This is a genomic window from Sulfurospirillum barnesii SES-3, assembly GCF_000265295.1.
Classification (GTDB): domain Bacteria; phylum Campylobacterota; class Campylobacteria; order Campylobacterales; family Sulfurospirillaceae; genus Sulfurospirillum; species Sulfurospirillum barnesii.
The window spans coordinates 2,016,505-2,071,886 of sequence record NC_018002.1 but is presented as its reverse complement, the minus strand read 5'-3'; the positions used below and the strand labels follow the sequence as shown (position 1 = coordinate 2,071,886).

70 protein-coding genes and 2 pseudogenes (2 of these 72 only partly in view) are annotated in these 55,382 nt (G+C 38.3%); 59 read left to right on the top strand and 13 right to left on the bottom strand.

Translation table 11 applies throughout. The features are described from left to right. The 7 genes in view from SULBA_RS10405 to SULBA_RS10375 are tightly spaced (at most 33 nt apart) and all read left to right on the top strand, a layout consistent with a single transcriptional unit that may run on beyond the window. Positions 1-940, top strand: partial view of a chemotaxis protein CheA gene (locus SULBA_RS10405; protein ID WP_014770249.1) — the end only. Its footprint begins 1,106 nt before the window's first position; the window shows 940 of its 2,046 coding nt (coding positions 1,107-2,046); its start codon lies beyond the left edge, outside the window; the stop codon is at positions 938-940. Between the two features lie 33 nt (positions 941-973). Next, positions 974-1,768 (top strand): CheR family methyltransferase, encoded by a 795-nt coding sequence (locus tag SULBA_RS10400; protein ID WP_245391408.1) that lies wholly within the window; start codon positions 974-976, stop codon positions 1,766-1,768. Position 1,769: 1 nt separating this feature from the next. Then, positions 1,770-2,675 (top strand): sensor histidine kinase, encoded by a 906-nt coding sequence (locus tag SULBA_RS10395; RefSeq protein ID WP_014770247.1) that lies wholly within the window; start codon positions 1,770-1,772, stop codon positions 2,673-2,675. Next, positions 2,675-3,145, top strand: a complete 471-nt coding sequence (locus SULBA_RS10390; protein ID WP_014770246.1) for a chemotaxis protein CheD — start codon at positions 2,675-2,677, stop codon at positions 3,143-3,145. Before SULBA_RS10395 ends, SULBA_RS10390 begins: the two co-directional genes overlap by 1 nt. Continuing rightward, complete coding sequence (locus SULBA_RS10385) at positions 3,138-4,163, top strand: protein-glutamate methylesterase/protein-glutamine glutaminase (RefSeq protein WP_014770245.1); 1,026 nt, start codon at positions 3,138-3,140, stop codon at positions 4,161-4,163. Before SULBA_RS10390 ends, SULBA_RS10385 begins: the two co-directional genes overlap by 8 nt. A gap of 3 nt (positions 4,164-4,166) precedes the next feature. Further along, positions 4,167-5,687, top strand: a complete 1,521-nt coding sequence (locus SULBA_RS10380; protein WP_014770244.1) for a PAS domain-containing sensor histidine kinase — start codon at positions 4,167-4,169, stop codon at positions 5,685-5,687. After that, entirely contained in the window at positions 5,680-6,966 is a 1,287-nt protein-coding gene (locus SULBA_RS10375; RefSeq protein WP_014770243.1) for a response regulator, read from the top strand. Before SULBA_RS10380 ends, SULBA_RS10375 begins: the two co-directional genes overlap by 8 nt. A gap of 34 nt (positions 6,967-7,000) precedes the next feature. Here the strand turns inward: SULBA_RS10375 and SULBA_RS10370 are convergent, their stop codons facing one another. The 6 genes and pseudogenes from SULBA_RS10370 to dnaG form a co-directional block, all read right to left on the bottom strand. After that, complete coding sequence (locus tag SULBA_RS10370; protein ID WP_014770242.1) at positions 7,001-8,008, bottom strand: diguanylate cyclase domain-containing protein; 1,008 nt, start codon at positions 8,006-8,008, stop codon at positions 7,001-7,003. A gap of 2 nt (positions 8,009-8,010) precedes the next feature. Beyond that, entirely contained in the window at positions 8,011-8,613 is a 603-nt protein-coding gene (locus SULBA_RS10365) for a chemotaxis protein CheC (RefSeq protein ID WP_014770241.1), read from the bottom strand. Then, positions 8,614-8,781: a response regulator gene (locus tag SULBA_RS13190; protein WP_245391407.1), complete on the bottom strand. Its 168-nt coding sequence runs from the start codon at positions 8,779-8,781 to the stop codon at positions 8,614-8,616. Between the two features lie 31 nt (positions 8,782-8,812). Next, positions 8,813-8,923, bottom strand: a pseudogene (locus SULBA_RS13300) (response regulator); the annotation flags it as partial. A gap of 138 nt (positions 8,924-9,061) precedes the next feature. After that, positions 9,062-10,045, bottom strand: coding sequence for an argininosuccinate synthase domain-containing protein (locus tag SULBA_RS10355; RefSeq protein ID WP_014770239.1), 984 nt, complete (start codon positions 10,043-10,045; stop codon positions 9,062-9,064). After that, positions 10,023-11,681, bottom strand: coding sequence for a DNA primase (gene dnaG, locus SULBA_RS10350; RefSeq protein ID WP_014770238.1), 1,659 nt, complete (start codon positions 11,679-11,681; stop codon positions 10,023-10,025). Before dnaG ends, SULBA_RS10355 begins: the two co-directional genes overlap by 23 nt. A 62-nt stretch (positions 11,682-11,743) precedes the next feature. Here dnaG and SULBA_RS10345 point away from each other — a divergent pair, with 62 nt between their 5' ends. The 4 genes from SULBA_RS10345 to aroC are packed head-to-tail and all read left to right on the top strand — an operon-like array spanning position 11,744 to position 14,949. Then, complete coding sequence (locus SULBA_RS10345; RefSeq protein WP_014770237.1) at positions 11,744-12,787, top strand: tetratricopeptide repeat protein; 1,044 nt, start codon at positions 11,744-11,746, stop codon at positions 12,785-12,787. After that, a complete protein-coding gene (rnhA, locus tag SULBA_RS10340; protein ID WP_014770236.1) occupies positions 12,762-13,190 on the top strand; it encodes a ribonuclease HI in 429 nt (142 codons plus the stop codon). The genes SULBA_RS10345 and rnhA overlap by 26 nt, the downstream gene beginning before the upstream one ends. A 2-nt stretch (positions 13,191-13,192) precedes the next feature. Beyond that, entirely contained in the window at positions 13,193-13,876 is a 684-nt protein-coding gene (rnc, locus tag SULBA_RS10335; RefSeq protein ID WP_014770235.1) for a ribonuclease III, read from the top strand. Beyond that, positions 13,873-14,949 (top strand): chorismate synthase, encoded by a 1,077-nt coding sequence (gene aroC / locus SULBA_RS10330; protein WP_014770234.1) that lies wholly within the window; start codon positions 13,873-13,875, stop codon positions 14,947-14,949. The genes rnc and aroC overlap by 4 nt, the downstream gene beginning before the upstream one ends. Positions 14,950-14,979: 30 nt before the next feature. Here aroC and feoB read toward each other — a convergent pair whose 3' ends face one another. The 4 genes from feoB to SULBA_RS10310 all read right to left on the bottom strand — a co-directional run bounded on the left by feoB (position 14,980) and on the right by SULBA_RS10310 (position 19,263). Next, positions 14,980-17,145: a ferrous iron transport protein B gene (feoB, locus tag SULBA_RS10325; protein WP_014770233.1), complete on the bottom strand. Its 2,166-nt coding sequence runs from the start codon at positions 17,143-17,145 to the stop codon at positions 14,980-14,982. Beyond that, complete coding sequence (locus tag SULBA_RS10320) at positions 17,142-17,369, bottom strand: FeoA family protein (RefSeq protein WP_014770232.1); 228 nt, start codon at positions 17,367-17,369, stop codon at positions 17,142-17,144. Before SULBA_RS10320 ends, feoB begins: the two co-directional genes overlap by 4 nt. Before the next feature lie 104 nt (positions 17,370-17,473). Continuing rightward, positions 17,474-18,022, bottom strand: coding sequence for a ribonuclease HII (locus SULBA_RS10315; RefSeq protein WP_014770231.1), 549 nt, complete (start codon positions 18,020-18,022; stop codon positions 17,474-17,476). 164 nt (positions 18,023-18,186) lie between these two features. Further along, positions 18,187-19,263, bottom strand: a complete 1,077-nt coding sequence (locus SULBA_RS10310; protein WP_014770230.1) for an AAA family ATPase — start codon at positions 19,261-19,263, stop codon at positions 18,187-18,189. Positions 19,264-19,438: 175 nt separating this feature from the next. On the opposite strand from SULBA_RS10310, the gene rpsJ reads away from it, so the two are divergent. From rpsJ to SULBA_RS10120, 38 genes and pseudogenes are all read left to right on the top strand, one after another. After that, positions 19,439-19,750, top strand: a complete 312-nt coding sequence (rpsJ, locus tag SULBA_RS10305; protein ID WP_012857732.1) for a 30S ribosomal protein S10 — start codon at positions 19,439-19,441, stop codon at positions 19,748-19,750. A gap of 9 nt (positions 19,751-19,759) precedes the next feature. Next, positions 19,760-20,338 carry a 50S ribosomal protein L3 gene (rplC, locus tag SULBA_RS10300; RefSeq protein ID WP_014770229.1) on the top strand — a complete coding sequence of 193 codons (579 nt, stop codon included), beginning with the start codon at positions 19,760-19,762 and terminating at the stop codon, positions 20,336-20,338. Continuing rightward, positions 20,335-20,949, top strand: a complete 615-nt coding sequence (gene rplD, locus SULBA_RS10295) for a 50S ribosomal protein L4 (protein ID WP_014770228.1) — start codon at positions 20,335-20,337, stop codon at positions 20,947-20,949. The genes rplC and rplD overlap by 4 nt, the downstream gene beginning before the upstream one ends. A gap of 2 nt (positions 20,950-20,951) precedes the next feature. Beyond that, positions 20,952-21,233: a 50S ribosomal protein L23 gene (locus SULBA_RS10290; protein WP_014770227.1), complete on the top strand. Its 282-nt coding sequence runs from the start codon at positions 20,952-20,954 to the stop codon at positions 21,231-21,233. A gap of 2 nt (positions 21,234-21,235) precedes the next feature. Next, entirely contained in the window at positions 21,236-22,066 is an 831-nt protein-coding gene (rplB, locus tag SULBA_RS10285; RefSeq protein WP_014770226.1) for a 50S ribosomal protein L2, read from the top strand. Next, positions 22,067-22,348, top strand: a complete 282-nt coding sequence (rpsS, locus tag SULBA_RS10280) for a 30S ribosomal protein S19 (protein ID WP_012857727.1) — start codon at positions 22,067-22,069, stop codon at positions 22,346-22,348. It begins immediately after the preceding gene. A 6-nt stretch (positions 22,349-22,354) separates the two neighbouring features. Next, positions 22,355-22,684 (top strand): annotated as a pseudogene (gene rplV, locus SULBA_RS10275) (50S ribosomal protein L22); the annotation flags it as partial. A 4-nt stretch (positions 22,685-22,688) separates the two neighbouring features. Next, complete coding sequence (rpsC, locus tag SULBA_RS10270; protein WP_014770225.1) at positions 22,689-23,402, top strand: 30S ribosomal protein S3; 714 nt, start codon at positions 22,689-22,691, stop codon at positions 23,400-23,402. Next, positions 23,402-23,827, top strand: a complete 426-nt coding sequence (gene rplP, locus SULBA_RS10265) for a 50S ribosomal protein L16 (RefSeq protein WP_014770224.1) — start codon at positions 23,402-23,404, stop codon at positions 23,825-23,827. Before rpsC ends, rplP begins: the two co-directional genes overlap by 1 nt. Continuing rightward, entirely contained in the window at positions 23,814-24,008 is a 195-nt protein-coding gene (gene rpmC / locus SULBA_RS10260; RefSeq protein ID WP_014770223.1) for a 50S ribosomal protein L29, read from the top strand. The genes rplP and rpmC overlap by 14 nt, the downstream gene beginning before the upstream one ends. After that, complete coding sequence (rpsQ, locus tag SULBA_RS10255) at positions 24,008-24,259, top strand: 30S ribosomal protein S17 (RefSeq protein ID WP_014770222.1); 252 nt, start codon at positions 24,008-24,010, stop codon at positions 24,257-24,259. Before rpmC ends, rpsQ begins: the two co-directional genes overlap by 1 nt. Continuing rightward, entirely contained in the window at positions 24,259-24,627 is a 369-nt protein-coding gene (gene rplN, locus SULBA_RS10250) for a 50S ribosomal protein L14 (protein ID WP_012857721.1), read from the top strand. Before rpsQ ends, rplN begins: the two co-directional genes overlap by 1 nt. Beyond that, positions 24,627-24,863, top strand: a complete 237-nt coding sequence (gene rplX / locus SULBA_RS10245; RefSeq protein WP_014770221.1) for a 50S ribosomal protein L24 — start codon at positions 24,627-24,629, stop codon at positions 24,861-24,863. Before rplN ends, rplX begins: the two co-directional genes overlap by 1 nt. Further along, positions 24,863-25,408, top strand: a complete 546-nt coding sequence (gene rplE, locus SULBA_RS10240) for a 50S ribosomal protein L5 (protein WP_014770220.1) — start codon at positions 24,863-24,865, stop codon at positions 25,406-25,408. The genes rplX and rplE overlap by 1 nt, the downstream gene beginning before the upstream one ends. A 1-nt stretch (position 25,409) precedes the next feature. Next, positions 25,410-25,595, top strand: a complete 186-nt coding sequence (locus SULBA_RS10235; RefSeq protein WP_012857718.1) for a type Z 30S ribosomal protein S14 — start codon at positions 25,410-25,412, stop codon at positions 25,593-25,595. 11 nt (positions 25,596-25,606) lie between these two features. Continuing rightward, the gene (rpsH, locus tag SULBA_RS10230; protein WP_014770219.1) at positions 25,607-26,002 is read left to right on the top strand and encodes a 30S ribosomal protein S8; all 396 of its coding nucleotides are present in this window, start codon (positions 25,607-25,609) and stop codon (positions 26,000-26,002) included. A gap of 73 nt (positions 26,003-26,075) precedes the next feature. Further along, positions 26,076-26,612 (top strand): 50S ribosomal protein L6, encoded by a 537-nt coding sequence (gene rplF, locus SULBA_RS10225; RefSeq protein ID WP_014770218.1) that lies wholly within the window; start codon positions 26,076-26,078, stop codon positions 26,610-26,612. Between the two features lie 9 nt (positions 26,613-26,621). Next, a complete protein-coding gene (gene rplR, locus SULBA_RS10220; RefSeq protein WP_014770217.1) occupies positions 26,622-26,978 on the top strand; it encodes a 50S ribosomal protein L18 in 357 nt (118 codons plus the stop codon). Between the two features lie 24 nt (positions 26,979-27,002). Beyond that, on the top strand, positions 27,003-27,446 hold the full coding sequence (rpsE, locus tag SULBA_RS10215) for a 30S ribosomal protein S5 (RefSeq protein WP_012857714.1): 444 nt from the start codon (positions 27,003-27,005) through the stop codon (positions 27,444-27,446). Between the two features lie 19 nt (positions 27,447-27,465). After that, entirely contained in the window at positions 27,466-27,870 is a 405-nt protein-coding gene (gene rplO, locus SULBA_RS10210) for a 50S ribosomal protein L15 (RefSeq protein WP_014770216.1), read from the top strand. Then, positions 27,867-29,129 carry a preprotein translocase subunit SecY gene (gene secY / locus SULBA_RS10205; RefSeq protein WP_014770215.1) on the top strand — a complete coding sequence of 421 codons (1,263 nt, stop codon included), beginning with the start codon at positions 27,867-27,869 and terminating at the stop codon, positions 29,127-29,129. The genes rplO and secY overlap by 4 nt, the downstream gene beginning before the upstream one ends. A gap of 4 nt (positions 29,130-29,133) precedes the next feature. Further along, complete coding sequence (gene map, locus SULBA_RS10200; RefSeq protein WP_014770214.1) at positions 29,134-29,892, top strand: type I methionyl aminopeptidase; 759 nt, start codon at positions 29,134-29,136, stop codon at positions 29,890-29,892. A 16-nt stretch (positions 29,893-29,908) separates the two neighbouring features. After that, positions 29,909-30,127: a translation initiation factor IF-1 gene (gene infA, locus SULBA_RS10195; RefSeq protein WP_012857710.1), complete on the top strand. Its 219-nt coding sequence runs from the start codon at positions 29,909-29,911 to the stop codon at positions 30,125-30,127. Positions 30,128-30,288: 161 nt separating this feature from the next. Further along, entirely contained in the window at positions 30,289-30,402 is a 114-nt protein-coding gene (rpmJ, locus tag SULBA_RS10190; protein WP_012857709.1) for a 50S ribosomal protein L36, read from the top strand. A 2-nt stretch (positions 30,403-30,404) separates the two neighbouring features. Beyond that, positions 30,405-30,773, top strand: a complete 369-nt coding sequence (gene rpsM / locus SULBA_RS10185) for a 30S ribosomal protein S13 (RefSeq protein WP_012857708.1) — start codon at positions 30,405-30,407, stop codon at positions 30,771-30,773. A 21-nt stretch (positions 30,774-30,794) separates the two neighbouring features. Further along, positions 30,795-31,187: a 30S ribosomal protein S11 gene (rpsK, locus tag SULBA_RS10180; protein WP_014770213.1), complete on the top strand. Its 393-nt coding sequence runs from the start codon at positions 30,795-30,797 to the stop codon at positions 31,185-31,187. Between the two features lie 75 nt (positions 31,188-31,262). Further along, positions 31,263-31,889 carry a 30S ribosomal protein S4 gene (gene rpsD / locus SULBA_RS10175; protein ID WP_014770212.1) on the top strand — a complete coding sequence of 209 codons (627 nt, stop codon included), beginning with the start codon at positions 31,263-31,265 and terminating at the stop codon, positions 31,887-31,889. A gap of 15 nt (positions 31,890-31,904) precedes the next feature. After that, entirely contained in the window at positions 31,905-32,918 is a 1,014-nt protein-coding gene (locus SULBA_RS10170; protein ID WP_014770211.1) for a DNA-directed RNA polymerase subunit alpha, read from the top strand. Positions 32,919-32,921: 3 nt separating this feature from the next. Further along, positions 32,922-33,272 (top strand): 50S ribosomal protein L17, encoded by a 351-nt coding sequence (gene rplQ, locus SULBA_RS10165; RefSeq protein ID WP_014770210.1) that lies wholly within the window; start codon positions 32,922-32,924, stop codon positions 33,270-33,272. 143 nt (positions 33,273-33,415) lie between these two features. Then, positions 33,416-33,697 (top strand): NifU family protein, encoded by a 282-nt coding sequence (locus SULBA_RS10160; RefSeq protein ID WP_014770209.1) that lies wholly within the window; start codon positions 33,416-33,418, stop codon positions 33,695-33,697. Further along, positions 33,697-34,260 carry a tetratricopeptide repeat protein gene (locus SULBA_RS10155; RefSeq protein ID WP_014770208.1) on the top strand — a complete coding sequence of 188 codons (564 nt, stop codon included), beginning with the start codon at positions 33,697-33,699 and terminating at the stop codon, positions 34,258-34,260. Before SULBA_RS10160 ends, SULBA_RS10155 begins: the two co-directional genes overlap by 1 nt. Positions 34,261-34,271: 11 nt before the next feature. Further along, entirely contained in the window at positions 34,272-35,585 is a 1,314-nt protein-coding gene (locus SULBA_RS10150; RefSeq protein WP_014770207.1) for a UDP-N-acetylmuramoyl-L-alanyl-D-glutamate--2,6-diaminopimelate ligase, read from the top strand. A 44-nt stretch (positions 35,586-35,629) separates the two neighbouring features. After that, complete coding sequence (panD, locus tag SULBA_RS10145; protein ID WP_014770206.1) at positions 35,630-35,995, top strand: aspartate 1-decarboxylase; 366 nt, start codon at positions 35,630-35,632, stop codon at positions 35,993-35,995. Next, on the top strand, positions 35,995-36,312 hold the full coding sequence (locus tag SULBA_RS10140) for a YbaB/EbfC family nucleoid-associated protein (RefSeq protein WP_014770205.1): 318 nt from the start codon (positions 35,995-35,997) through the stop codon (positions 36,310-36,312). Before panD ends, SULBA_RS10140 begins: the two co-directional genes overlap by 1 nt. 9 nt (positions 36,313-36,321) lie before the next feature. Further along, positions 36,322-37,395 (top strand): DUF7488 domain-containing protein, encoded by a 1,074-nt coding sequence (locus SULBA_RS10135; protein WP_014770204.1) that lies wholly within the window; start codon positions 36,322-36,324, stop codon positions 37,393-37,395. Positions 37,396-37,405: 10 nt separating this feature from the next. Further along, positions 37,406-38,266, top strand: a complete 861-nt coding sequence (locus SULBA_RS10130) for a polyprenyl synthetase family protein (protein WP_014770203.1) — start codon at positions 37,406-37,408, stop codon at positions 38,264-38,266. A 13-nt stretch (positions 38,267-38,279) separates the two neighbouring features. Continuing rightward, positions 38,280-40,250, top strand: coding sequence for a transketolase (gene tkt / locus SULBA_RS10125; RefSeq protein ID WP_014770202.1), 1,971 nt, complete (start codon positions 38,280-38,282; stop codon positions 40,248-40,250). Further along, on the top strand, positions 40,219-40,908 hold the full coding sequence (locus tag SULBA_RS10120) for an HAD family hydrolase (protein ID WP_014770201.1): 690 nt from the start codon (positions 40,219-40,221) through the stop codon (positions 40,906-40,908). Before tkt ends, SULBA_RS10120 begins: the two co-directional genes overlap by 32 nt. Positions 40,909-40,912: 4 nt before the next feature. On the opposite strand, the gene SULBA_RS10115 is transcribed toward SULBA_RS10120, so the two are convergent. The 3 genes from SULBA_RS10115 to SULBA_RS10105 form a co-directional block, all read right to left on the bottom strand. Continuing rightward, complete coding sequence (locus SULBA_RS10115) at positions 40,913-42,781, bottom strand: methyl-accepting chemotaxis protein (RefSeq protein ID WP_245391405.1); 1,869 nt, start codon at positions 42,779-42,781, stop codon at positions 40,913-40,915. Positions 42,782-42,952: 171 nt separating this feature from the next. Then, positions 42,953-44,833 carry a methyl-accepting chemotaxis protein gene (locus tag SULBA_RS10110; protein ID WP_014770199.1) on the bottom strand — a complete coding sequence of 627 codons (1,881 nt, stop codon included), beginning with the start codon at positions 44,831-44,833 and terminating at the stop codon, positions 42,953-42,955. A gap of 150 nt (positions 44,834-44,983) precedes the next feature. Continuing rightward, complete coding sequence (locus SULBA_RS10105; protein ID WP_014770198.1) at positions 44,984-46,861, bottom strand: methyl-accepting chemotaxis protein; 1,878 nt, start codon at positions 46,859-46,861, stop codon at positions 44,984-44,986. Between the two features lie 225 nt (positions 46,862-47,086). Here SULBA_RS10105 and SULBA_RS10100 point away from each other — a divergent pair, with 225 nt between their 5' ends. The 10 genes from SULBA_RS10100 to SULBA_RS10055 form a co-directional block, all read left to right on the top strand. Continuing rightward, positions 47,087-48,196 carry a pyridoxal-phosphate-dependent aminotransferase family protein gene (locus SULBA_RS10100; protein ID WP_014770197.1) on the top strand — a complete coding sequence of 370 codons (1,110 nt, stop codon included), beginning with the start codon at positions 47,087-47,089 and terminating at the stop codon, positions 48,194-48,196. 3 nt (positions 48,197-48,199) lie between these two features. Beyond that, a complete protein-coding gene (locus tag SULBA_RS10095) occupies positions 48,200-49,054 on the top strand; it encodes an ATP phosphoribosyltransferase regulatory subunit (RefSeq protein ID WP_014770196.1) in 855 nt (284 codons plus the stop codon). Further along, complete coding sequence (locus tag SULBA_RS10090) at positions 49,055-50,302, top strand: adenylosuccinate synthase (protein ID WP_014770195.1); 1,248 nt, start codon at positions 49,055-49,057, stop codon at positions 50,300-50,302. 23 nt (positions 50,303-50,325) lie between these two features. Further along, on the top strand, positions 50,326-50,760 hold the full coding sequence (locus SULBA_RS10085) for a flagellar export protein FliJ (protein ID WP_014770194.1): 435 nt from the start codon (positions 50,326-50,328) through the stop codon (positions 50,758-50,760). Next, entirely contained in the window at positions 50,757-51,284 is a 528-nt protein-coding gene (locus SULBA_RS10080) for a MotE family protein (protein WP_014770193.1), read from the top strand. The genes SULBA_RS10085 and SULBA_RS10080 overlap by 4 nt, the downstream gene beginning before the upstream one ends. An 84-nt stretch (positions 51,285-51,368) precedes the next feature. Then, a complete protein-coding gene (locus tag SULBA_RS10075) occupies positions 51,369-51,923 on the top strand; it encodes a DUF507 family protein (RefSeq protein ID WP_014770192.1) in 555 nt (184 codons plus the stop codon). Further along, positions 51,920-53,050 (top strand): glutamine-hydrolyzing carbamoyl-phosphate synthase small subunit, encoded by a 1,131-nt coding sequence (gene carA / locus SULBA_RS10070; RefSeq protein ID WP_014770191.1) that lies wholly within the window; start codon positions 51,920-51,922, stop codon positions 53,048-53,050. Before SULBA_RS10075 ends, carA begins: the two co-directional genes overlap by 4 nt. A gap of 72 nt (positions 53,051-53,122) precedes the next feature. After that, positions 53,123-53,803 (top strand): sulfite exporter TauE/SafE family protein, encoded by a 681-nt coding sequence (locus tag SULBA_RS10065; protein WP_041671848.1) that lies wholly within the window; start codon positions 53,123-53,125, stop codon positions 53,801-53,803. Next, complete coding sequence (locus SULBA_RS10060) at positions 53,800-55,038, top strand: PAS domain-containing sensor histidine kinase (protein WP_014770189.1); 1,239 nt, start codon at positions 53,800-53,802, stop codon at positions 55,036-55,038. Before SULBA_RS10065 ends, SULBA_RS10060 begins: the two co-directional genes overlap by 4 nt. Continuing rightward, positions 55,035-55,382, top strand: partial view of a response regulator transcription factor gene (locus SULBA_RS10055; protein ID WP_014770188.1) — the 5' portion only. The gene runs 333 nt beyond the window's last position; the window shows 348 of its 681 coding nt (coding positions 1-348); its start codon is at positions 55,035-55,037; its stop codon lies off the right edge, out of view. Before SULBA_RS10060 ends, SULBA_RS10055 begins: the two co-directional genes overlap by 4 nt.

Here is a 55,382-nt window from a genome sequence, read left to right as displayed (position 1 = left end):
TACGTTTGAGAAGATGAAGCGGGTGGTTAGAGATTCATCCAAAAAAGTTAACAAACCGATTCATTTGATACTTGAGGGTGAAGAGACAGAGATTGATAAAACGATGGTAGAAGCACTTTCTGACCCATTGGTGCATATTATTCGTAATGCAATTGACCATGGGATTGAGAGCACACCTGAAGCGCGTATAGCCATGGGCAAAAGCGAAGAGGGCAATGTCAGTCTTCGTGCGTACCATAGAGGTGGTAATATTATTATTGAAGTGCGTGATGATGGACGAGGTATTAATAAAGCAAAAGTGTATGAAAAAGCCTTAGAGAGAGGAATTATTGAAAAAGATGAATCTTTGAGCGATGCCCAGATTTATGGGCTGATTATGCAAGCGGGCTTTTCAACGGCAGATAGCATCAGTGATATTTCAGGAAGAGGCGTTGGGTTGGATGTGGTAAGAAGTGCGATTGAAGCGGTGCGGGGTAAAGTGGATATTAGCTCACAAGAGGGCGTTGGCACAACCTTTAGTATTGTGCTTCCCCTTACCTTAGCTATTATTGATGGGATGTTGGTACGCTCAAATGATAAAGTTTTTATTATTCCAACGCTTTCTATTACGGAATCTTTTAGACCGTTAGAGCAGAGTGTTCACAGCGCAGGTGGAAAAGAAGAATTTGTACAATTGCGCTCAGAGCTTTTACCGATTATCCGCTTAAATCGTGTTTTAGCCTTAGATGAGACAGCCCCCCATCCATGGGAGTGTACGTTGGTTTGTATTGAAAATGGTCGAGGTAAATTTGCTCTTTTGGTGGATGAACTTGTTGGCAGACAGCAGGTGGTCATTAAGACCCTAGGAGGCTTTTTGGCTAAAACAGAGGGAATTAGTGGTGGTGCAGTGATGGGTAATGGTGAAATTGCACTTATTTTAAATGTTGAAGAACTCTATTAGATGGAAAGGCTTGTATTAAGACGTAAGGAGTTTATGCTTTTACAAGCGTTTATTTATGAGCATATTGGGATTTCTTTGGGCGATCACAAAATTTACCTTGTGCAAGCTCGCTTGGCTAAGAGGGTCAAACACTTAGGTTTAGAGAGCTTTGGTGCGTATTATGATTTTTTAGTTGCCGATAAACAAGGTGGTGAGCTTGAGTATCTCTCCTCGTTGATTTCAACCAATGTCACCTCTTTTTTTCGAGAGGAAAAACAGTGGGAGTTTTTAAAGGCACACTTACCATCACTTTTAGCAAAGCGTGGGGGGAAGCTACGTATTTGGTCGGCTGCATGTTCCTCAGGAGAAGAGCCGTATAGTTTAGCAATGTTTTTTAAAGAGCACGCACCCCGTGATAAAACATATGATATAAAAATTTTAGCCACGGATGTCTCCGCTAAAGTGCTTAAAATGGCAATGAAGGGTTTTTATTTACCTAAGGTATGCAGTACGGTACCTTCAAACTACTTGCATACGTATTTTTCCTGTGTGGAGCATGAGGGTCAAAGGGGCTATGCGGTGAATGAGAATCTAAAGAAAATGGTTCTTTTTCGTGAGTTTAATTTGGTAACAGGAAATTATGCGCTTTTTGAACAGACCTCATTTGATATTATTTTTTGCCGTAATGTCATGATTTATTTTGATAAGCCTACCCAAAACAGTTTGGTGGAGAAGTTTTATGCGTTACTCAATAAAGAGGGGTATTTATTTATAGGGAGTTCAGAAGCCTTAACCGATATGAAAAAAGGTTTTCAATCTAGAAGTGCTTCAATTTATCAGAAGGTGTAACATGAATGATAAAAATAGCTTAGACACGCTTAGTGATGCAATGTTGCTTGAAGAGGTTAAAAGACGGTTTGATCAAAAAAATCAGACCTTAGAAGAGATGGTCTTTTTAACCAAAAAACTGTATGACCTCAATGAAAAACTCAAAGAGCATGATTCCATCAAGGGAGAGTTTCTCTCGCTCATTAAAAATGTTTTTAACAATCCGCTTAGTTCTTTACTGAACCTCTCTTCAATGATGCAAAAAAATCAGGATTCCCCAAAAACACAAACGCTCAAAGAACTTATGGATACTGAATTACGTAAACTTGATTTTCAACTCAACAATATTTTTACCGCTGCTGAAATTGAAGCAGGAGAGATAGCCAATTACTGGAGTGAGGTCAATCTTGAACAATTGCTTGCTGAAGTGTGTGAGGGATTTTCAGCGTTGGTGGTTGATAAAGCACTTTCTTGGGATATTTCGTGTCAAGAGGGAATGAAGGTGGTCAGTGATGCTAAAAAATTGCATACCATTTTAGCCAATTTGCTCTCCAACGCATGCGAATACTCTTTTCGAGGCAATACAATTCGTATTCGCATTGAGACACAAGATGAGTTTTTTACAATAGCTATTTCTAATAGAGGCGATGTGATAGAAAAAGGGTTTAAACAAGAACTTTTTAGTCGCTTTAAAAAACTAAGTAAACGCACAAAAGCCCGTGAGGGAGTGGATGGTTTGGGCTTGGGGTTGAGTATTGTCAAAGCACTTGTAGAATCATTGGATGGAGAAGTGGATTATTGTTCAAGCAAAGAGGTCACGACTTTTACCCTCAAACTTGCTTTACAAGATAAATCAAAAGCAGAAGCTTTGATGAGTGAGAGTGCCAATGAATTTATGTTTGATGATGCGGTTATGAAAGAGTTTTGATGCTTCCTCGTAAATTTATTCATGTGGGTGAGATTTTTGTGGGGATTAAGCCAACAGAAATTGTGACCGTATTGGGTTCATGTGTCAGTGTCTGCTTATACGATAAAGCGCAGATGATTGGTGGGATGAACCATTATTTATTACCCCTATGGAATGGCAATGGACTGGAGAGTCCAAAATTTGGAAATGTTGCGATTCCAAAATTGATTGAAAACATGGAAAATATTGGTTGTTTACGGTGTAATATGGAAGCCAAAATTTTTGGAGGCGCTAATATTCATCGAGCCAATAGTGAGGGGCAAATGATAGGACAAAAAAATATTTTAATTGCCAAAGAGATTTTAAGGCAGTGGCATATTCCCATTCGAGCAGAAGATACGGGTGGAAACAACGGCAGACGCATTATGATGATTAGCGATGCCAATCGTATTATGCTCAAATACGTTCAAAATGAGATGATGAATGATTAAGGTCTTAATTGTGGATGACAGTGCCACTGCACGGCATGTTTTACACGATATTTTAAGCTCAGATGCTCGTATTGAAGTGGTAGGATTGGCTGCAGATGCGTACATCGCACGGGATATGATTGTGGCTCTTTCGCCTGATGTGATTTGTTTAGACATTGAAATGCCTCGTATGGATGGCTTAACTTTTTTACAAAAATTGATGTTGCATTATCCCACTCCTGTGGTGATTGTCTCATCGTTAAGCAGTAGCAGTGCAAGAGTGACACTGGATGCGTTTGAAGCAGGGGCAGTGGATTTTGTTCAAAAACCTCATGCTTATTTATTTGATGGAAAAAATGAGATTCAAGAGGAGTTAATTCAAAAAGTACTGAATGCTTCGCATGCAAAGGTTCAACGAAAGGCTTTACCTTCTAAGGAGCATGGAGGGATTCGCCTGAGCACAACCACGCAAAAAGTAATTGCCATTGGCTCAAGTACAGGAGGTACGGAGGCGTTAAAGGTTGTATTGCGTGCGATGCCCTCCAATGCTCCAGCTATTTTAGTGGTACAACACATGCCTCAGGCATTTATTCCTGCGTTTGCAAAGCGTTTGGATGAGCTGTGTGCTATTGATGTGAAAGTAGCACGCCATGGAGACGCTTTACAACAAGGTGTGGCATACATCGCACAAGGTAATAAACATATGGTGCTTCGCCGTTTTGCTGCACGCTATAGTATTGAAATAGGCGTAGGAAAGCGGGTGAGTGGGCATTGTCCTAGTGTGGATGTATTGTTTAATTCTGTCTCTAAGGCTGCGGGTGAAAATGCATTGGGTGTTATTTTAACAGGTATGGGCAGTGATGGGGCACGAGGCATTTACAATATGCATCAAGCAGGGGCGAAAACCATTGCTCAGTCCGAAGAGAGTTGTGTGGTCTTTGGCATGCCAAAAGAGGCAATTAGGCTGGGAGGAATTGATGAAATTGTTCCACTTGAAGGGATTGCACATACGGTGATTAATATGTTAAATCAGGAGTAGATTATGGAGCACTGTCTTCATTCAGCATGCCATGTGTATGTCCTTATTATTGGAGAAATGGCTTATGATACAACATTTGTCGCAGAAGCCAAAAAGGTATGTGATGGTTTACATGTAAATATTTTACCGCATCAAATTCCGCTCATCATCAAAGAAGAAAAAATTAATCTTATTTTCGGCTCACTCTCTGCTTCAAACGAGGCTTCGTATGTTCCTGTATTGGAAGAAGTGAAGGCGAACTATCCACTGATTAAAATGATTTTATTTTTACAAAGTGAGCGTTTAATGTTTTTGGATGAAATATTATCGCTTCGGTGTGAGAGGTATTTGAGTATGAAAAAAGAGCGTGAAAATGCCCTTTTTCATCTTAACGAGAGTGTGAAAAAATTTACCGATGATGTTTTCTTGGCAGAGCGCCATTATTTTCAAACCCTCCTTGATTTTTCCATTGTTTCGCAAACCGATGTTGATGGAAATATTACCTACGTCAATGATAACTTTATCAAGGTTTGTGGGTATACAGAAGATGAGCTTTTAGGTAAAAATCATCGCATTGTAAGGCATCCAAATACCCCAATATATGTTTTTGAACAGATGTGGCAAACCATAACGCAAGGTAAAGTTTGGCGAGGTCAAATTGTCAATCGCAATAAAAATGGGAGTGATTTTTGGGCTGAGACGATGATTATTCCTTTTAAAGAGAAACAAAGCCAAAAGATTTTGCAATACCTTTCCATTCGTCACGACATCACCCCTTTTTTAGAAAAAGAGAAACTCTCCAATGAAATTAAGCGAAAAGCTTTAGAGCAAGAACATCTTTCTGATGCGAAGGATGCTTTTTTAATTCTTTTTACCCATGAACTTAAAACACCGCTGAATGCTATTTTAAATTTCGCACAGTATTTGTATAAGCATATGCCAAATATTGATGATGTACCCAAAGAAAAACGCCTTTACCTTTTGGAACAAATTTACAAAAGTGCGTCGTCTATGTTGGAAAATGTGACGAATATTTTGGATTTAGGAAAATTACGTCATGATAAATTGCACTATACCATGACACTCTTTAGTGTCAAAGAGGCCATTTTAGATGTGATTGAAAAACACGGTGCACTATCTTTAGAGTACAAACGGCGGATGCTGTTTAAAGACGATGGAAATGAGCCATTTATCACCAGCGATGAGTACCGTTTTAAACAAATTCTCTCCAATGTTCTCTCCAACGCCATTAAGTATGGAACATTTACGGTAGAAGTCTTTTTATTGGTGAGAAGCGATGTAATAGAGGTGGTGATACAAGATGATGGAAAAGGGATAAAAGATAAGGAAGAGGTGTTTGAACTTTACAATAAAAGCTCATCTGCACAGAGTAGTCGTGAAAAAAAAGGAACAGGCATTGGGCTACATTTTGTCAAACTTTTGTGCGAGGGGCTTAATTTTGAGTATCAGCTCGAAGATTCTACCACGCTAGGTGGTACTAAATTTACACTACGAAAACGGTTAAAGGAGCAACGAAATGATTAAAGTATTAATTGTTGATGACAACGATAACAATAGGCTCACGCTGAATCTTCTTTTAGAAGAGGTTGAGGGAGTAGAAATCCATGAAGCTGAAGATGGACAAATTGCCGTTGAAATGTGTGTAAAACAAAATTTTGATTTAATTTTTATGGACATTATGATGCCCAATTTGGATGGTTTTGAAGCAACCAAATTTATTAAACAAATTCATAAAAAAAGTATGATTATTGCCATTAGTGCTTTAGATGATGAGGCATCAAAACGTCAAATGCTCTCTTTGGGCGCAGAAGATTATCTTACAAAGCCTTTGTATGCAGAGCACTTCTTACAGCGTATTAAACAGTATTTACGCATTATTGCGCTTCGCAATGCCCCTATGCAAAAATATCCCAAAGCGCTGAATCCTTTTAACTCCCATGTGTATCATCGTATGATGACCTTTCACATTGATGATGAAACAGCTTTGGTAGAATTTTGGGATTATTGGCTTAATGGTGAAAAAAATGTGATTGATTTGAGCGATTGTGTGCGTTTGATTTATGGGTTTGCATTGTGGCTTTTAAAGCACTCGTATGAATGCAGTATTGTTGTTGAGGAGAACGAAGAAAAGCTCTATATGATGCTTTTACATGTAAAGCCTTTGCACAGCAATATTATTAAAAATATTTTACTCAAACACTTCTCAAATGCAAAATATATTCTCTGCAATGAGATGTTGGCATTTCAGCTTGACAAGCCTATCAAACAAGATAATGGTTCTGTTGAGATAAGTGAAGAAACCAAACAAATCCTCTCGAAAACACACGACAATATGATGAGTGCACAAGAGTATATCAATACAACCGCCATTTCGTTTATGTCAAAAATTGATGGATTGGAAGTTTTAAATGATGAGACCGATAAAGCCATTTTAGATTTTGAAAAAGTACCCGATAAAGCGCATTTAGCCATTGTGTATGAGAATTTTCAAGAGTATGCAGATGTGTTAGCAGAACTTATGGAGTTTGAGCATTTAGGTTTTGCCATTCAAACCTTGATTAATTTTTTAAGCACACTGACCGTAGAGCAGATGGACAGCGAAAAATCAAAGCGATTGAGTGCGATGTTATTAAATCTTTTACACGATTTAGCATCGTGGAGAGAAAATGTATTTATCACGCAAGTTGCTCGGGATATTCACTATTTAGACTCATCATTACTCTCGTCATGCATCCAAATTGAGGCGATTTTTGAGGAGAAAAGTTTAGATCCAAATCACGATGATGAGATAGAGTTTTTCTAAAAAGTACAGAGCATAAACACAAAGATAAGCGTGTTTATGCTTGAATTCGAAAGGTATCTCTTCCCTCAGCCTTTGCAAGGTAGAGTGCAAGGTCTGCATTTTTAATCAGGGCATTAAAATCCGTTCCGTGTTTAGGGAAGAGACTCACACCAATACTTGCGGTTACATGTAAATCATGATGGCGTATTTTGATGGGTTGCGCAATGGTCTCCACCAGTTTTGACGCAATACTTTTCAAGGTTTCTTCATTCTCAATGCTATCAATCAAGATAATAAATTCGTCCCCTCCAAAACGGGTGACGGTGTCTGTTTTTCGAGTACATAAGAGAAGTGTTTTGGCAACATGAATTAAAATCATATCCCCCACATCGTGTCCTAAAGAGTCATTAATTTCTTTAAAATTATCCAAATCTAAAAATAAAACGCCAAATTTTTTACCACTTTCAAGATTGCTCTCAATAAGACGTTGCAGTTTTTGATTGAGCACGCTTCGATTGGCAAGTGAGGTCAGGTGGTCACAATGGGCTTGTTGGTAAATAATATCTTTTTGCTTAATCAATTTATTTTTAGCAGTTTCAAGTTTTTTAATGGTTGCATTAGCCACTTTCACCGCTTTTGCCAACGCCTCACTCTCTTTTTGCGAACGCAATTTTTCTTCCATAAGAGAGGTTTGGTCGTAAATAAGAAGGGTGACTTTTTTGGCTTCTTTATCGTAAGGTAAAATCGTAATATCTTGTTGCATAAATTCAAAAACGGATTTTGTGGTGACAGAATTTTTCATCGCCAAAAGATATTCGTACGAATCGGTGGTAAAAAAAGAGGGGCTTCCTAGGGTAAGCGCTGTTTTAATATGACGATGAAGGGATTTAAGGCGGTTTTCATCCAAATCAAAAAAATGAGTCAGGTTTTTCCCCAAGGCATCCTCAGGTTCAAAATTAGCATGCACTCCAACCCATTTGTTAGCAAAATGAATGGTTAAGTTGGCATCAATAATTAAAATTCCTACATTCAATGAATGAATAATTGTTTCACAACGTATCATGGCTACAACGTATCAATGGTGTGTTTGAGATGTTCTAACATCTGATTGTTAAGTAAAATAAACATATGCCCTAAAATATTCTCTTTTTCGATGTCCAAAGCGGTTTTAATGACAATCACATTATCGTAGCCTTCGATTTTATCGTATTCTTGCATACGATTTACATCACGCTTTTCAATAGAGGGCACTTTAAAAATGGTTTCTCCATGAATAATCTCGCAAAATTTACCAATACACGCAGAGGTGATAATGTTGGTCAGTTCTAAAATAGAGGCTTTCATGTCACTCTCATCTACCCGTGCTTGTTGCAGCAATAAAGAGGAAAAAGCTTCCGCAGAGTGGGCATTAAAGACAAACAAAACCTCACCGTTAAACGAGCCCAAAAAGCGTTGTTTCGTGAGATAAAATTCATGGGTTTTATCTAAAAGCTCTATGATTTTATCATCTAGGTTTAAAATATCAATGCTCGAAATTTCAGGAATATGCAATTTCGCATGGTTGTCAAGCATATCGCCAATCAAAGAAGCAGAGAGCCCAAAAGAGACATTGATCAGCTCTTTTAAAATATCTTCTTGCTGTGGGTTGAAGTAGTGTTGTTGTGTCATTTAAAATACCAACTGTAATAAGGTTGAACGAAAGGCTTCTTCATCAACAGGTTTTGAAAGAATCGCAGAAGCACCTAGTCTTAAGACTTTCTCTTTGGTACTTTTTTGACGATCCGCTGAAATCATAACAACCAAAGCATTGGGATTTGAGTGCTTTAATGCGCTCAAGTGCTTCAATTCCATCCACAACAGGCATTGTAATGTCTAAAAAAACAAGATCAGGTCGGTGTGTCTCGTATAAATGCAATGCCTCTTCGCCATCACAGGCTTCAATAATGGTGGTACTTTGGGCTATTTTTTTTGGGATCATCTCGATAAGCCATTTACGTGATATGGTTGAGTCATCAACAACTAAAAAAATCATTTTATCCAAGGCAGGCATCTCATAATCCTCATTTTTAAGTTCACGAAGCGAAGTTTAGATAATACAAAAATTATCTTTAAATATTTATATAAGGTATTTTTTAGTTTCTTCTTTACTGTTAAAAGGGGAAGATTCTACCACATGAGTGTTAATGGAAAGTTTATACGTCTTATTGGGGAGTGCTTTTGTAAATGTAAGCACAATTTGACAGGCTAAACGTGTGTCATTAGGTGTTGCATGAGAGGATAAAAGTGAGCTTGGTGCACTCATTTCTTCGTTTACATGTAAAAGATAAAATTTAGCGTTTTGCACTGCTTCAATAGAATTATTTTCTGCTTCATTGCGACCTACTACGAGTTTTGCACCCTCTGGTAAACGAAAATGACGCCCGTTTTTAAGCACTTCAATATCCTCTTTTGCAAAGCTATCGTGGGCGATAAAATCACGCAAACGGGTTGTAAAAAAAACATCAGTGAGCAAACATCCTCCAGCAGGAGTGGGATAATCTTCCCAACCGAGTTCTTTCGCCAGTGCAAGTTGCGCATGACGACCCCTTCCATTAATGCCTAAAAGTTTTTCTCTTTTAACCCAGCCCTGGCGTTCTGGGTAGGTTTCTTGCATTACCAAAGCGGATAGTGGACGAAGAATAAGCTCTTCTTCAACATCATTGGCAAGCTTTTTAACCAACTGCAGGGCATCTTTGTTTTGACTCATAGGACGTTGTCCCACCACTTCACCTGTGGCAATAAAAGAGGCGCCATAGTGAGGCAGAAGCGATTTTGCAACGCTAAACATAAATCCATGGCAATCAATGCAAGGATTAAACTGTTTTCCATAGCCATACTTTGGCGTGAAGAGAATTTTTTGAAGGTATTCATCCCTCACATCAATGACGTGAAGTCTTGCACCTGCAAGTTCTGCTCTTCTTTGAAGCGCTTCAGAATGGTCATCTTTGACACCAAAACCAATGTTTACATGTAAGGCAATGACTTCAATGCCTTGTTGTGTGAGCAGCTTGATAGCTAGCATGCTATCAAGTCCGCCACTAAAGAGTACTAATGCTTTCATAGGGGACGAGTTCACCTTGTTTTAATTTCATCATTTTTTCTTGAATCTTACGAATCAAAAACTGTTTTTTTTCATAGCTAAGTTCACGAGCAGATTTTATCTCTTGAAATTTTTCGCTGTAGTAATGGTATAAAAAGGAGATCATAGAGGCAATGAGCTCTTTTTCATCGTATATTTTTATATCTTCCCAGAGTAAGATGCGTCTGAGTTTGGGGTGTTCGAAGTGATTTTCCAACAAAAGCGTAAACTCTTCTTGATGGGTTTTAAACATAGAACTATCAATGGTGTCTAAAACAGTCTCAATAAGCGTAGGCTCACTCAAAATGGTTTTAATGATGGTGAGCTCTAGCATATCTTCAAACACCCGCTCCTTTTTCTCTAGGCGTTTGGGTTTATGGGTTTGAATTTTGATGAGATTATGGTGTAAGCCTAATTTTTCAGAAAGTAAACCTGTGTAGCTCTCCTGCACAGCTTGTGGCAATGTTTTGAGGTAGCTCATCGCCTCTTCAAGAGCGTGTTGTTTTAAAAGAGGGTCTTTAAGATTGTACTTCTTAATCATACGTTCTAGCGCAAATTCAATAAACGGTTGAGGCTTTCGAAAAAGGTGATTGAGTGCATCAAACAGCCCTTTTTGTACCATGTCCGCAGGATCCATCCCTCCTGCAAAGAGTACCACGCCCCCTCTTAGTGCATGTTGGCTAAGAAGTATGGAAGCTTTAAGGGCGGCATTAATGCCTGCTTCATCGCCATCGTAAGCAACAATCACCTCAGGATCACCTCGGGTAATGAGAGGAAGGTGCTCATGGGTAAGGGCAGTTCCTAGGGTTGCAACGGCTTCTTTAAAGCCTGCTTGATGGAGCATAATTACATCCAAATATCCCTCAGTAATAATAATTTTCTTTTGTTTGAAAATGCTCTCTTTGGCAAGATGATAGCCATAGAGCAGTTGGGATTTGTTAAAGTGTTTGGTTTGTGGGGAGTTGACATATTTTGCAGGGTGGTTGCTAAGGGTTCGACCACCAAACCCTACCAACCGTCCAGTAGGAGTATAAATAGGAAAGGTCACACGTTCGATAAAACGTGCATAGGGTTGATTGTTTTCGCCTATGCCTGCCACACCATACTCCATAGACTCACTCATGGTATAAGCGTGTTTGCTTAGAAAATCAAGGGTAGCAAAGGAGGAGGGGGCATACCCAATCTCAAATTTTTCAATGGACGATTCGGCAATCCCTCGTTGATTTAAATAACTCTTAGCGGTTAAATGCCTATCAAGTTGTTGTGTGTAAAAGAGATTAAGATTTTCCATCAGTTTTCTCTCCTCTTTTTTTGCACCATTGTTGGAGGTATAGGAGAGGGAAAAATTGACCATGTTTGCTAGTTTTTCAATGCTCTCAGGGTAGGAGAGTTTTTCATACTCCATCACAAACTTGATGCTATCGCCACCTGCACCGCAGGCAAAACAGTGGTAAATTTGTTTGGAGGGGCTGATAACCAAACTAGGACTTGTATCATTGTGAAAAGGGCAAACACACTTGTAGTTTGCGCCGTTTTTTTTCAACTCCAAATAGGAGCCAATCACTTCGACAATATCAAGACGTTGTTTGAGGTTTTCTATGGATGTTTTATCTATCATAGGGGAAATTATAGCAAGTTTGGTATAATAAAGCTCTTTGATGTTCTTGTGAAAGGTTTGAGGTGGATAATTTTTTTATAGAGTACCGTGACCCTCTTTTTGGCGTTATTATCTTGTTTGCATTGGTGTTTGTTATCTCTTTTTCGAATTACTGGTGGGGCGTTTTTAAAAGCAAAGAGGATAAGCAAAGTATTGATAAGTTTGTAAAAAAATTTGAAATTGTCACCGATGAAAATGAGTATAAAAAACTCTTAGAAGATGCTTCTATTCCCCTAGAATCGCTCGCTTTACTTGCGCATGCGTATGTCAAGGGTGGGGATTATGAAAAAGCGATTAATATTTATTTGGTAGCGCTGAAGCGGGTAAAGGGTCGGGATGAACGGCAGTATTTGCTTTCAGCCTTGGGAAAGACCTATTTTAAAGCAGGTTTTTTGCACCGCAGTTCAGAGATATATTTAGAATCGTTACGGCTACACCCTCGCAATGAGGAGTCTTTAAAATATTTAAGTGTGGTGTACGAACAGCTTCAAGAGTATGCCAAAGCGCAAGAAGTTTTAGAATCGCTTGAGGAGTTGGGGGCAAAAGTACGTCTTCAACGGGTCTACTTAAAAAGCCTTGCCATTTTAAAAGAGGGAAATTTAAGTGATACACAAAAAATTGTTCAGCTTTTAGAACTCTCCACGGAAGAGCCTTTTTTAAGACGAAAAGCTTTTGAATTTATGCAAGAAATAGGTCTAAAAATTGAACCTTCTTTTTTTGAAACATTACCGTTTGAAGAGATGATAGATGCCCTTTGGTATATGGATGCAAAGGCGTACGATATGCTTACATGTAAAGATACTTTGGTACGCAAAATTGCCATGGCAAAAGGCTTTATCCCGTATGAAGAAGAGGGCGATGCTCCCTTTGCGGTGGATGTTTTAGGAAAATTGCGCAGTACGGGTTATATCAAAGCTACCTTAGGATTTGAGTATGTTTGTTCTGAGTGCAAGCAGGTTTTTCCAATTCACTTTTACCGATGTCCGCATTGTCAAAGCATTCATACCGCAAAAATTCAAACCCTTCTCTCTTTAGCCAGTCATGAAGAAAATATCTCTTTTCTCTGATGGCTCCTCCTTGGGAAATCCAGGAGCGGGTGGGTATTGTGCGATTTTACGTTTTGGGGATGTGGAAAAAATCGTCAGTGGTGGCATGGCAGATGCCACCAACAATCAAATGGAACTTTTAGCGGTGATTAAAGGCTTAGAGGCGCTTAGGGAACCTTGCGAAGTAACGATTATTAGTGATTCGAGTTATGTGGTTAAGGGCATTAATGAGTGGCTAGGTGGTTGGGTGAAAAAAGGGTTTGCGAAGGTGAAAAATCCTGAGTTATGGCAAGCGTACTTGCAAGCTTCTAAAGGGCATAAGGTGAAGGGTGTGTGGGTAAGAGGGCATGATGGGCATACAGAGAATGAGATGTGTGACAAAATTGCCAAAGAAGAAGCAATGAAAATAAAAGAGAAGGGGTAAAAATGCAGCAAAAATTAGAGGCGTTACAGAAGCGTTTGGGTTATCAGTTTAAAAACCAAAACCTGATAATCGAGGCACTTACGCACAAGAGTTCCAAACAGCCTTATAACAATGAGCGTTTGGAGTTTTTGGGCGATGCGGTGTTGGATTTGATTGTGGGTGAGTATTTGTACCATGAATTTACTGAAGTGGCGGAGGGAGAGCTTTCGAAGCTTCGAGCCTCATTGGTCAATGAAAAAAGTTTTGAAAAATTGGCTCGTTTGCTTCATTTGGGAGAGTCGATTTATATCTCTTTGGCGGAGGAAAATAACAATGGGCGTGAAAAACCCTCCTTGCTTTCCAATGCGTTTGAGGCGATTATGGGAGCACTTTATTTGGAAGCGGGTTTAGAGACAACCAGAGCCTTAGCGATTTCTCTTTTGGAAGAGGCGTACCCAAAGATAGATATGGATGCGATTTTTAGAGACCATAAAACCACGCTTCAAGAGCTGACACAAGCACACTTTGGTGTAACACCAGAGTATCGTTTGGTGCGCTCTTTTGGCCCTGATCATAAAAAAGAGTTTGAAATTGCGGTGTGTGTGCGAGGGAATGATTTAGCGCTTGCGAGTGGAAAAAGCAAAAAAGAGGCACAACAAAAAGCGGCTTTGCTAGCATTAGAAATTTTGAAAAAAGAGTTTCAATGAACAATACATTTGGAAGAGCGTTTAGTTTTACAACCTTTGGTGAGTCGCATGGACGGGCACTTGGCTGTGTGGTCGATGGTGTGCCTGCTGGATTAGTGATGGATGAAGCGTTTATTCAAGGTGAGTTAGACAGGCGAAAACCAGGGCAGAATAAATTTGCCACGGCACGAAAAGAGGGAGATAAGGTTGAGATTTTAAGCGGAGTCTTCGAAGGGGTAAGTACGGGTACGCCCATTGCGATGGTGATTTTCAATGAGAATCAAAAAAGCGGTGATTATGAAAATGTCAAAAACCTTTTTCGCCCAGGGCATGCCGATTTTACCTATTTTCACAAATATGGCATTCGAGATTACCGAGGTGGGGGACGCTCAAGTGCGCGAGAAACGGCAGCACGTGTAGCGGCTGGAGCGATTGCAAAACTGCTTTTAAATACTTTACATGTAAAAGTTCAAAGTGGCATTTGCGCCATTGGTGGCATTGAAGCGCAACAGTATGATTTTGAGCGTGTGGCAGAGAGCGAGATTTATGCGTTGGATGGCAGTGTCGAAGAGGCTCAAAAGGCAAAAATTTTAGAGGCAAAAAATGCGCATGACTCTGTTGGAGGTGTGGCATTGGTGCAGATTGTGGGTGCTCCTATTGGGCTTGGTGAACCCCTTTATTATAAACTGGATGCTCTTTTAGCCGACGCCATGATGGGCATTAATGGGGTGAAAGGGGTTGAAATTGGTGAGGGATTTCAGGCTTCAAGGCTTATGGGTTCTCAAAACAATGATGCTATGAGCAAGAAGGGCTTTGCAAGCAACCACAGTGGGGGAATTTTAGGCGGTATGAGCAATGGCGATACCATTACATGTAAAGTCTATTTCAAACCTACCCCGTCCATTTTTCTCTCTCAAGAAACGATAGATACGCAAGGAACTGAACTCATATGTAATCTCAAAGGAAGGCATGATCCGTGTATTGCAGTTCGTGGAAGTGTGGTGGCGGAGTCCATGGCAGCTTTAGTCATTGCTGATTTATTGCTACTAAATTTGGGCGCTTCTATGGAGCATTTAAAAAAGATTTACATGTAAAAGAGATGGGCTACTTTCGTAGCCACATCCTTATGCAAGAAGGGTAAGTAGTTGATAGGTTATAAAGGCTAAAACCCACGCTGTTGCGAAAGTAAACAGCACGAGGTACGCTGTGTATTTATAACTTTGTGCCTCTTTGGCAAAGACAACCGTTGCAGCAAGGCACGGCAGGTAAATCATAACAAACACAATAAATGCCATAGCAGAGGCAAAGCTCATATTGGAGGCGATAATTTCTCGTAAAGAGCTATCTTCCTCTGTGACTTCATCGCCCAGTGAATATAAAACACCTAGCGTTGAGACAATCACTTCTTTGGCGGCTAAACCACTCAGCGTTGCAACACTCATCTTCCAATCAAAACCTAAAGGTGCAAACAAAGGCTCAATGGTTTTGCCCATCATTCCTAGGTACGTATTCTCCATCAATTTTTCATTTTTTTCATTTTCAAGCGCTGCAATTGCCTCTTCTTGTGGCACTAATGCTTCGGTTGCATTTTGCTCTAACGACGGCTCAACAGCTTCTGGTTCAGTGGCTTGAAGGGCTTCAATTTTAGCGCTATAACTCTCTTCAATGAGTGAATTTTGTGGATACGAGCTAATAAACCAAATCAGCATGGAGGCAATAAGAATATACGTTCCTGCTTTTTTAAGGTACATAATTGATTTTGAGTAGACCACAAACCATAAAAGTTTGAGGCTTGGAAGACGGTATTTTGGCATCTCCATAACAAAAGGCTCATCCTCGCCTTTAAAGGCAGTGACACGAAGCACTTTAGCGGCAAGAAGTCCTAAAAGCGCACCTGAGATATAAATACCAAAAAGAACATTGCCCGCCATCTCTTCTTCAAAAAATGCACCTGCAAAGAGAACATACACAGGCAAGCGTGCACCACAACTCATAAATCCAATGATAAACATGGTAAGGAGTCTGTCTTTTTTGTTTTTAAGGGTTCGTGCAGCCATATACGCAGGTACAGAACAGCCAAAACCTGTGACTAAAGGAATAAAACTTTTACCATGAAGTCCAAATTTGTGGAAAAAGCCATCAAGCAAAAACGCCGCACGTGCCATGTATCCTGTGGTCTCCAAAAGCGCAATGCCTAAGAAAAGTATCATAATATTTGGTAAGAACATCACCACGCTTCCCACACCTGCGATGATACCATCGACAATGAGTGATTGCAAGGCTTCATTTTCAATGGTCGCTCCTAGCGTATCGCCTAACCATCCAAAGCCATCTTCAATCCATCCCATAGGAATTTCACCCAAACTAAAGGTGAGTTGAAAAAGTCCCCACATCAAAAAGATAAAAATAGGAAGTCCGAAAAGTTTATGAATTAAAAGCGCATCAATAGCTTGTGTTAGGTTTTTACTTTTGGGTGTTTTTAGGCTGAGTACTTCTGCGCATAAGCCTGTTGCAAAGGCACTGTGTTGATTGTGGATAACCTCTTCAATGTCATCGCACTGGCAATACATGTAAACATGCCCTAGGGCATTGTTTAAAAGAGGTTGAAGCTCAATGTAGAGCGGTTGTTCATGCATTAAAGCATAAATCTCTTTTTTTTGCCACAAAAGCCCAATCGCAATGTGACGATTGGTCATAGAATCGTGTTGAAAGCGTTTTTCATCTAATAATTGAACGATGGTTTGAAGTACTTCTTCGACATCATCACTGTAAACCAATTTAGGTTCAACAAAGGGCGCTTTGAGTGTTTGCATCATTGTATCTACTAAAACAGAGACATTTGCTTTGGTTTTGGAAGAAACTTTAATACAGGGAACATTTAAAATGGTGCTCATCATCTCTGCATTAATATGAATCCCATCTTTAATCGCCTCATCGTCCATATTAAGGGCAATGACCATCTTTTTTTGAAGTTCAAGCAACTGGGTTGTAAGCAAAAGGTTTCTATCCAGATTGGTTGAATCAACCACATTTAAAATAAGGTCGTATTCACCTTTTAATAAAAAATCTTTGGTGACTTTTTCATCGGCTGAAAAATCTTCTAAAGAGTAAAGACCTGGAAGATCAATAAATTCAATAGCAAACTCTTCTTTACTAAAATGTGCGGTTGCTTTTTCAACCGTGACACCTGCGAAATTTCCAATTTTGAGGTTTGAGCCACTGATGGCATTGGCAAGATGGCTTTTACCAACATTGGGTTGACCCACAAGGGCAATAACAACTTTTTTCACGACAAGGCCTCCACTTCAATCAGTTTTGCTTCTTCCAAACGAAGGGCAACAGAACTAAATCCAAGTGCTAATTTAATGGTGTTTTTTTGCAAGCTTGTCTCTACAACTTCCACGGTTTTTCCAACACTTAATCCCAAAGAAAGCAGACGCTTTTTAAGAACATTTTGTGCATGAATTGCTTTAATGAGTACTTTTTGGTGCGTACTAACGTGCGATAAATCCATCCCTAAACTCCTTTTGATAGAATATTATACTTTTGATAATTAATATTAGAATAATAGGGGAAGTTGCCTTTAGGTATGCTTTTTTTGATTGTAATTATCATGTATTAAAAGAGCGTGGGTTGTGAAAGTGATTTAATTTTAAAACTTTTACGATGAATGTCACAATACCCAAAGGTTTGAATTTTCTTTACATGTAAGGCACTGCCGTAGCCTTTGTGCTTTTCAAATTCATAGTGCGGATAGAGATGTGCTATTTCACACATATAACGATCTCGGCTTACTTTGGCTAAGATGCTCGCCGCACTGACTTCTGCTACTTTTGCATCGGCTTTGACCATGGTTGAAATGCCCAAAACTCCAAAGGTGCAATTGCCATCCATTAAAATCTCATGCTCACTAAAATGCTCTTTAATGGTTTCAATGGCGTATTTTAAACACGCACTTAACCCTTTGCTATCAACCATTGCATGGTCACAAAAGACGATTTTAAACTCCGCTGCATTTTGTAAGCGCTCAAATAACACCTCACGTTGTTTTTCGCTCAGCTGTTTTGAGTCTGCTAAGCCCTCAACGGGTTCTTTTAACACAGCACCTGCTACCACCAAAGGACCTGCTAAACAACCTCGTCCTGCTTCATCAATGCCACATAACATTTTATTTTCCTTTTTACATGTAAAGATATTAGACTTCTTGCAAAACTCATTTTGCGAGAAGGAAAAGCACCAAGGGTGCGTGGGCTTTCTGCCGAAGAAAACCCAGTGTTAACGTAGTCTTTAAAGCTTTGCTTTAAAGGCGTGCTAAGAGTTCTGCAAGAACTCTATGCGAGTTGCAATGCCCATTCCCAAAAAGGGAAAATGGAAAAACTAAGCCCCTCGATGTCTTTTGCACTTTCACTGCTTAAGGTCACCACTTCAACCCTCTTTACATGTAAAGACCAAAAGGTAGGTAAAAGTTTTTGCAAGCGCATCTCAATCGCTTCTGTGGTGGCAAAACCCACGCATAAAATCGCCAAGGATTCTTCAGGGAGATAAAAATCAATCCCCTCTTCATAAAAGACCTTTTTGTCACGTTTGATAAGCTCTAAAAAAACCATATTTTCAAAACGCCTTAAAAAATCTTTTTTAAAACTCAAGGCATCTTTAAATGTAAAATCGAGTAAAAAAACTTTTTTATTGGCATTGGGTTGGTTAAATTTTTCCACAAAAAAAAGCAGTTTTTCATCTAGCAATTCAGACGTAATGGCATAGAGCTTGTCCTTAGAAATTTTTGCAAAACTTTTTAAATAATTATAGATTTGAAAGAGCGAAATTTTACTTCCTTGCAGTTCACAAAAACGTTTATAAATCAAAAAACGGGTAGGGTCTTTGAGGATGAAAAAGAGCATCTCTTGTATGGTTTTTGCATCAAGATTTTCACCTCGCTGAACGTGTTGAGGAAAGGTTCCATAGTTGGTATACAGATTGAAAAGGTGTTCGATATTGGAGTGCTTTTTGTCAAAGGCTAAAAACTCTTCGAAATCTAAAGGATAAAGCATGTAATGCTCAAAGCCCTCAAGGGTTTTACATGTAAAAGGTGTGCTAAGAATAATGTTTGGGACAGACGGTACTTTAAAGGAAAAATCAAAACCTTCAATGACCAAAAGTTGAAGCCTAGTTTGGCGCACAAAACTTTCTAAATGTTCGATAATTTCGCTTTTATCAATACGTTCATCGTGTAAATCAATATACAAATACTCTTTCGTATCGTAGCTGTTTAAATAGTCAAATATAAGATGTGTTTTCCCACTTTTTCGAGGGCCATGCAAAATAATTTTAGCGTGTTCAAAGTTAATTTTACGATCAATAAAAAAATTATTTTTATACGACATCTCATATAAAAGTTGCAGTGTTTTCATTAGTTGTTTTCCTTTGAGCAGTATTTTATTTACTTCCTTATTAAAAGGAAATAAAATAAGAAATAAACGTATAAAAAGCCCTATATTTCTTGACTTTTACTATCTATTGTTGTAAAATCACAGTCCTTTAATTAGGTCATCTTCCAAGGTGGCAAGTTCTTTACAGGGGTTCTAAATGGAAAAAATTAGACTTAAACTCAAGGCGTATGACCATAGAGTTTTAGACAGATCTGTTGCAGCTATTGTTGAAGCTGTTAAACGAACTGGAGCCGAGATTGTCGGACCAATTCCAATGCCTACAAAAATCAAGCGCTATACAGTGCTTCGATCACCGCACGTAAACAAAACTTCAAGAGAGCAATTTGAGATGAGAATCCATGCACGTATGATTGACATCGTGTCTGCGACGACGGATACAGTTGATTCACTTATGAAACTTGACCTCGCTCCTGAAGTCAATGTTGAAGTTAGAGCAATGGGTAAATAAGGGGTAATGATGGAATATATTATTGAAAAAATCGGCATGAGCCGAACAATTGCCGTACCAAGCGTTCCTGTCACGTTACTCAGAGTTTTAGAAGCAAAAGTATGCTCAGTTGATGAGAACAAGCGTGCCTTAGTTTCTTATGTAAGTGGCAAAAAAATGAACAGAGCAATTGCTGGTCAGCAAAAGAAATATAACCTTTCTGCTGCATTCAATCGTTTTGTTACATTGGATGTTGCAAATGCTGAAGTAGGCGATTTAAGCACTGCACCTTTAAGTGAAGCACAAAGATTGAAACTTTCTTTGAACACAAAAGGTAGAGGTTTTACAGGTGTTATGAAACGTCACAACTTTGGTGGAGGTCCTGGTGCACACGGTCACCGTTTCCATAGAAGTACAGGTTCAATTGGTAACCGCGAATGGCCGGGTCGTGTTCAAAAAGGCAAAAAAATGCCAGGTCATTATGGTAATAGCCAAGTGACTGTACAAAATGAGATTGTTTCATTTGACGCAGAAAATGGCATTTTAGCTGTTAAAGGCTCAGTTCCTGGCGCAAATGGATCATTAGGTAAAGCAAGGATCGTTAAATGAGTAGCGCAATCGTATTAAACGAAAAACTAGAAAATGTTGGTGCATTAGCTCTTCCAGCAGGTTTTGAAGAGATTCACTCACACAACTTATATCTTTATGTTAAATCATACCAAGCGGCGCTTCGCTCTAACACAGCTCACTCTAAAACAAAAGGTGAAGTTCGTGGTGGTGGTAAAAAACCATGGGCTCAAAAAGGTCGTGGTGGTGCACGTGCTGGTAGTAGAAGAAGTCCAGTATGGGTTGGCGGTGGTGCTGCATTTGGTCCAAAAGCTAACAAAAACTATGATTTAAAAGTTAACAAAAAACAAAAAAGATTAGCATTAGAGTTTGCTTTGAATGAAAAAGCAGCAAACAATGCACTTTTCGTTGTTGATTCACTTTCTATTGAATCAGGTAAAACAAAAGATGCAGCAAGCATAATTAAAACATTGGGTACAAGAGATGCATTGATCGTTAAAGAGTTGGTTGATGAAAAAACCATGTTAGCGTTTAGAAATATCCAAAATTGCTATCTTGTTGATGCAAGCGAATTAAATGCTTACTTAGCAACTGCTTTCTATGCAGTAATCATAGAAAAATCAGTGCTTGAAACAATCACAAAAGAGGGCTAAGAATGGCTGATATTACTGATATTAAAGCAATCCTTTATACTGAAAAGAGCTTGAGCCTTCAAGAGAGTGGTACCGTTGTCATTCAAACATCGGTTAGAATGACAAAAAATGGTTTAAAAGAGGTATTAAAACAATACTTTGGTTTTACACCATTAAAAGTCAATTCTCTTAGAGTTATGGGAAAAGTTAAGAAGTTTAAAGGCATTGAAGGCAAACGTAATGATTTTAAAAAGTTTTATGTTCAGTTGCCTGAAGGCGCAAAACTTGAGAATGTGGAGGCGTAATCATGGCAATAAAATCATTTAAACCGTATACCCCGAGTCGTAGATTTTTAACCAGTCTTGATTCTGGAGATATTACTGCAAAAGCAAGTGTTCCTTCACTTCTTGTGAAAATCGCTGCAACAGCAGGTAGAAATAACAATGGTAGAATCACTTCTCGTCACAAAGAAGCGGGTGCGAAAAAGCTTTACAGAATTATCGATTTTAAACGTACAAAGTTTAATATTGAAGGTACTGTTGCTGCAATCGAATACGATCCAAACAGAAACTGTAGAATTGCCTTAATTAATTATGTTGATGGGGATAAGCGATATATTCTTCAACCATCAGGTCTTAAAGTAGGCGATAAAGTTCAATCAGCAGAATCTGGTCTTGATATTAAACCAGGTAACGCAATGAAGTTGAAAAACATTCCAGTAGGTACGATCTTGCACAATGTTGAGCTAAAACCAGGCAAAGGTGGCCAAATGGCTAGAAGTGCTGGTGGTTATGCGCAATTAATGGGTAAAGAGACTCAATACGTTATGGTTCGTCTGCCAAGTGGTGAGATGAGACAAATCTTAGCAGAGTGTATGGCAACGGTGGGTGTTGTTGGCAATGAAGATTGGGCTAACGTTGTTATTGGTAAAGCAGGTCGTAACAGACACCGTGGTATTCGTCCTCAAACACGTGGTTCTGCAATGAACCCAGTGGATCACCCACACGGTGGTGGTGAGGGTAAAACGAACTCAGGACGTCATCCTGTAACGCCATGGGGACAACCAACCAAAGGTAGAAAAACTCGTAAGAAAAAAGCGAGCGACAAACTGATTATTTCTAGAAGAAAAGGAAAATAGATGGCTAGATCGCTAAAAAAAGGTCCTTTTGTTGACGCTCATTTATTGAAAAAAACGCTCGAAGCAAAAGAGACAAAATCAAACAAGCCGATTAAGACATGGTCTCGTAGAAGTACAATTCTTCCTGATATGATCGGACTTACATTTAACGTTCATAACGGTAGAAACTTTGTACCTGTCTATGTAACAGAGAATCATATCGGCTACAAAATGGGTGAATTTGCACCAACTCGTACGTTCAAGGGTCATAAAGGCTCTGTTCAGAAAAAAATTGGTAAGTAGGTAAAGATGAGTAAAGCAGTATTAAAATTTATCCGTTTATCACCTACAAAAGCAAGATTAGTTGCACGTGAAGTTCAAGGAATGAATGCAGAATTTGCAATGGCAAGTTTAGAATTCATGCCAAACAAAGCGGCAAAAATTATCTCTAAAGTAATCGCTTCTGCGGTTGCAAATGGCGGATTTGAACCAAATGAAGTCGTTGTTGCTTCTTGCCGCGTTGATGCAGGTCCAGTGTTGAAGCGTTTTATGCCAAGAGCAAGAGGTAGTGCTGGTGGCATTAGAAAACCAACTTCACATATCATTGTTGAAGTAGCAAAAGCTGCAAAGAAGGAAGACTAAGATGGGTCAAAAAGTAAATCCGATTGGTTTAAGACTTGGTATTAATAGAAACTGGGATTCAAGATGGTTTCCTGGTAAACAAACATTAGCAACAAGTATTGGTGAAGATTACAAAATCAGAACATTTTTGAAAAAAGAACTTTACTATGCGGGTGTTAGTCAAATTTTGATTGAACGTACGGCTAAAAAACTAAGAGTAACGGTTGTTGCTGCACGTCCTGGTATCATCATTGGTAAAAAAGGTTCTGATATTGAGAAATTAAGACTTAAACTCAGTAAGCTTATCAATAAAGATGTAAATGTTAATATTAAAGAAGAGAGACGCCCTCAAGCTTCTGCGCAATTGTGTGCAGAAAACGTTGCTATGCAACTTGAGCGTCGTGTTGCATTCCGCCGTGCCATGAAAAAAGTAATTCAAGGTGCACAAAAATCAGGTGCTAAGGGTATTAAAATTTCTGTTGCTGGTCGTTTGGGCGGTGCAGAGATGGCAAGAACGGAATGGTACTTAGAAGGACGTGTTCCACTTCATACTCTTCGTGCAAAAATCGATTACGGTTTTGCAGAAGCTCATACTACATACGGTGTAATTGGTGTTAAGGTATGGATTTTCAAAGGTGAAGTTCTTGTAAAAGGTCTTGCACCTGAAAAAGAAGATGCACCTGAAAAAGAAAATACACGTAAGCCTAGAGCGCGTAAAGAGAGAGGTAAAAACTAATGTTAATGCCTAAAAGAACAAAATACAAAAAGCAGATGAAAGGCCGCAATCGCGGTGAAGCGCAAAGTGGTGCTTCTATCTCTTTTGGTGAAATTGGTCTAAAAGCGGTTGAAGCGGGTCGTATTGATTCACGCCAAATTGAAGCGGCAAGGATTGCTTATACTCGTCACGTTAAGCGTCAAGCAAAAACATGGATTCGTGTATTCCCAGATAAACCTTTAACGGCTAAGCCACTTGAAACCAGAATGGGTAAAGGTAAAGGCTCTGTGGATAAATGGGTTATGAATATTAAGCCTGGCAGAATTATTTTTGAAATGGCAGGTGTGTCTGAAGAGTTAGCGCGTGAAGCATTAACCCTTGCAATGCACAAATTGCCTTTCAAAACCAAGATTGTAACTCGAGAGAGCGAAAATGAAGTATATTGATTTAAATAGCAAAAGCGCATCAGAGCTTGCAGAATTGTTAAAAGAGAAAAAGGTTCTTTTGTTTACATTAAGACAAAAGTTAAAAACAATGCAACTGACTAATCCGAATGAGATTAAAGAAGTTAGAAGAGATATCGCACGTATTAATACGGCTATTTCTGCTCAAGTAAGGGGTAACTAATGGCTTTAAAACGAGAGATTCAAGGCGTAGTTGTTCAAAAAGCAGGCGATAAAACAATCACTGTTTTAGTTGAAAGACGCGTTATGCATCCACGATATCGTAAATTCGTGAAACGTTTCAAAAAATACCTAGTCCATGACGAGAGCAACCAAGTCAAAATCGGTGACACGGTAAGTGCTATTGAGTGCAGACCACTTTCAAAAAGAAAGTCTTTTAGACTCAGTGCTATTGTTAAAGTAGGAGTTGAATAATGATTCAAAGTTTTACAAGATTAGCAGTAGCTGATAACAGTGGTGCTAAAGAGATCATGTGTATTAAAGTTCTAGGCGGTAGTAAACGTCGTTATGCAACCGTGGGTGATGTAATCATTGCGTCTGTTAAAAAAGCATTACCAAGTGGTAAAGTGAAAAAAGGGCAAGTGGTAAAAGCGGTTATCGTTAGAACAAAAAAAGAGATCCAAAGAGAAAATGGCTCATTGATTCGTTTTGATGAAAATGCTGCTGTTATTCTTGATAACAAAAGAGAGCCAATCGGTACACGTATTTTCGGACCAGTCGGTCGTGAAGTTCGTTATGCTAACTTTATGAAAATCGTATCTTTGGCGCCGGAGGTATTATAATGGCAACAAAGATGAAAATTAAAAAAGGCGATACTGTTAAAGTAATCGCAGGCGACGATAAAGGTAAAGAGGCAAAAGTTGTTCAAGTTTTGCCAAAAACTTCACAAGTCGTTGTTGAGGGTTGCAAAGTAGCAAAAAAAGCCATTAAGCCAAGTGAGAGTAATCCAAAAGGTGGTTTTGCTAATGTTGAAAAACCAATTCATGTCTCTAATGTGGCTAAAGTAGAGGGTAAATAATGAACAGATTGCAAGAGAAATTTAATGCTGAAGTGCAACCAGCATTGGTCAAAGAGTTTAATATTGCTAATTCTATGTTGGCTCCTAAAATCGAAAAAATCGTTATCAGCGTTGGCGCTGGTGAAGAAGGTAAAGATACGAAGTTATTGCAAAATATCGTCGATACCATCTCTCTAATCGCTGGTCAAAAAGCGGTTGTTGCGAATGCTAAAAAATCCGTTGCGGGTTTTAAAGTACGTGCAGGATACCCTGTAGGGGTTAAAGTCTCCCTTCGCAAAGAGAATATGTACGCATTTTTGGATAAGCTCATTTCTGTAGCACTTCCAAGAGTAAAAGATTTTAGAGGTCTTCCGCGATCTGGATTTGATGGAAGAGCAAACTATAACTTTGGTTTAAATGAGCAATTGATGTTCCCAGAGGTTGAGTATGATAATATCATGAAAACTCACGGAATGAATATTACAGTCGTAACAACTGCTAGCAATGATAAAGAAGCATTTAGACTTCTTGAACTCATTGGTTTGCCGTTCGCAAAAGGTAAATAATATGGCTAAAAAATCAATGATTGCAAAGGCTGCTAGAAAGCCTAAGTTTCAAGTAAGAGCATACACACGATGTCAAATTTGTGGACGTCCACACTCTGTTTACAGAGATTTTGGTATCTGCAGAATTTGTCTTCGTAAAATGGCAAATGAGGGTCTTATTCCAGGCCTCAAAAAAGCAAGCTGGTAAGGAAATAGACTATGATTAATGATCTAGTAGCAGATTCTTTAACAAGAATCAGAAATGCATCAATGAGAAAACTTGATGTGACGAAGTTAATGCATTCAAAACTGGTTGAAGCAATTTTAGTTATTTTTCAGAACAAAGGTTATATCGAAAGTTTTAACGTTGTTGAAGAAGGTCCTAAAAAGTTTATCAATGTTGTTTTGAAGTATGATGCAAGAGGTGCTCAAGTTATCAATGAAGTGAAAAAGATTTCAAAACCAGGACGTAGAGTCTATAAAGGTTCTGATGAAATTAAACGCTTCAAAAATGGGTATGGTACCATTGTTGTTAGTACATCAAAAGGTGTTCTTAGTAATGACGACGCACACAAAGCAGGTCTTGGTGGCGAAGTTATTTGTAGTATTTGGTAATTGCTGTTCTTTTATGGTATTCGATATCCATTCTAAGATGTAAGCTTATCGTAGACAAGTAAAAGGAAATAAAATGTCTCGTATTGGTAAAAAACCTATTAAAATACCTGCTGGCGTTGAAGTGTCAGTAAACGGTGATTTAGTAGAGTTTAAAAAAGGTAGTGTTCAAAAAGTATTGGACACTAAGGGAAATGTTGACGTAAACGTTCAAGAGGGTGAACTTGTGTTTATTTCAAAAGGTACTGATCGTCAGAGCAGTGCTTTTTGGGGCACATACCGCGCACTTGGTCAAAATGTTATTACGGGTCTAACAGAAGGTTTTAAAAAGCAACTTGAAATTAACGGTGTTGGTTATAAAGCTGCTGTTAATGGTAAAGTTCTTGAGCTTCAACTGGGTTACTCTCATCCAATTAACTATGAATTTCCACAAGATATTCAAGTAAGTGTTGAGAAAAACGTAATCACAATTGTTGGTGATGATAAGCAAGTCGTTGGTCAAATTGCTGCTGAGATCAGAAGTTTTAGGGCTCCTGAACCGTATAAAGGTAAAGGTATCAAGTATATTGATGAGACTATTATCCGTAAAGCCGGAAAAACTTCCAAGAAGTAAGGGTAGGAAATGAGAGCAAATATTTTAAAACGAAAACTTGCATTAAGAGTTAAGCGAAAAAGAAGAGTTAGAGCTGATATTTCTGGTACAGTTGCAAGACCTAGAATTTCTCTTTTTAAATCTAATCGCTATCTTTATGCGCAGGCAATTGATGATGTTACAGGTGTTACTTTAGCAAGTGTGGATGGTAAAAAATTAGGATTTAATTCAAGTAAAGCAGCTGCAACAGAAGTTGCAAAAGCATTTGCAGATACACTAAAAGCTAAAAATTTAACTCAAGTTGTTTATGATAGAAATGGCTATTTGTATCATGGCGTAGTTGCTGCTTTTGCTGATGGCCTTAGAGCAAACGGCATAGTGCTATAAGAAAAAGAAGAGGAAAACGATTCAATGGAAAAATATAACAGAGAAGAGTTTGAAGAAGTTATCGTCAATATTGGCCGCGTAACAAAAGTTGTTAAAGGTGGTAGACGTTTTAGATTTACAGCACTTGTCGTTGTTGGAAATAAAAAAGGTCTTGTTGGCTTTGGTTTTGGTAAAGCTAAAGAGGTTCCTGATGCGATTCGAAAAGCTGTTGATGATGCATTTAAAAACATTGTCAAAGTGAATATTAAAGGCTCAACAATTGCACATGATGTTGAAGTTAAATTTAATGCAAGTCGTATTATTCTTAAACCAGCTAGTGATGGTACGGGTGTGATTGCTGGTGGTGCAACACGTCCTGTTGTGGAACTTGCAGGTATTAAGGATATTTTGACAAAGTCATTGGGTTCAAACAATGCTTCTAATGTGGTAAGAGCAACGATTAAAGCTCTTAGCATGATTAAAAGTTAAGTGAAGAAAAGGATTCAAAATGGCATTAGATAATCTTACCCCAGCAGAAAACTCTACCAAAAAGATCAAACGCGTAGGTCGTGGTCAAGGTAGTGGTATGGGAAAAACTGCTAGCCGTGGTGCTAACGGACAAAAGTCTCGTACAGGATATAAAAGAAAAAGAGGTTTTGAAGGTGGTCAACAACCTCTTCAAAGAAGATTACCAAAAGTTGGTTTTACTTCTAAAATTGAGAAACCTTATGTCATCAATATTGATAAAATTACAGCTGTTAAAGAATTAGCTGAAATTACTGTTGATGCAATTAGAACAGTTCATAAAATTTCTAGCAGCATTGTTAAAGTAAAATTGATTGGCGCAGGTGCAAAAGAACTTGCTTCAAAAATTAAAGATGAGAATGTTGTGTTTACTGGAATGAGTAGATGAATCAAGATCTCACGAGGAAGATTTTAGTTACATTGGGTTTTATTTTTGCATATAGGATTTTGGCATATGTACCAGTTCCTGGTGTAAATATAGAGGTAATTAAAGAGTTCTTCGACTCCAATAGCTCAAATGCTCTTGGTATGTTTAATATGTTCAGTGGCAATGCTGCTGAACGATTAAGCATTATCTCCTTAGGTATTATGCCTTATATTACTGCTTCAATTATCATGGAACTTCTTGCTGCTACCTTCCCTGCACTTGGTAAAATGAAAAAAGAACGTGATGGTATGGTAAAGTACATGCAGATTATCCGATACGCAACGATTGGTATTACAATTGTGCAAGCGATTGGTGTTTCTGTGGGATTAGGGGGAATGACAGGTCGATCAGGTGAGAGTGCTATTATGCTCGATATGACAACATTTTCAGCGATTGCAGCTGCGAGTATGTTAACTGGAACAATGCTGTTGATGTGGATTGGTGAACAAATTACACAAAGAGGCATTGGAAATGGTATCAGTTTAATTATTTTTGCAGGTATTGTTTCAGGAATTCCTAGTGCAATTGGTGGGACCATTAATCTTGTGAATACAGGAGAATTAAACTTTCTAGTTGTGATTGGTATCCTTCTTGTTATACTGGCTACAGTAGGTTCTATTATTTATGTTGAGATGGGTGAACGTAGGGTTCCTATTTCATATTCACGCAAAGTAGTTCTTCAAAATCAACATAAACGTATTATGAATTACGTACCTATTAAGATGAATCTTAGTGGTGTTATTCCTCCTATTTTTGCTAGTGCAATTTTGATGTTTCCATCAACGATTATGCAAGCAAGTACCAATCCAATTGTTCAAGCAATTCATGATTTTTTAAATCCAAACAGTTATGTCTTTAATGTTCTTACGTTTTTGTTTGTTATTTTCTTTGCTTATTTTTATGCATCCATTGTTTTTAATGCAAAAGATATTTCAGAAAATCTCAAAAAACAAGGTGGCTTTATACCAGGTGTTCGACCAGGAGAAAGCACGGCTTTGTATTTAAATGATGTTGCTGGAAGATTAACACTTTGGGGTTCAATTTATTTAGGATTGATTTCGACACTTCCATGGGTACTTGTCAAAGTAATGGGTGTACCATTTTATTTTGGAGGAACGGCTGTCTTAATTGTTGTTCAAGTAGCCTTAGATACGATGCGTAAAATTGAAGCACAAATGTACATGAATAAATATGAGACATTGAGTGCTGTAGGACTCTAAGATTATGGCAATAACCATTAAAAAAGCGCAAGAAATTGCAAAGCTTTCTGATGCGAATAAAATTGTTGCAAAAACACTTGAATATCTTACATGTAATATTCACCCAGGCATGCGTTTGAAAGAATTAAATGCCATGGGTGAGTCTTATATGCAAAGTTTAGGTGCTCGCCCTGCATTTAAGGGACTTTATGGTTTTCCTGCAGGGGTATGTACTTCTGTCAATGAAGTGATTATTCATGGAATACCAACGGAGTATGCACTAAAAGAGGGTGATATTATTGGCATGGATATTGGTACTGAAGTGGATGGCTGGTATGGTGATTCTGCTGTAACGATTGGTGTGGGGCAAATATCAAAAGAGGATGAATCATTAATAGCATGTGCTAAGGATGCTTTGTATTATGCTATTGATATTATTCATGCAGAGATGCGTTTTAAAGAGTTAAGCCATGCTATAGAACAGTTTATTCACGCTAGGGGATATGTCCCTCTTCGAGGTTTTTGTGGTCATGGAATTGGTCGAAAACCGCATGAAGAACCAGAATTACCCAATTATTTAGAGGGTAATAATCCTAAAAGTGGTCCTAAAATTAAAAATGGTATGGTTTTTTGTATTGAACCAATGATTTGCCATAAAGAGGGTACACCTAAAATTTTAGAAGATAAGTGGTCTGTGGTATCAACAGATGGGTTAAGAGGAAGCCACTATGAGCATACGGTTGCTATCATAGATGGTAAAGCAGAGATTTTGTCGCTATCTTGAAAGTCTAGGAGGTTAAATGGCAAAAGATGATGTTATTGAGATTGATGGGAAAGTGATAGAAGCTCTTCCCAATGCAACGTTTAAAGTTGAAGTACAGAACAGTCATGTGATTTTATGTCATATTGCTGGAAAAATGAGAATGCATTATATTAAAATAATGCCAGGGGATACCGTTAAAGTTGAGTTAACCCCGTATAGTTTGGATAAAGGGCGTATAACCTACAGATATAAGTAAAGTATTAGCTTAAATTCTGTATAATTAGCCCCTTTTGTAAAACTGTGTGAAGAATAATCGAAAAAGGAACCACTGTTTTTTCGATTGTTGGTTTGAAAACATCATCAAACCTGTGACAGTTTAACTCAAAATTCCAGTGGAAAAAAAGTTCAGGAGTCACAATGAAAGTACGACCTTCTGTAAAGAAGATGTGCGATAAGTGCAAAGTGATCAAACGAAAAAATATCGTTAGAGTCATTTGCGTAAATCCAAAACATAAACAGAGACAAGGATAATCATGGCAAGGATTGCAGGTGTAGACCTTCCAATGAAGAAAAGAGTAGAGTATGGTCTAACATACATCTATGGTATAGGTTTAACAAGTTCTAGAGCTATTTTAACAGCAACTGGAATTTCGTTTGATAAAAGAGTTCATGAACTAAGTGAAGACGATGTTGCAGCAATTCGTAAAGAAATTCAAGCAGGTTTTCAAGTAGAGGGTGATCTTCGTAAAAAAGTAGCTATGGACATTAAAGCATTAATGGACATGGGAAGTTACCGTGGACTTAGACATAGAAAAGGCTTGCCAGTTCGAGGTCAAAAAACAAAAACGAATGCGCGTACCCGTAAAGGTAAAAAACGCACCGTTGGCGCTAAAGCTAAATAACGAAGTCTCAAAGGGAAACAGATGGCAAAAAGAAAAGTAGTACGTAAAAAAGTTGTTAAAAAAAATATTGCTAAAGGTATTATCTATATCTCGGCAACATTTAATAACACTGTCGTTACTGTAACTGATGAGATGGGAAATGTTATTGCATGGAGTAGTGCAGGAAGTTTGGGTTTTAAAGGTAGCAAAAAATCTACCCCTTATGCCGCACAACAAGCTGTTGAAGATGCACTTACCAAAGCAAAAGAACATGGTCTCAAAGAAATCGGTATCAAAGTTCAAGGACCAGGCAGTGGTCGTGAAACAGCGGTAAAAAGTGCTGGTACAACAGAGGGTATAAAAGTCTCTTTCTTAAAAGACATTACTCCTTTACCACATAATGGCTGTAGACCTCCAAAAAGACGAAGAGTATAATTCTAGCTTTAGAATATACTTTTAGAAGAAAAACAGAATAAATTTTTTCGTTTATGCAATAGATTAGGAGAAAAAATGGCAAGATATAGAGGACCAGTCGAAAAGCTCGAGAGAAGACTTGGTGTTAGCTTAGCCCTTAAAGGTGAGCGAAGACTTGCTGGTAAAAGCGCATTAGATAAGCGTCCATATGCACCAGGTCAACACGGACAAAGAAGAGCAAAAATTAGTGAGTATGGACTTCAATTAAGAGAGAAGCAAAAAGCTAAATTTATGTATGGAGTTTCTGAAAAACAGTTCAGACGTATTTTTGATGAAGCAGCAAGAAAAGAGGGTAATACCGGTATTAATCTTGTTCTTTTAATTGAAAGAAGACTTGATAATGTTGTTTATCGTATGGGGTTTGCAACTACCAGAAGATTTGCGCGCCAACTTGTAACACACGGACATCTTTTAGTGAATGGAAGCAAAGTAGATATTCCTTCCTATATTGTTCGTGCAGGTGATAAAGTTGAGGTGTGTGAAAAATCTAAAAATAACCCTCAAATCAAAAGAGCGCTTGAATTAACACAACAAACTGGTATTGCACCGTGGGTTGATGTTGAAAGAGAAAAAGCAATGGGTATTTTTACACGAATACCTGAGAGAGAAGAAGTAGTTATTCCGGTTGAAGAAAGATTAATCGTTGAGCTATACTCTAAATAATAAAGTAGGTAGCATATGAAAAAAATCAATACATCAGCTTACATGCCAACTGAAATTGAGGTCGAAAATATTTCAGCAAGTAAGGTTCAAATCAGTGCCTATCCGTTTGAATCAGGTTTTGCTGTAACATTGGCACATCCTCTACGCAGATTGCTTTTAAGTAGTACCGTAGGATCGGCTCCAACGGCTGTAAAGATTGAGGGCGTAACCCATGAATTTGATAGCATGCGTGGTATGCTTGAAGATGTTGCTCTTTTTATTATTAATCTTAAAAATATTCGCTTTAAACTTAAAGGCGATGAAAAGCGTGTAGAAGTTAACTACTCTTTTTCTGGTCCACGTGAGATTAAAGGCAGTGATCTTGCAAATTCACATATTGAAATTGTTACGCCAGATGCTTATCTGGCAACAATCAATGAAGATGCAGAACTCAATTTTTCTTTGATTGTTGAAAAGGGAATCGGGTATGTCCCCAGTGAAAATATTAGAGATATAGTTGGGGATGATTTTATTGCCTTAGATGCTTTCTTTACACCAGTGAAAAGAGCTGTTTACGAAATAGAGAATGTTTTAGTTGAAGACAATCCTAACTATGAAAAAATTGTGTTTACAATTGAAACAGATGGTTTGGTTTCTCCCATTGAGGCATTTAAAAATTCACTTGAAGCAATGTATTCTCAAATGTCAGTATTTAATGGTATTTTGGATATTGCAGTGGCTCCAAAAAGTGAGAGTTCTAACGAAAATGTTGAATTGGCAAAGTTATTACAGAGCGTGGAAGAGTTAAATCTAAGCGCACGTAGTTTCAACTGTTTGGATCGAGCTGAGGTTAAATATATTGGTGAGCTTTCATTGATGAGCGAAACAGAATTGAAAGATCTCAAAAACCTAGGCAAAAAATCGTTAGAAGAGATTAGACAAGTTATGGAAGAGAGTGGTTATCCAGTAGGGTATAACTTTTCTGAAGAAACAGCGAGTCTGCTTAAGAAAAAAATTGAAGATTTAAAATCTGAAGTCAACGAGGGTTAATTTATGAGACATAAGCATGGATACAGAAAGCTTGGTCGTACTTCATCACACAGAGCAGCGTTGTTGAAGAACATGGCTATAGCGGTCATTAAATATGAAAAAATTGAGACAACACTTCCTAAAGCAAAAGAGCTTAGAGGATATGTTGAAAAATTAATTACAAAAGCTGGAGTTGGTGGTGATCACGCTCATAAGACAGTTTTTGCTGCACTTCAAGATAAAGAGTGTACCAAAAAACTTGTGAATGAAATTGCCCCTAAATATGTGGAAAGAAACGGTGGTTATACCCGTATTATTAAAACACGTATCAGAAAAGGCGATGCAGCGCCAATGGCGTTTTTAGAGCTCGTTTAATTCTTTATATTTGGGGATTTTTCCCCAATCTTCTTTGTTATCTTTCACACTCACTATTCCCTTCCTATCAAAGTCAATGCATAAATTAAGTCACTTTTAACGCAAACTATTGTTAAATTAGCTACTTTTCTATAGGAGAATTTATGATACCATTTAGCGATGAAGAGTTACTTCCTGCCGTTGAAAAATCACTTGAAAAAATTAAACCCATGTTAGCATTAGATGGCGGAGGATTAACATTACTTGGCATTAAAAAAGGGCATGTTTTTGTGCAATTACAAGGTGCTTGTCAAGGGTGTGCTTCCAGTGGGCAAACATTAAAATATGGAGTTGAACGTCAATTACGTATTGATATACACCCCGAACTTGAAGTGATTAATATTTTACCAGGGGCTGAATATGAGTTTGAAGCATTTGGAGAGTAATGAACGCACATAGTAAAAAAGGTATTGCAAAATTTTATGAAAAAAATTTTAAGGAGGCATTGTTTGAGTTTTCTTTAGCACTTAGTGAAGAACCTCAATCAAAGGAGGCTCGTATTGGTGCTATTTTATGCGATTTAGCATCACATAATGAGGAGCAAGCTTTAGCCCTTTTTGAATATTATCTTATGAACCAACAAAACTCAAGTGAATCGTTTGAAGAATTATTTCAAGATATGATTGATTCTGTCGAAAGAAATAGTGAAAAAATAGCTCATCTTTTTAAGCACAATGATTTAGAAATGCGTATTAATGCAGAAAATGGCATTAAATATGAAGATTTCCTTGCATTAATTAACTCTCGGGGTAGTTTCAAAGAAGCTTTTGAAGATATTATGTTTTCAACAAAAGTTATCATTTCTAAAAAAGAAGATTTTGTTGATTTTCTTTCAAAATTAATGGAGAATGGTTTTGTTGAAATGTCACTCAATTACCTTGAAAGTGCTGTGACCCTTTTCCCTAATGACGAACAGCTTTTATCTTTGATTAAAAAAGTACAAAAATAGGGAGAAATTCTTTGAAAATAGCATTAGAAAATCATGCTCCATTTTTACATGTAACGGATAATTCAGCCGAATGTGATGCTTCAACGATTTTTGTTTCAACAGATCAAAATCGCTCTTATGCGCAAAAAGCAATTGAAAATGGATGTGTAAAGATTATTTCTGCCAAAGAGTGTTTATCACTTTTAGAGATTGAGGGAAAGATTAAAATTATTGGTATAACAGGTACGAATGGGAAGACGACCACAGCAGCTGCTATTTATTCTATTTTGCTTGATGTTGGCAAAAAAGTGGGATTACAAGGCACACGTGGTTGTTTTATCAATGATGTGCGTATTGAAGAGAAGAGTTTAACGACTCCTCCTATTTTGCAAACGATTAAAAATTTAAAAATGGCAGTAGAGCAAGGATGTGAGTATTTTGTCATGGAAGTGAGCTCTCATGCGATTGCTCAAAATCGTATTGATGGACTCAGCTTTGCACTCAAAATTTTAACCAATGTTACGCAAGATCATTTAGATTTTCATAAGAGCATTGAGGAGTATATTGCTATTAAGAGTCGTTTTTTTGAAGATGAAAGTTTAAAGCTCATCAATAAAGATGAACGTAATATTCGCTTTAATCGCACCAATGCTATGAGTTATGGCATAGAACATCCTGCAACGTATAAAATTTTAGCCTATTCTTTAAAAGAGGGTATCAGTGCAGCGGTTTCAAAAATTGAGAAAGTTTATGAATTTGAGTCATCAATGCATGGTTTTTTCAATCTTTACAATCTTTTAGCTGCCATTGGCGCTGTGGATATGTTAAAAGGTGCGAGTATGGAAGAGATTTGCGAAGCAGTTTCGCATTTTGGTGGTGTGGAGGGACGCATGCAAGTGGTTTCACAAGAGCCATTGGTCATTGTTGATTTTGCACACACGCCTGATGGGATGGAAAAAGTTTTAGAGAGTATGAAAGAGCGTGATGTGATTGTCGTTTTTGGAGCAGGAGGCGATAGGGATCGCACGAAGCGTCCTAAAATGGGGGCAATGGCAGAACGGTATGCTAAAAAGATTATTGTCACCAGTGACAATCCACGTTCTGAAAATCCTCAGACCATCATTGATGAAATTTTAAGTGGCATGCATGCCAAAGAATCTTTACATGTAAAGGTAGATCGTTACGAAGCTATTGAGCAAGCGCTTGTAATGCAAGGGTTGAATGATGTGGTGCTTATCCTTGGAAAAGGGGATGAAACCTATCAGGAGATTGCAGGGGTGAAGCATCCTTTTGATGATAGGGTTGTGGTTCAAGAGATTCTTGCACGATGGGCTAAGCAAAAATAGGATAAAATAAACAAATTTCTTAACTTGAATGAGGTATAAAAGCGATGACGCTAGAGATGTTATACAGTAAAATTCACAGAGCCACGGTCACGGATGCGAATTTGAACTATGTTGGGTCTATTACGATTGATAAAGAGTTAATTGAAGCGTCTCATTTAAAAGTAGGTCAAAAAGTAGAAGTGGTGAATATTAACAACGGTGAGCGTTTTACGACCTATGTGATTGAGGGACGTGCAGGTCAAAAAGATATTTGTCTTAATGGTGCTGCTGCTAGAAAGGCACATATTGGGGATAAAATTATTATTATTGCGTATGCCCATTTGAATGAAAATGAGATACAAACATTTAAACCGACCGTTGTCTTAGTGGATGAGAGCAATGCCATGGTGGAAGTAAGAGACTATATTTAATGTTTGAAAATTTTGATTTATCTAAAATGGGTGCTATGCTTGAAGAGGCACAAAAACAAGCGCAAAAGATGCAAGAAGAGGCAAGCACTAAAGAGTTTACGGCCAAAAGTGGTGGTGGGCTTGTCAGTGTGAGCATGAATGGCAATGGTGAAGTGATTGATATTACTATTGATGATTCTCTTTTAAACGACAAAGAGTCATTACAAATTTTGTTAATCAGTGCGATGAACGATGTCACAAAGATGGTTGAAGATAATAAAAAACTGGCAACAAACCAAATGCTTTCTCATTTTGGAGGATTTGGCATAAAGCCATAAGGAGCGTGAGTGAAACGTATTACTCTTTTTTTTCTTAGCATAGCGTGTATTCTTTTTGCAGCGGATGCCCCTATCGTTGCCAATAAAGCAGAGTTTGTGTATCCTGATTTTTCACAGTGTTATGAAAAAAACAAAGGCTCCATTGTCTATTTTGGAAATACCCGAGCGATTGCTTTGAGTGAAAAGTATGCGGTTGCCTATTCCAAAGAGAAGCCCAGCGTTGCTTATGCTAAATATGATTATCTTTCGCATCTCTATCTGTTTGAGTCGCCAAAACCTTTAATGCCTATGAAACTAAAAACGACAGCAGAATTAAAATTAGGCGAATGGCTTGGAAGCATGACGGACAAATCTATTATTGCGGTCAATGCTTCAAAAATAGGAAAAAGTGCCAATGAGTTTTTTGAATTTGGAGGCGTGGGCGAAGTCAATGCCATTGTGGGTGGCTTGTGCTGTGAAATGTATGGCTTAGGCATTGGTGATAAATTTTTTATTGGTAGTGAAGCATTGGAGCAGTTTATGCTCGGGAAAAGTGCTTCTTTTTCAGAATTAGGAGTGCGCATTGTCGATGGTAATGAGAGTGTTATCGTTGATTTTGTTGACCCTCTTTTTAAAGAGGCACGTTTAAAAGCAGGTGATAAAATCACCCTATTAAATGGAAAAAAAGTGACCAATGTCAGTGAGTTTGGTGAAGCACTGAAAAGTTTTAAAGATTTAAGTAAGGTGAGCGCTCAAATTCAGCGGGATAATGCATGGATTGAAGAGAATATCTTAGCACCAAAAGTGGAAGCTAAAAAAGTGGAAGCACCTAAAGTGAAAAAAACACCGCCTCCTAAAAAAGAGAGTTATTTACAAACTAAAGGCTTTAAGTTTGACAATGATCTTAAAATTATTGGCATTGAGCGAGGTTCCTTTGCAGAAAAGAGTGGTCTTAAAATCGGAGATCGTTTGATGCAAATTGATCGAGTTCCTATGGAGCGTGTGTCTGAAGCTGACGCATATTTAGCGAAAAATCGTGCACATGATATGAGTTTGCTCTTTGATCGTGATGATTTTCAATTTTTTGTTACCTTAAAACGTTAAAAGGGATCGTTTGAGTTCTAAAATTTTAGTTGAAACATTTGAAGCTTTTTTAAAAAAAGAGCTTCCTACTGTCGAGAGTTTCCACCCTCATTTTAACCGTGCGCTTAGCGAAATGCTTGATGTGGGAGGTAAACGTTTTCGCCCACTTTTGCTCTTAAGTGTTGTTGAATCTTCTTCTCCTTTATTGCTTGAAAATGCTTTACATGTAAGTTTGGGCTTAGAGATGATGCATACGTATTCATTGATTCATGATGATCTTCCTTGCATGGATAATGCGCAGTTAAGAAGAGGGCATCCGACTTTACATGTAAGCTATGATGAAACAACGGCTGTGTTAGTTGGTGATGCGCTTAATACCCATGCGTTTTATAGAATAGCCAATGCCCCTTTGAGTGCCGAAACTAAGATTAAACTTGTTTCCATTCTCTCAGGTGATGCGGGTATTTTTGGTATGGTTCTAGGGCAAGCGATTGATTGTTTTTTTGAAGACAAACGTTTGGATGTGGAACAACTAAGCTTTTTACATGTACATAAAACAGCCAAACTTATTGCAGCATCTCTTCTTATGGGAGCTGTGATTTGTGAATTGGATAAGGCAACGCAAGAGACACTGTACCAATTTGGATTAAAATTAGGGCTTTTGTTTCAAGTGCAAGATGACATTATTGATGCGACATTGAGTCCTGAAGAAGCGGGAAAGCCTATCCAAAATGATAGCCACAAAAACTCTTTTGTCAATCTTTTAGGCTTAGATGGTGCGTTGATGGAAAAAGAGAGGCTCTTGCGTGAGTTGGAGGAAGAATTAACAAAGCTTGAAGCACCTTTGGCAAAAAGGCTTCAAGGTATTATGAATGATTATTTTAAAGTTTGATTGAGGAAGAGAAATGGAAAATAAAACGTTATTAAAAAAACAAGCCGATACAATACGCTTTTTAGCAGCAGATATGGTGCAACGTGCCAATAGTGGGCATCCAGGTGCACCGATGGGACTTGCTGATATTGTGACTATTTTGGCTAGACATATTCATCATAATCCCAAAAATCCAAAATGGATGAATCGTGACCGTTTAGTTTTTAGTGGTGGACATGCCTCCGCGCTTGTTTATTCATTTTTACATTTGAGTGGGTATGATTTAAGCATTGAAGATTTAAAAAATTTTAGACAACTAGGCAGTAAAACACCAGGGCATCCAGAATACGGTGATGTGCCAGGCGTTGAAGTGACTACAGGACCTTTAGGGCAGGGTATTTCTAATGCCGTTGGTTTTGCTATGGCGGCAAAGTATGCTGCAAATATTTTGAACAAACCTAGCGCAGAAGTCATCTCCCATAAAGTCTATTGTTTGTGTGGCGATGGTGATCTTCAAGAGGGCATTAGCTATGAAGCGTGTTCTTTAGCGGGGCATTTAGCTTTAGATAATTTAGTGGTTATTTATGATAGCAATGCTATTACCATTGAGGGTGATACTTCGATTGCGTGGAGCGAAGATGTAAAGCATCGTTTCGAGGCACAAGGATGGGAAGTTTCACGTATTGATGGGCATGATTATGATGAAATTAATGCTGTGTTAGAGCAAGCAAAAGAGCAAACAAAACCCTATTTGATTATTGCAGATACGATTATTGCTAAAGGTGCGTGTGAGATGGAAGGAAGCCATCATGCGCATGGGGCTCCTCTTGGATGTGATGAGATTAAAAATGCAAAAATCAAAGCAGGATTTGATCCTGAGCAAAGTTTTGTTGTGGATGAAGATGTCAAAGCACGCTTTAGTTGTGCTCTTGAAAAAGGAGACCTTGCAGAAGCGCAATGGAATACACTTATTAAAAACAGTCTTACTCCTGAGCAAAAGGAACTTTTTGAAGCCCTTTTAAATCCTGATCTCTCAAAAATTGAGTGGCCTAATTTTGAGAGCGATGTGGCAACACGTGATAGTAATGGAAAAATCCTCAATGCGATTGCCAAAGCACTTCCTAGCTTTTTGGGAGGAAGTGCCGATTTGGGACCTTCCAATAAAAGCGAATTAGCAGGCATGGGAGATTTTCCATTTGGACGCAATATGCACTTTGGTATTCGTGAACATGCGATGGGTGCTATTATTAACTCATTTGCTTTGTATGGGCTTTTTATTCCCTATGGCGCAACATTTTTTATTTTTAGTGATTACATGAAGCCTTCGGTTCGTTTAGCGGCACTCATGAAACTTAAAAATTTTTATATCTGGACACACGATAGCATTGGTGTGGGAGAAGATGGACCAACGCATCAGCCTATTGAGCAACTCAGTCAATTTAGAGCGCTTCCAAACTTTTATGTCTACCGTCCGTGTGATGGCAGAGAAAATGTAAAAGCATGGCAAAAGGCACTTGGTATGCAAGCACCAGCAGCGTTTGTTTGTTCTCGCCAAAAACTAAAAGCACTCAAAGATGATAGAGCTTATGGTGATGTTGAAAATGGCGGTTATTTACTGACAAAGCGTGAGAATGCTACGCTTACTTTGATGGCAAGTGGCAGTGAAGTCTATCTTGCGCTTCAAGTGGGGTGTCGTTTGGCAAAGTTGGGTGTGAATGCCAATATCGTCAGTGTGCCATGTTTTGATTTATTGGTTGAGCAAGAAAAAGCATACATTGCAACCATTATTGATCCTAAAACAAAAGTCATTGCGATTGAAGCGAGTGCAGGGAATGAATGGTACCGCTTTGCCGATGAAGTTATTGGGATGAAACGTTTTGGTGCGAGTGCTCCAGCAGAGCTTTTATTTGAAAAGTTTGGTTTAACACCTGAGCGTGTAACTCAAACTGTATGTGGTTTTTTAAATATGCCGTATGAAGATACGAGCATTACATGTAAAAATTAATATGAAAAAAGTGATTGTTTTTGATTTAGATGGCACGCTCCTAGATACGCTAGAAGATATTGCTATCAGTGCTAATTTTGCCTTGAAAAGTCTGGGTTTTCAAGCAGAAGAGCATGATAAATACCGTTATTTTGTGGGGGAGGGTGTTTTTAAACTGTTTGAAAACATTTTTGCCTCCAATCCTCAAGAAAAAGAGACGATTCAAAAGGCAGTTGGATTGTTTGAGTCGCATTATACAAAGCAGTTTCATCAAAATACAACGTTGTATGAGGGGGTAAGTAAAATGCTTACCTTTTTACACGCTCGTGGGTTTAAGATGGCAATTCTTTCCAACAAACCTGATAGTTTCACAAAAATGTGTGCAGTAAAATACTTACGCCAATGGGATTTTGAAGTGGTCTTTGGTGTTAGGGAGGGTGTGCCTAGAAAGCCAGACCCTAGCGCTGCTTTAGAAATTTGTGAGCTTTTACATGTAAAGCCTGAGGCGTGTTATTACTTGGGTGATACGATGATTGATATGCAAACGGCAAACCGCGCAGGCATGATAGCTTTAGGTGCATTATGGGGTTTTAGGGATGAGGCTGAACTAAGAGAACATGGTGCGAAGTATTTACTGAAAACACCCAGCGAGGTCATAAAGCTCCTCACTGAAGTGTGAAAGTTTAGGATTTAAATTTTCCTAATTCGTTGTTAAGATTTTCTGTCATAGCGTGGAGATGTTCACTGGCTTGTGAGACATTATCAATGCTGGTAACATTCTCTTTTGAAATAACATTAATTTTCTCAATTTCCTCGACCATTCCCTTAATTTGGGTTGCGGTATGAACAAAGTTGTCTACCGTGGCATGTGCATCTTGAATGGTTTTTTGGATGGTTGTGTCAATGGTATTCATGCCTTTTTGCAGTTCAATCGAAATGGAAGCTAGGGTATTCACTTCTGCTGCATTGTGTGAAATATCGGTATTGGCATCCATAATGGACTGCACCACGACATTAATGGTCGCATCAATCTCCACTAAGCTTTTTTGGGTTCGCTCAGCTAATTTTCGTACTTCATCGGCAACCACCGCAAAACCACGTCCATGCTCTCCTGCTCGTGCGGCTTCAATCGCAGCATTAAGTGCGAGTAAATTGGTTTGATCGGCAATATCACGAATAATGCTTAAGACCTCTTTGACTTCATTGGCATTGTGGCTTACGGAATTAAGGCGTTCAGCTAAACTTTGCTCTTTAATGGCCGTCTCTTGCATGGTACGTTCGAGGTATTCGGCTTGACCTTTTACCTGATTAATATCTTCTTGTGTTTTGCGTAAGGCTTCTTGTGAAGCAGTTGCTTTGACAACAGAGTTTTCAATAGCGCTGGTAAGCGCAATTCCACTCTCTTTTGTGTTACTTACAATGCGAGCTTCAGCATCCACATTTCTTACCACTTCAGAGGCTGTGCGAGAGAGCTCTTCTGAAATCGAGGCATTTTCATTACTAATCTCTTTAGATTTTTTAACAATTTCATGAAGTTTTTCAATAAATCGATTAATGTTTCCAGAGACTTGTCCAAACTCATCTTGATTGTTCGCCTGTAATCTTTGTCGCAAGTCGCCCTCTGAGCTGGAGAGGTCTTTGACCACATTATTGAGTTGATCAAGAGGTTGAAGAAGGATCTTAATCAGAAAAACCATAATACCCACAGAAACCACAAGCATTAGTAGCCCTATAAAAAAAAGCTCTTTGACTTGTGCATCTAAAAAGGCATACGCCTTTTCTTTTTCAAAAACAATGCCTGGAATCCAGTTGGTTTCAGTAGATGCTTTGTAAGCAAAAAGTTTATCACTATCTAAATGAAACTCAATTAGTCCATCCGCATCTCCTTTGAGCTTTGCTGCTAAAACAGACTCTTTGCCCAAGCGCTCAGCATCTGGATGGGCTATAACTGTTTTTTTAGCATCTAAAAGCATACCATAGCCACCATCTATTTTAACATCACTCACAGCTTTGACAACGCGAGTTAAGTCAAACATAGTAGCAACCGCACCAATAATTTGCCCATTTTTAACAATAGGTGCCGTAATCGCAATTAAATTAATCGGTTCAGCCGTACCTACATAAATATCAGTAACAGCAGCTTGTTTTGTTGACATCGCAAGGGTGTACCATGGGCGTTTTCGAGGGTCAAAACCTGCTTTTGGTATGGTCTTACTTCCGTAAATCATTACCCCAGTTTTTTCAAACCCTACAAAGCTGTCTTTGCCCCCTGTTGTTTTGGTTGCTTCTTGTAAAATGGTCTTTATTTGCGCTTCACTCATTTCTTCCATATCGCTTAGCGTTCTTGCTGAACTGCTTAGAATATTTTTTTGCCCTGATAGCCAAAGATCAATATAATCGGTTAGAGAACGTGATGCCATTTGAAGATTTGCTTCAACTTGTGTGATGCTGTTTTTCTTTGTATCTATATAGCTTACAATACCAAATGCAGCAAGACTGATACAAATTAACAGTGAGATGATGAGGGTGACTTTGGTTTTAAAGTTCATCATACCTTCCTTTGTGTGGTTTTTAAATTTTAAAACAAGTGTTTCATTTAGTATAGCACAAACTTGAAGCGTAAAATGAGACGTTTTGTAAATTGTGGTAGATAAATGTTATGTGTGTGAGAAAAGAGAAACGTCAGTAAGAACTTTTGCTTCTTACTGACCTGAACATAGAAGCTATGACTTAAACTTGCCCAGTTCATTGTTAAGATTTTCTGTCATTACATGTAAATGCTCGCTGGCTTGTGAGACGTTATCGATGCTCGTGACATTTTCTTTGGAGATAAGATTGATTTTTTCAATTTCATTGACAATATGTTTGATGCGTTTTGCGGTTTCCATGAAACTCTCAACAGTGACGTGCGTGTTATTTGCAGTTTCGTGAATGATAGAAGCGATGGCGTTCATTTCCTCTTGTAGCTCCACAGAAATTGTTGCTAAGGCGTTGACTTCTGTTGCGTTACTTGCAATTTCAGTGTTTGCATCCATAATAGATTGCACCACGACATTGATAGTCGCATCAATCTCCACTAAGCTTTTTTGGGTTCGCTCAGCCAGCTTTCGTACTTCATCCGCAACTACAGCAAAGCCACGCCCATGCTCACCCGCGCGTGCGGCTTCAATCGCAGCATTGAGTGCGAGCAAATTGGTTTGATCAGCAATATCTCGAATAATCCCTAAAATATCCTTGACTTCATTGGCATTGTGGCTGACGGTGTTTAGTTTTTCTGCTAAGTTTTGCTCTTTGAGCGCTGTGGATTGCATGGTATTTTCAAGGTATTCGACTTTGGTTTTGACTTTAGTTATATCGGTTTGGGTTTGTTGTAAGACATTTTGGGAATTTTTTGCTTTTTCCACAGAGTTTTCTATGGCTGAAGTCAGTGCCAAACCTTCTTCTTTGGTACTTTCAACAATTTTAGATTCCATATCCACATTTTTACCCACCTCCGTCGCTGTACGGGAGAGCTCTTCAGAGATAGAAGCATTTTCATTACTGATGGTTTTTGATTTTTTAACAATCTCATGGAGTTTCTCAATAAATTTATTGATATTGCCTGAGACTTGTCCAAACTCATCATTGTGTTTTACATGTAAACGTTGGCTAAGATCTCCATCGCTGCTTGAAAGTACTTGTACCACACCATTGAGACTATCTAAAGGCTGAAGTAGTTTTTTAATAAGGACGATCATAATACCAATAGAGAGTACAAGCATGATAAAACCCATTATGATAAGCTCTTTTACTTGGTCAGCTAAGAAACTGTAAGCAGCTGATTTATCAAATGAGATTGCGGGTATCCATCCTGTTTGTGTTGAAATTTTATAGGCAAATATTTTTTCAATACCATTAAAAGTGTAGTTAATAATTGCCTCTTGATTATCCCCAAATTGTTGTGTTAATTCTGGTACCAATGTAGCAAGATCTTTACCTAAGAGCTCTTTATTGGGGTGTGCGATTAAAACACCTTTGGTGTCAGTAAGGATGCCATAGCCCCCATTAAAATTAATATCTGAAAGTGTTTTAAAAAGCGTATCCAATGCAATATTGCTTGCAACAACACCTATTAGTGTGTTATTGTGAAAGATAGGTGCCATGATGGCAACAACATATTTCTTGCTACTAGCACTCATATAGGCATCACTTGCACCTACTTGCTTTGATGTTTTAGCGGCGATATACCAAGGACGTTTTCGTGGATCAAAGTCTGCTGCAACTTTTGCTCCACTTCCATAAAGCATTTTACCGTCTTCGAATCCGATGAAAGAATCAAGCCCTCCAACAGTTTTTGCAAGCTCTTGAAGTATATGCCTAAGTTCTTCATCGCTGAGTGTGGACATGTTTGAGAGTGAACGTGCCGTTGCATCGACAACATCTTTTTTAGAAGCAATCCACAAATCAATATAATCGCTCAACGAGCGTGATGCCATTTGGATGCTAGATTCTACTTGAATAACGCTATTCTTCTTTGTATCCATGTAACTAAAAAAACCAAAAATACTAAGGCTAAGAAACATAAGAAGTGCAATGCTTAAAGTTACTTTTGTCTTAAAATTCATGACAAACCCCCTCGTTGAAATATACTTAAAAAAAGTATAACATTTTTGCGTTGCAAAGACGTTTTAAATTATTAAAAATATGAGGAAAAGTGTATTTTAATGTAAAACGCCCAAGCACAAAAGAGATGCTTGAGCGAAGTAAAGAGTGCGTTAAGACTTAAATTTACCGAGCTCATTGTTGAGATTTTCGGTCATGACATGTAAATGCTCAGAGGCTTGTGAGACATTATCAATGCTTCCCACATTCTCTTTAGAAATCACATTGATTTTTTCTATTTCATCGACAATGGTTTTAATCTTAGAAGCGGTGTCAATAAAGTCATTGACCGTATGGTGAGAATCATCAATGGTTTTATGAATAATATCAGCCACACTGTTCATACCATCTTGCAGTTCAATAGAGATAGAAGCTAGCGCATTCACCTCTTGTGCATTTGTGGTAATATCGGTATTGGCATCCATAATAGATTGCACCACCACATTAATGGTCGCATCAATCTCCACTAAGCTCTTTTGGGTTCGCTCAGCTAGTTTTCGTACTTCATCGGCTACCACCGCAAAACCACGTCCATGCTCTCCTGCTCGTGCGGCTTCAATGGCAGCATTTAGGGCTAGAAGATTGGTCTGATCGGCAATATCTCGAATAATGCCTAAAACATCTTTGACTTCATTAGCATTGTGGCTTACTGTATTAAGACGCTCTGCTAAGTTTTGCTCTTTAAGCGCAGTCGCTTGCATGGTATGTTCTAGGTGTTCCACTTTACTTTTAACATCAGAGATGTCTTTTTGGGTATCAGAGAGTGCTTGTTGAGACGCTTTGGCTTTAAGCACAGAGGTTTCAATACTTTTTACCAAAGCAATGCCCTCTTCTTTGGTATGTTCTACAATACGAGATTCTGCATCCACGTTTCGTACCACTTCTGAAGCCGTACGAGAGAGCTCTTCTGAGATAGAAGCATTTTCATTACTGATGGTTTTTGATTTTTTAACAATCTCATGGAGTTTTTCAATAAACTTATTGATATTACGAGAGACTTGTGCAAACTCATCATTGGCTGTAGCTGAGAGTCTTTGTCTTAAATCTCCCTCTGAACTGGAAAGCTCTTCTACCACACTGTTAAGATTATCAAGGGGTTTGAGCAAGGTTTTAATCAAAATTACCATAATCCCTATGGAGAGAATGAGCATAATGATACCTACAAAAAGCTGCTCTTTGACTTGGGTGTTTAAGAAAGAGTAAGCAGTGGCTTTATCAAAACTAATACCTGGTCTCCAACCGCTCTCTTCGGAGACTTTAAAGGCGAAGATTTTATTGGATCCCTCTAATGTGTATTCCAGCAGTCCCTCTTTTTTCGTTGCAAACTCTTTATTTAAAGCCTCTTTCATGGAAGATTCTTTGCCGAGTAACTCTTTATTAGGGTGAGCTACAATGACATCTTTTGTATCCAAAAGCATGCCATAGCCACCGTTGAAATTAATATCACCAATGACTTTAAAAAGCGAAGCTAACTCAATATCAATGGATACAACACCTACGAGTGCGTTGTTACGATAAATGGGAGCCATAACGCTTACCAAATAGGCTTTAATAGAAGAGCCCATATAGGCATCGGTAATTGCAGGTTTGCCTACACTTTTAGCTTGTTTGTACCAGCCTCTTGCTCGTGGATCATACCCATCAGCAGGCTTCTTCCCACTGTCATAAATCATCTTACCATCTTCATAGCCTACAAACGATTGAACTGCCCCTAGAGATTTTGTCAACTCTTTAAGCCGTTCTTTCAGTTCCATATCATCCATCTGAGGATTAGATGCAAGGGTTCGTGCGACACTTTCAACTGCATTTTTCTTCGACAAAATCCACAAATCAATATAATCTGTGAGTGAGCGTGATGCCATTTGAAGGCTTTGTTCTATTTGTACCACACTGTTTCGTTTGGTGTCAATATAACTAAAAAACCCAAAAAATATTAAACTCAATGCCATAAGCACTGCTATGGTCACTGTGATTTTTGTCTTAAAATGCATAAATGACTCCTTTGGAATTTTGAAAAGTTTAATTTAATTTTATAATTTCAAAAAGACTTAAAAAAGACTTTTGTTTTCTTTTACATGTAAAGGAAGTATAACGTAAAAATATTTCCGATTGATGACACACGTTTTAGCCTATTTTTGAGGGTTATATGCCTAAAGAAACAACAAGCATAGTTTTGTTACAATCACCTCTAAAACTACATTTCGAGGATCTGCATTATGTTACTTTTGACGCCTGGCCCAACCCCTGTTCCTGAATCTGTTCGTGTAGCAATGAGCACGCCTACCATTCATCATAGAACGCCTGAATTTGAGGCAATTTTTGGAAAAGCACGTACGTATTTGAAAACACTTTTTGACATGGAAGAGGTGCTAATCTTAGCTTCTAGTGGAACAGGTGCAATGGAAGCATGTGTGCTTCACTTGTGTCAAAGTAAAGCGATTGTGGTAAATTCGGGTAAGTTTGGTGAGCGCTTTGGAAAGATTTGTGCGGCATACAACAAGCCCTTTGTCGAAATTAAAAACGAATGGGACACGCCTGTGAGTGTGGATGCCATTGTTGAACTTGTGAAAAATGATGCTAGCATTGATGCGGTCTGTATGCAAGTGTGTGAGAGTGCGGGTGGACTTCGTCATCCTATCGAAGCGGTGGCAAAAGCCGTGAAAGCGATTCGCCCAAATGTTATGATTATTGCCGATGGTATCACAGCAGTAGGTGTTGAAAAAGTTGAGACTACTCACATTGATGCTTTGATTTCAGGAAGTCAAAAAGCCTTAATGCTTCCACCAGGTCTTGCGTTTATTGGTTTAAATACCAAAGCATTGGAGATCATTGAAAATGGGGGTGTTGGGTACTATTTCAATCTTAAGACAGAGCTTAAAAATCAACGTAAAAACACCACTGCATGGACAGCTGCAACCACGCTTGTCATTGGATTGGTTGCAATGTGTGAATTGATTGAGGCGGAGGGTGGCTTAGAAAAACTGTATGCGGATACCCAAAAAAGAGCGATGGCAACCAATAAAGCTTTGCACGCTTTGGGGCTTCGTATTTACCCAAAAGTTCCTGCTAAGGCTATGAGTGCAGTATTGCACGATGATGCGAGTAAGATTCGTAAAATTTTGAAAAGTAAATACGGTGTCAATATGGCGGGAGGACAAGACCACATTAAAGAGACGCTCTTTCGAATCAACCATATGGGATTGGTGCATGTGTATGAAACAGCATGGACACTCAATGCGGTTGAGATGGCACTTTCTGAACTCTCGCTTCGCCCTTTTGATGGGACTGCCAATCGGGTCTTTACCCAAGAATTTTATCAAGGCTAATGCATGATTTATGAGCATGAAATACCCACAGGAAGCAAGCTTTATTTTGGGCAAAGTGCCACATTAAAGCGAAAATTGGAGCGTGTTGCCAGTGAACTCTTGTATGAGGCAGGATTTCAAGAGATTGTGACGCCATTTTTTTCCTATCATCAGCACCAAAGTATTGATGAAAAAGAGTTGTTGCGCTTTTCGGATGAGCAAAATCATATTGTCTCTTTGCGTGCAGATAGTACGATGGATGCCGTGCGTTTGGTTACCAAACGAGTGGGTAGAAGCACAAGCCATTCAAAATGGTTTTATATTCAGCCTGTTTTTCGCTACCCCAGTCATGAAGTGCATCAAATTGGTGCGGAGCTCATTGGGGAAGAAAATTTGGCATTAAGCCTTCATACAACCTTTGCGCTTTTTTCAAAATTTGAGCTTGAACCTCTTTTACATGTAAGCAATATTCAGATTCCAAAAATTTTGGCGCAGATGCTCGATTTGGATTTGAGTGTGTTTGAAAAGGGTGAACTTCAAAAACTTTTAGCCTTTAATATTCCATGGCTGACGAAGCTTACATGTTTACAAAGTCTCGAGGAATTGGATGAAGTGATTAACGATGTGCCCGATGAGCTGAAAAAAGAGCTTGAAAAACTTAAAGAACTCTCAACGCAACTTTCATATAAAAATCTTGTCTTTTCCCCTTTGTACTATGTGAAAATGCGTTATTATAATACGCTGTTTTTTAGATTTATTGATAAGAATTTTACGCTGGGTGTAGGTGGAAGTTATGACTGTGAGGGCATTGCTTCGAGTGGGTTTGGATTGTATACGGATAATTTAATTGAAATACTAATGAAAAGAGATGGACAGTAGATGAAAGCAGATATGATTGTAGGGATTCAGTGGGGTGATGAGGGTAAAGGGAAAATTGTTGATTTGATGGCACAAGATTATGATGTGGTCTGTCGGTATCAAGGCGGACACAATGCAGGACACACCATTTGGGTAGATGGTGTACGTTATGCGTTGCATCTCATCCCTTCTGGTATTTTAAATCCAAAAGCGATCAATATCATTGGTAATGGTGTGGTGGTTTCACCTGAGGCATTGATTAAAGAGATGGCGCAGTTTACAGAGCTTGAAGGGCGTTTGTTTGTGAGCGATAAAGCGCATATGATTTTAAATCATCACATCCTAATTGATCAAGCTAAAGAAAAATTACGTGGTGAAAAAGCGATTGGGACAACAGGTCGTGGTATTGGACCGAGTTATGGTAGTAAAATTGAACGCAGCGGACACCGTTTGGGAGAGCTTAGAGACACGACAAAATTGGCAACTTCTTTGGTAGAGTTTTACGATGAAAACAGAGCCCTTTTTGGTGCATTAGACATTGTTACTCCCTCTTACGATGCTCTAAAACGTGAACTTGATGGTTATGCTAAAGTACTTCTACCTTTTTTAAGCGATACCACACAAATGGTATGGGGCTTATTGGATGCGAAGAAAAAAGTGCTTTTAGAAGGCGCTCAAGGAACTATGCTTGATATTGACCATGGAACCTATCCGTTTGTCACCAGCTCAAACACCATTAGTGCAGGGGCATGTGTGGGTTTGGGACTTAATCCTAAAGATATTGGTAAAGTCACAGGTATTGTAAAAGCGTACTGTACCCGTGTGGGCAATGGTCCATTTCCTACAGAAGATTTTGGAAAAGAGGGTGATCAGCTTCGTGAAAAAGGGAAAGAGTTTGGTACATCCACAGGTCGTCCACGACGTTGTGGGTGGTTTGATGCAGTAGCGTGTCGTTATGCCAGTCGTATTAATGGCTGTGATGATTTAGCGATTATGAAATTGGATGTTTTAGATGGATTTGAAACCATTAAAGTATGTGTGGCTTATGAAATGAACGGCGTACGTGTGGAAACTTTACCTGAAGATTTGGAAAATATTGTGCCAATTTATGAGGAACTCCCAGGTTGGGAGAGTGTTGTAGGGTGTCGTAAGTTTGAAGAACTTCCCGATACTGCGCAAGCGTATATCAAACGTATTGAAGTTTTAACAGGGACAAAAGTAGGCCTTATTTCAACCAGCCCCGATAGGAACGATACGATTATTTTATAATCTTTACATGTAAAGGTATTTGAATGAAAAGTCAGTTCTCTAAGATTGCTAAAATTCGCAAACAAAAGCGTGATAGTATTGAGCGAGAACTGATAAAAAGCCAAAATAAAGAACGTCTGCTTCGTCATAAAATCAGTGCGTTGTATGAAGATATAGCCCATGTACAAATGCCTAAAGAGGGTTTAATATCCCTTTTTTTGATGGTCAGTGAACAAAAGAGTCTTTTGGGTCGTGAAAAAAAACGCTACGAGCAAGAATTGGCGAGTGTTTTACATGTAAGCAAAACACTGCAAGCAGAGTATCAAAAAGCACACGTGGAGTATGAAAAAATAAAATACCTCGAAGAGCAAGAACTTCAAGCCGTGATGGAAAAGATGAAACGTGAAGAACAGCTCTATTTGGATGAAATATCGACCATGTTATTTGCAGGTGAAATGAACCACAAAGGAAGAAAATGAGAGCTCTTTGGATGCTTTTAATGGCAACACTTTTATGCGCTGAAACGATTGATTGTAGACAAATTTTTGAAGAACGCAAAAGTGAGCTTTTAAAAGAAATTGAGAAGATTGATGAAGCCAGACAATCCTTTGAAGCCTTGCAAGCTGCCACCAATACTCTTTTTGAAAAACAAAAAACGACACTTCAAGAAAAAGAGGGAAATCTTGCAAAAACAAAAGAAGAGATAGAAGCGAAAGAAAAAAATATTGCCTTAATGCTAGAAGAAAATAAAAAGCTTTTAGAGCAAATTGAAGCGAAGAAAAACGATAAACTCGATGAAACATATGTTAAAATGAAAGATGCTTCTGCTGCTGCGATTATTGAAAAGCTTCCTGTGCATGAAGGAGCTGCTATTTTATTCACATTACCCCCTAAAAAAGTCTCACAAATTATGGCAAAAATGGATCCTCAAATTGCTTCTGAAATAACCCAAAGCCTTAAAAAAGGCCCACCTTTTGTCGAAAACAACGAAACCAAAGAGTGACAAAACCCTTACAAATTTTTCTCTAAACAGATATTTACCTTAGCTTAGATACAATGTGTGAAAATTCAGAAGTAAGGTTTATGGATGAAAATTAGATTGCCTCATGCCCCTTATATAGCCAATAAAATAGCGATCGATATTTTAAATTGCGGATTTGTTACCATGTTCAAGGGTTTGGAGCCTGTTGTCAAAGTTGCAGAAGATTTGATTGTTGAAGATATTAAAAAAGAGATCGCATTGGAAGAACGTGTGGTTGAAATTTTAGACCAAAATGAAGACGAGATGGAATTTCAGCGTGTCGATAGACGCAATATGTTTTGGTTGATTAAGAAGAAATTGGCTCAAGAGTTTGGTGTCATTTTATCGTACGAAGATAGGTACAATGAAATAGCGCATAAAATTTTAGAGACGTGTTGGAAACAAGGATTAATCGAGTATTCTGTCACTGAAAACCGCATTAAAAATATTGTCTACAGTGCGATAGAGAGTTATGTGGCGCATTTTCAAGAGATTGAAAATGAGGTTGCGGATAAAATTGCAAACTACAAACGTAAATTAGTGCCTGGTTCAGAAGAGTATGATTTAATTTTTGAGAAGCTTTATGAAGAAGAGTTAAGAAGAAGAGGAATGTTGTCATGATGTTAAAACCTGTATGGATTTATCTTGAAAATGGTGTTTTTCTAGAAGCGAAAAGCTTTGGTTTTGAGGGCTCAAAAACAGGTGAAATTGTTTTTAATACCTCTATGAGTGGGTATCAAGAGATTATGAGTGATCCGAGTTATGCAGGGCAGTTTATTGTTTTTACGATGCCTGAAATTGGCATTGTTGGGTGTAATGATAATGACATGGAAAGTAAAGCCGTGCATGCCAGCGGTATGTTTGTTAGAAGCCTCAATGAGATGCCCTCTAACTTCCGCTCAACCGAGGATTTACCCACGTTTTTAAAAAAGAATCAGAGCATGGGGATTTGTGACATTGACACACGTTATTTGACGAAAATGATTCGTGATGGTGGTCCTAAAATGATGATTGCATCCACCGAAGTGAGTGATGTAGCAACGCTAAAATCAATGCTAGAAGCAAGCCCTCGTATTGAGGATGTTAATTACATTGAAAAAGTAAGCACACCTAAATCCTATTTACATGTAGAGGGTGTGTGGAACGCAGAAGCTCAAACATACAACAAGACGCCTCATCGCATTGGTAAGAAAATCTTAGCAGTTGATTTAGGCATTAAACGCAATATTTTAAATGAGTTATGTGAAGCAGGTTTGGATGTTGAGGTCATAGCGCATGATTTTAGCGCAGAGGATGTAATTGCTCGTTATAAAAAAGGTGAAATTCAAGGACTCTTTTTATCCAATGGTCCTGGGGATCCTTTGATTTTGAAAAATGAAGCAGCCCAAGTTAGGCAATTAATCGAAGCAAAAGTGCCTATGTTTGGTATCTGCTTAGGACATCAATTGCTTTCAATTGCACATGGTTATCCCACATACAAGTTGAAATTTGGGCAACATGGTGGTAATCATCCTGTTAAAAATACAAAAAACAACGTGGTTGAAATTACCACGCAAAACCACAACTATAATGTCCCTGATACAATTTGTAAAATTGCACGTATCACACATGTCAATCTTTTTGACAATACCATTGAGGGACTTGAATACAATGATGCTCCCATCTTCTCTGTGCAACACCATCCTGAGGCAAGTTCTGGTCCTCAAGAGAGTCGGTATATTTTTAAAGAGTTTGCTAATAGACTTTAAATCAACGTATTGTACGTACTTTTTTATCTTTACATGTAAAGAAGTGCGCCATAATCTTTAAGGAGCAGTGCTATAAACGCTATTGATGTAACCGCTATTATTAGTGTTGCCTTTTTGGGCAGTTTAGGGCATTGTATTGGAATGTGTGGAGGCTTTGTTATGGCGTATAGTAGTGCCAAAATTGACTCCTCCTCTTCCTCCGCACATCAGTTTCTTTCTCATGTTATTTACAATATTGGACGTATCAGTGCGTATGTTCTTTTAGGAACGCTCTTTGGTGCATTGGGTCTTTTATTTACATTTTCAGCGCAAATAAGTGGATATTTTTATTTTGTTGCTGGCATTATTATGGTGCTGATGGGCTTGTCCATGATGGGTAAAATCAAGTTTCTTACCTCATTAGAATCCAACATTGCTTTTCATCCACAGATCAAGAAAATTTTCTCCCACCTCATTCATACAAAAACCCTCACAAGTTTTTACGGGTTAGGGCTTTTGAATGGCTTTTTACCCTGTGGATTGGTCTATTTTTTCTTAGCAACAGCAGCGACCTCAGGTTCGATAGTGCAAGGTGCAATGACAATGGCTCTTTTTGGTTTGGCAACCATGCCCGCAATGCTCGGTCTAGGATACGTGGTTGGTTTTTTAAAAGGAAACGGTTTTAGAGAGCTTATGATTAAGCTTGCTTCATTGATTATCATTGCGTATGGTATTTATATGTCTTATATTGGTTTTGCAGCAGTTGTCCAATGAAACTAGAGCAATATCAAGAGGCAATTGAGAGTAGTAATATTATCTCAAAAACAGATATTAATGGTATTATCACCTTTGTAAATGATGAATTTTGCAAGATTTCGGGTTATAGCAAAGAAGAGCTGATTGGGCAAAATCATAATATTGTAAGGCACCCTGATGTAGACGCCTCAATCTTTAAAAAATTGTGGCAAACAATTCTTCAAAAAAAAGCGTATAAATCAACGGTTAAAAACAAAGCCAAAGATGGCTCAACCTTTTATGTCAATACAACCGTATTTCCTATTTTGAATGAAGTGGGTGATATTGAAGAGTTTATTGCGATTCGTTACGATGTGACAGAGAGTGTACGCTTAAGTGAAGCACTGATGACGAAAGATAAAGAGTTAGAAGAACTCAATGCGACTTTAGAAAAACGTGTCGAAGAGCAAACCAAAGCATTGGTCGAATTAAACCAAACATTAGAAGAGAAAGTAAAAGAAGAAGTTGAAAAAAACCGTGAGAAAGATCGTTTTTTGTTTCAACAATCACGATTGGCTTCTATGGGTGAAATGATTGCCAATATAGCCCATCAATGGCGACAACCCCTCTCTGAACTTACCATTACCTTGTATCAGATGAAAAAGGTCTATACTAAACAGCATAGTGACAAAGATGATGCGTTTGAGCAAAGCTACGCCCATGCGAAAAAGATCATCTCAAAAATGTCTGAAACCATTGAAGATTTTCGTAACTTTTTTAGTCCTGAAAGGCAAAGTGATCTTTTTGCATTAAGCCGTGTTGCAAAAGAAGCTATTGATATTATGCGAGGAACATTAGAGCGAAATGAGGTTAAAATAGACCTTGTAGTTCATTCTGATGTTTTTATTCAGGGCTATTTTAATGAATTTTCACAAGTCTTTATTAATATCATTAATAATTCTATCGATGCATTTAATATGAATAATATTAAACAAAGATTAATTTATATTGAAATTGACACATCAATGCAAGGAGATGCTATAATGCGTCTTTGTGATAATGCAGGTGGCATTGAAGAGAGTCTCTTAGATAAAGTTTTTGAGCCGTATTTTACAACAAAGCATGCTAGCTCTGGTACAGGACTTGGGCTCTACATGAGCAAAATGATTGTTAATAACAGTATGAAAGGGCTGATTGTTGTTAAGAATGAAAACGATGGAGCGTGTTTTACAATAACAATACCCAAAGCCAAAGAGGGAAAGGGAGAAAAATGAGCGGATTGTCAAAATTAACCGTTTTATTTGTTGAAGATGAAGAGTATATACGAGAAGCCTTGCACAAAGCGATGGCTGATGAGTTTCATAAATGTATCCTCGCGCGTGATGGTGAAGATGGATTAAAAAAGTTTAAAAAATATAAGCCTGATATTGTGATTACAGATATTATGATGCCTATTATGGATGGGCTTAGTATGGCAAAAGAGATTAAGCACCTCTCCAAAACGACACCTATCGTTGTGCTTAGTGCCTTTAGCGAAAAAGAAAAACTTTTAGAAGCTATTGATGTTGGAATTGATAAATACTTAATTAAACCTATCGATCCTGAGGAACTCTTAGAC

Bases quoted from the DNA above. Each gene is read 5' to 3' on its own strand.
- rpsJ (WP_012857732.1), top strand. From the start codon at position 19,439: ATGGAAAAAATTAGACTTAAACTCAAGGCGTATGACCATAGAGTTTTA.
- SULBA_RS10400 (WP_245391408.1), top strand. From the start codon at position 974: ATGCTTTTACAAGCGTTTATTTATGAGCATATTGGGATTTCTTTGGGC.
- SULBA_RS10120 (WP_014770201.1), top strand. From the start codon at position 40,219: ATGAAGATACGAGCATTACATGTAAAAATTAATATGAAAAAAGTGATT.
- SULBA_RS10395 (WP_014770247.1), top strand. From the start codon at position 1,770: ATGAATGATAAAAATAGCTTAGACACGCTTAGTGATGCAATGTTGCTT.
- rpsD (WP_014770212.1), top strand. From the start codon at position 31,263: ATGGCAAGATATAGAGGACCAGTCGAAAAGCTCGAGAGAAGACTTGGT.
- SULBA_RS10375 (WP_014770243.1), top strand. From the start codon at position 5,680: ATGATTAAAGTATTAATTGTTGATGACAACGATAACAATAGGCTCACG.
- rplF (WP_014770218.1), top strand. From the start codon at position 26,076: ATGTCTCGTATTGGTAAAAAACCTATTAAAATACCTGCTGGCGTTGAA.
- SULBA_RS10090 (WP_014770195.1), top strand. From the start codon at position 49,055: ATGAAAGCAGATATGATTGTAGGGATTCAGTGGGGTGATGAGGGTAAA.
- SULBA_RS10385 (WP_014770245.1), top strand. From the start codon at position 3,138: ATGATTAAGGTCTTAATTGTGGATGACAGTGCCACTGCACGGCATGTT.
- infA (WP_012857710.1), top strand. From the start codon at position 29,909: ATGGCAAAAGATGATGTTATTGAGATTGATGGGAAAGTGATAGAAGCT.
- rplN (WP_012857721.1), top strand. From the start codon at position 24,259: ATGATTCAAAGTTTTACAAGATTAGCAGTAGCTGATAACAGTGGTGCT.
- map (WP_014770214.1), top strand. From the start codon at position 29,134: ATGGCAATAACCATTAAAAAAGCGCAAGAAATTGCAAAGCTTTCTGAT.
- secY (WP_014770215.1), top strand. From the start codon at position 27,867: ATGAATCAAGATCTCACGAGGAAGATTTTAGTTACATTGGGTTTTATT.
- rpsC (WP_014770225.1), top strand. From the start codon at position 22,689: ATGGGTCAAAAAGTAAATCCGATTGGTTTAAGACTTGGTATTAATAGA.
- rpsK (WP_014770213.1), top strand. From the start codon at position 30,795: ATGGCAAAAAGAAAAGTAGTACGTAAAAAAGTTGTTAAAAAAAATATT.
- rplP (WP_014770224.1), top strand. From the start codon at position 23,402: ATGTTAATGCCTAAAAGAACAAAATACAAAAAGCAGATGAAAGGCCGC.
- SULBA_RS10115 (WP_245391405.1), bottom strand. From the start codon at position 42,781: ATGATGAACTTTAAAACCAAAGTCACCCTCATCATCTCACTGTTAATT.
- rpsQ (WP_014770222.1), top strand. From the start codon at position 24,008: ATGGCTTTAAAACGAGAGATTCAAGGCGTAGTTGTTCAAAAAGCAGGC.
- SULBA_RS10380 (WP_014770244.1), top strand. From the start codon at position 4,167: ATGGAGCACTGTCTTCATTCAGCATGCCATGTGTATGTCCTTATTATT.
- SULBA_RS10095 (WP_014770196.1), top strand. From the start codon at position 48,200: ATGATTTATGAGCATGAAATACCCACAGGAAGCAAGCTTTATTTTGGG.
- SULBA_RS10310 (WP_014770230.1), bottom strand. From the start codon at position 19,263: ATGAAAACACTGCAACTTTTATATGAGATGTCGTATAAAAATAATTTT.
- rplB (WP_014770226.1), top strand. From the start codon at position 21,236: ATGGCAATAAAATCATTTAAACCGTATACCCCGAGTCGTAGATTTTTA.
- SULBA_RS10160 (WP_014770209.1), top strand. From the start codon at position 33,416: ATGATACCATTTAGCGATGAAGAGTTACTTCCTGCCGTTGAAAAATCA.
- SULBA_RS10170 (WP_014770211.1), top strand. From the start codon at position 31,905: ATGAAAAAAATCAATACATCAGCTTACATGCCAACTGAAATTGAGGTC.
- carA (WP_014770191.1), top strand. From the start codon at position 51,920: ATGATGTTAAAACCTGTATGGATTTATCTTGAAAATGGTGTTTTTCTA.
- SULBA_RS10355 (WP_014770239.1), bottom strand. From the start codon at position 10,045: ATGAAAGCATTAGTACTCTTTAGTGGCGGACTTGATAGCATGCTAGCT.
- rplO (WP_014770216.1), top strand. From the start codon at position 27,466: ATGGCATTAGATAATCTTACCCCAGCAGAAAACTCTACCAAAAAGATC.
- rplE (WP_014770220.1), top strand. From the start codon at position 24,863: ATGAACAGATTGCAAGAGAAATTTAATGCTGAAGTGCAACCAGCATTG.
- SULBA_RS10235 (WP_012857718.1), top strand. From the start codon at position 25,410: ATGGCTAAAAAATCAATGATTGCAAAGGCTGCTAGAAAGCCTAAGTTT.
- rnc (WP_014770235.1), top strand. From the start codon at position 13,193: ATGCAGCAAAAATTAGAGGCGTTACAGAAGCGTTTGGGTTATCAGTTT.
- SULBA_RS10370 (WP_014770242.1), bottom strand. From the start codon at position 8,008: ATGATACGTTGTGAAACAATTATTCATTCATTGAATGTAGGAATTTTA.
- SULBA_RS10075 (WP_014770192.1), top strand. From the start codon at position 51,369: ATGAAAATTAGATTGCCTCATGCCCCTTATATAGCCAATAAAATAGCG.
- SULBA_RS10080 (WP_014770193.1), top strand. From the start codon at position 50,757: ATGAGAGCTCTTTGGATGCTTTTAATGGCAACACTTTTATGCGCTGAA.
- rplR (WP_014770217.1), top strand. From the start codon at position 26,622: ATGAGAGCAAATATTTTAAAACGAAAACTTGCATTAAGAGTTAAGCGA.
- rpsE (WP_012857714.1), top strand. From the start codon at position 27,003: ATGGAAAAATATAACAGAGAAGAGTTTGAAGAAGTTATCGTCAATATT.
- SULBA_RS10290 (WP_014770227.1), top strand. From the start codon at position 20,952: ATGGCTGATATTACTGATATTAAAGCAATCCTTTATACTGAAAAGAGC.
- SULBA_RS10155 (WP_014770208.1), top strand. From the start codon at position 33,697: ATGAACGCACATAGTAAAAAAGGTATTGCAAAATTTTATGAAAAAAAT.
- rplC (WP_014770229.1), top strand. From the start codon at position 19,760: ATGGAATATATTATTGAAAAAATCGGCATGAGCCGAACAATTGCCGTA.
- SULBA_RS10140 (WP_014770205.1), top strand. From the start codon at position 35,995: ATGTTTGAAAATTTTGATTTATCTAAAATGGGTGCTATGCTTGAAGAG.
- rplX (WP_014770221.1), top strand. From the start codon at position 24,627: ATGGCAACAAAGATGAAAATTAAAAAAGGCGATACTGTTAAAGTAATC.
- SULBA_RS10060 (WP_014770189.1), top strand. From the start codon at position 53,800: ATGAAACTAGAGCAATATCAAGAGGCAATTGAGAGTAGTAATATTATC.
- rnhA (WP_014770236.1), top strand. From the start codon at position 12,762: ATGAAGAAAATATCTCTTTTCTCTGATGGCTCCTCCTTGGGAAATCCA.
- SULBA_RS10085 (WP_014770194.1), top strand. From the start codon at position 50,326: ATGAAAAGTCAGTTCTCTAAGATTGCTAAAATTCGCAAACAAAAGCGT.
- dnaG (WP_014770238.1), bottom strand. From the start codon at position 11,681: ATGATAGATAAAACATCCATAGAAAACCTCAAACAACGTCTTGATATT.
- SULBA_RS10320 (WP_014770232.1), bottom strand. From the start codon at position 17,369: ATGGATTTATCGCACGTTAGTACGCACCAAAAAGTACTCATTAAAGCA.
- rpsM (WP_012857708.1), top strand. From the start codon at position 30,405: ATGGCAAGGATTGCAGGTGTAGACCTTCCAATGAAGAAAAGAGTAGAG.
- SULBA_RS10390 (WP_014770246.1), top strand. From the start codon at position 2,675: ATGCTTCCTCGTAAATTTATTCATGTGGGTGAGATTTTTGTGGGGATT.
- SULBA_RS10110 (WP_014770199.1), bottom strand. From the start codon at position 44,833: ATGAATTTTAAGACAAAAGTAACTTTAAGCATTGCACTTCTTATGTTT.
- SULBA_RS10105 (WP_014770198.1), bottom strand. From the start codon at position 46,861: ATGCATTTTAAGACAAAAATCACAGTGACCATAGCAGTGCTTATGGCA.
- SULBA_RS10100 (WP_014770197.1), top strand. From the start codon at position 47,087: ATGTTACTTTTGACGCCTGGCCCAACCCCTGTTCCTGAATCTGTTCGT.
- aroC (WP_014770234.1), top strand. From the start codon at position 13,873: ATGAACAATACATTTGGAAGAGCGTTTAGTTTTACAACCTTTGGTGAG.
- rpmJ (WP_012857709.1), top strand. From the start codon at position 30,289: ATGAAAGTACGACCTTCTGTAAAGAAGATGTGCGATAAGTGCAAAGTG.
- SULBA_RS10315 (WP_014770231.1), bottom strand. From the start codon at position 18,022: ATGTTATGTGGCATTGATGAAGCAGGACGAGGTTGTTTAGCAGGTCCT.
- panD (WP_014770206.1), top strand. From the start codon at position 35,630: ATGACGCTAGAGATGTTATACAGTAAAATTCACAGAGCCACGGTCACG.
- rplD (WP_014770228.1), top strand. From the start codon at position 20,335: ATGAGTAGCGCAATCGTATTAAACGAAAAACTAGAAAATGTTGGTGCA.
- SULBA_RS10365 (WP_014770241.1), bottom strand. From the start codon at position 8,613: ATGACACAACAACACTACTTCAACCCACAGCAAGAAGATATTTTAAAA.
- rplQ (WP_014770210.1), top strand. From the start codon at position 32,922: ATGAGACATAAGCATGGATACAGAAAGCTTGGTCGTACTTCATCACAC.
- rpsS (WP_012857727.1), top strand. From the start codon at position 22,067: ATGGCTAGATCGCTAAAAAAAGGTCCTTTTGTTGACGCTCATTTATTG.
- rpmC (WP_014770223.1), top strand. From the start codon at position 23,814: ATGAAGTATATTGATTTAAATAGCAAAAGCGCATCAGAGCTTGCAGAA.
- tkt (WP_014770202.1), top strand. From the start codon at position 38,280: ATGGAAAATAAAACGTTATTAAAAAAACAAGCCGATACAATACGCTTT.
- rpsH (WP_014770219.1), top strand. From the start codon at position 25,607: ATGATTAATGATCTAGTAGCAGATTCTTTAACAAGAATCAGAAATGCA.